Consider the following 56,891-nt stretch of genomic DNA (forward strand, 5'->3'; position numbering starts at 1 on the left):
AGGTTGCTCGTCCCGAGCACGGGCGTGCCGGTGCCGTCCTCGGCTGCGGCCCGGGCCAGCAGGTCGCGGGCCCGGTCGAGGCTGCGCAGGCTGGCCGTACGGTCGCCGGCCAGGGCGTGGCCCTGGGCCTCCCGCTGGGCTGCGAGGCCGCGGATCCGGGGCGGCAGCCGGTCCTCCTGGGCCCGGGCGACCAGCCCGACGGTCTGGGCGGCGTCGCCCGCGTAGAGGGTGACCAGGGCTCGCCGGACGAGTGCGTACGAGGCGAGGTCGCGGTCACCGCCGGCCTCGGCGAGTTCGACGGCGCGGGCGGTCCACCAGAGGGCGGCCGGGTTGTCGCCGGCTTCCTGGGCCATCCAGCCGGCGTACTCGGCGTACCGTGCGGCGAGGCCGAGCAGCTTCGGACGGCTCGACGCACCGGCCTGGAGGGCGAGTTCGCGCAGGGTGTGGGTCTGGACGGTGAGCAGTGGCAGCAGGACGCCGGGGTCGGTGGTCTGGCCGAGCGTCCGCATCTGGTCGAACTGCAGGCGGAAGATCTCCACCGGCGCCGTATCCGTGACCGCCTGCGCCTGTGCGTGCGCCTGCTGCGGCATCACGGTGGTGGCGACTCCCACCCCCAGCAGCGATGTCGCGCCGACGGCGAGCAGTCGGCGCCGCCCGAGGCCACCGGGCCAGCGGACGCCGTCGGGGCCGACCCTCAGCAGCCATGCCGTGTCGTCGACCGTGGCGCCGTCCACCCCCGCTCCGCACTCGGGAGTCTCGGACGGCGCCAGTTTCTCCAGCTCGCCGCCGGCGCCGAGTTGGGCGTCGCAGCGGCGGGCCAGGTCGGGCGGTGGTGTCTTGTGACCGCGTTCGATCTTGCTGAGGTGGCCCTTGCTGTAGCTGAGCAACTCGGCCAGCCGGGTGAGCGTCAGTCCGGCGGCGATCCGCCGTCTGCGCAGTTCCGGACCGAACTCGCCGACCGTATCGGACATCTTAGGCATGCGCATGCCAACCCCCTCTCTGGAACCGTCTGCCCGTGGTTCTGCGTCGTGGGCCCGGGACGGTCTCTCCCCCCGCCTCCGCATGAATATTGGCATGCGGACGACTGGGGTGAACCGGGAATGGCGCTGTTTCCCGTTTCCTCTTTGCCCTGTGCCGACGTGATGGCTACTCGACCTGAGAGCCAAGGGAATTAGCGACAAGTCCACTGATATGACAGGACTATCGGCCTCCCCTCTCGCGGCCGCACCACCAGTGCGTGACCCGGTTCCGGCCGCAGGGGAGACCGATCATCGGCACGGCGGCATTCGCCGGCCACCCGGACCGGCAGGACAACGGTCGCTGCGGCCGATCGCCCGGCCCGCCCGCGAAACCCCGTTCGAATGACCTCAGGGAGTCGCTCGACGACGCCCGACCGGACGACACCGAGATCGCTCAGTACGACCGACGGCCGCGAGGATCGCCCGCACGTTGCCGAGGCCTCGGCGCGAGACACCCGGGAACGGGGGGCGCGCCCGTGGACCCGGCATCGGCCATGCGCCGCCCACAGGTCACGCTCCCGGCACCGGACTCCCAGGCGCTGGAGCACCGCCGGGGTCGTCCCTTTTCCGTTCCGGCCACGAAAGGAATCCCAACGATCTGACGTACGAAGCGCTTTGATGTACCGCCACAGGAATGCGCAAGGCGCCGATCGTCGTCGAATACAAGGAGCCCGCGAATTCACTCGATCCGAGCGCCGTTGATCGCATCGACCCCCTGCCCTTCGACGCGGATACGCGTAGCCCGGAAGTCGCCCGGAGGCCGCCCGGATTCGGCTCCACCGGGCCGGGGCCGGTCCGGTGGAGCCGTCCGAATGCCCGGCCCGTCGGACGGCCGCCCGGCCACATCATCGGACACCGGCCGGACCACAGAACAATCCGCCAACGAACTACCCAGGCACGGCAAGGCCGCTCAACTCAACCAATCCACCCCTACGGGCGTGTTGACCCCCTCGCCTCCCCCGCCGTCCACCAGACTGGGCGGCGATCCGAGTCTCCACGATCCGAGGAGGGCCTGCCCATGAACGTCACCGTCCGGCTCGCGCAGCAGCCCGAGGCCGACGAACTGCTCGGGCGCAGCGCGCTCGCCGCGCTCGTCGGGATGCTTCTCGACCAGCAGGTGCCCATGGAGTGGGCGTTCACCGGCCCGCTCACCATCGCGCAGCGTCTGGGCCGGGCCGACCTGGACGCGCACGAGATCGCCGTCCACAACCCCGAGGCGTTCGTCGCCCTGCTCTCCGAGAAGCCGGCCGTGCACCGCTACCCGGCCGCGATGGCCAAGCGGGTGCAGCAGCTCTGCCAGTTCCTGGTGGCGCAGTACGACGGCGACGCGGCGGCGCTCTGGCGCGATGTCGCGACCGGCCGGGAGCTGCTCAGCCGCCTCAACGCCCTTCCCGGGTTCGGGAAGCAGAAGTCGCAGATCTTCCTCGCGCTGCTCGGCAAGCAGTACGGCGTGCAGCCGGCGGGCTGGCGCGAGGCGGCGGGCCTGTACGGCGAGGAGGGGGCGTACCGGTCGGTCGCGGACATCACCGGGCCGGAGTCGCTGGACAAGGTGCGCGCCCACAAGCAGGAGGTGAAGCGGGCCGCCAAGGAGGCCAAGACGGCCAAGGTCTGACCCCGCGCCACTTCTGCCGCCCGGCGCTCACCAGGAGCGCCGGGCGGCCGGGCACCGCGCCCCGCACCCCGCACCCCGCACCCCCGAAAACGGGTTGCCCGCCCACCCGCCCCCGGGCGAGGCTCCACGCATGACCGGTACCGACAGCCCCGCCGTGCGTTCGCTCTTCTCCGCCGACGGCCGCCTGCCCGCCATCCCCCGCAAGGCGGCCCGCCGCGAGCAACTGCTCGCCCACCTCGCCGGCGCCCTCTTCGAGGCGGACCGCTCCTACAGCGAGCGCGAGGTCAACGACACGCTGCGAACGGTGCACGACGACTACCCGGCGCTGCGCCGCTTCCTGGTCGAGGCAGGCCACCTCGTCCGGCCGCAGGACGGCAGCAGCTACCGCCGCGCCGCCTGAGCCGACCGACGACCGGCCCGCTCACCGCACCCGCCGGTACGCGTACCGCCCCCGGATCTCCCGGGCGAAGTACCGCCCGTGGCTCTCCGCCGCCATCAGCTCCCGGTGCACCCGCCCGGGCACCGCGGCGTACTCGTAGACGTGCCCGCCGCTGAACTCCAGCTCCAGCACGCGGTGCGCCGCGTCGTACCCGACCGAGCGCAGCGCCGAGGAGTCCACCGCCAGCCGCTCCATGGTCCTCCCAGTGTGCGCGCGAGGGCCCCGGCCGCGCATCGCGACCGGGGCCCCACCACACACCGTCAGACCAGGACGGGCTCCTGCTCCCGCTCCTCCTGCGCGACCGCGTCGGCCGAGCCGGCGACGACCTCCGCCTTGCGCCTCGGCAGCGCGAACATCAGCAGGAACACCGCCAGCAGCACCCCCACGACCCACCACATCGCGTTGACGAACGCCCCGCCGAACGCCGTCCCGACCGCCTCCGGGGCGACCACGTCGTCCATCGCCCCGAAGAACGCCACCGACACCAGCCCGAGCCCCAGCGCCGTCCCCAGCTGGTTCACCGTGTTGATCAGGCCCGACGCCGAACCGGCGTGCTCGCGCGGCACCTCCGCCAGCACCGCGTCCGTGATCGGCGCGACGATCAGGCCCATCCCGGCGCCCATCACCACCAGCGGCAGCGCCATCTGCCAGGGCGCGATCGCCGTGCCGTACCGGTCGGCCTCCCAGATGTAGGTGAGCGCGCCCGCCGCCATCACCAGCGCGCCCGCCTGGAGCACCTTGCGGCCGAAGCGCGGCACCAGCTGCTGCACCGAGAGACCGGCCGCCACCGAGACCGCGATCGAGAACGGGATGCCCGTCGTACCGGCCTTGAGCGGGCTCCAGCCCAGCCCGATCTGCATGTAGAGCGTCCAGACCAGGAAGAAGATCCCGGTGACCAGGCCGAAGGTCAGCTGCACGCCGATGCCGGCCGCGAAGCTCTTCACCCGGAACAGCGAGAGCTCGACCAGCGGCGAGCCGTCCCGCCGCGTCTTGACCTTCTCGTAGGCGACGAACAGTGCGAACACCGGCAGGCTGCCGACCATCGAGAGGTGTCCCCAGAGCGGCCAGCCGGCCTCCCGCCCGTGGGTGAGCGGGTAGAGCAGCATCAGCAGGCCGGCACTGGCCAGCAGCACGCCCACGAGGTCCAGCTTGAGCGCCTTCTCGGCCCGCGACTCCCCGATGAACGCCCGGCCGAGCAGCAGCCCGGCGATGCCGACCGGCAGGTTGATCAGGAAGATCGGCCGCCAGGCCAGCCCGAAGAGGTCCCACTCCGTCAGCAGCGCACCGATCAGCGGGCCGGAGACGGCGCCCAGGCCGACGACCGCGCCGAACAGGCCGAACACCTTGCCGCGCTCCTCCGCCGGGAAGGTCGCGTGGATGATCGACAGCACCTGCGGCACCATCAGCGCCGCCGTGCCGCCCTGCAGGATCCGCGTCGCGACCAGCATCTCGGCGCCGGTCGCCAGGCCGCAGAGCGCCGAGGCGACGGTGAAGCCGCCGATCCCGATCAGGAACAGCCGCTTCCGGCCGTAGATGTCGCCCAGTCGGCCACCGGTGATCAGCCCGATCGCGAAGGCCAGGGCGTAACCGCCGGTGACCCACTGGATGGCGCTGAACGAGGCGCCGGTGTCCTCCTGGATGCTGGGGATGGCGATGTTCACGATGGTGACGTCCACCAGGTCCATGAACGAGGCCGTCATCACGATCGCCAGCGCGATCCACCGCCGGCGGTCGGACACCACCCCGGCCCCCGCTCGGGATCCCGCCCCGGTATCCGCTGTCATCTGCTTCTCCTCTACCTCGCTCTTCGGCACGTCGACGACGATAGAGGTCATGTAGGTCAGCTCTTGTCCTCCTTGTCCGGCATCCTGGACACCATGACCGACACCCCGGCGAGACTGCTGACCCTGCTGTCCCTGCTGCAGACGCCGCGCGAGTGGCCGGGCAGCGAGCTGGCCGAGCGCCTGCGGGTCAGCCCCCGGACGATCCGCCGCGACATCGACCGGCTGCGCGAGCTCGGCTACCCCGTCCAGGCGACGATGGGCGCGGTCGGCGGCTACCGGCTGGTCGCGGGGACGGCCATGCCGCCGCTGCTGCTGGACGACGAGGAGGCGGTGGCCATCGCGGTCGGGCTCCGGGCGGCCGCCGGACACGCCGTGGTGGGCATCGAGGAGGCCTCGGTCCGCGCCCTCGGCAAGCTGCTCCAGGTCCTGCCGAGCCGGCTGCGGCACCGGGTCGGCGCCCTCAACGCGGCCACCGTGCCGCTGCTGACCGGCGACGGCCCGACCGTCGACCCGGAGGACCTCACCGTGCTCGCCAACGCCGTCACCAACCGGGAGCGGCTGCGGTTCGGCTACCGGGCCGGCGACGGCGCCGAGACCAGCCGCCGGGTGGAGCCCAACCGCCTGGTCTCGGCCGGGCGCCGCTGGTACCTGGTGGGGTACGACCTCGACCGCGACGACTGGCGGCTCTTCCGGGTGGACCGGATCAGCGAGCCGTTCGCCACCGGCGCCCGGATCACCCCCCGCGAACTCCCCGCCGAGGACGCGGCCGCGTACGTGGCGAGCAAGCTCCACCGGCTCGCGCCGACGTACACCCTGCTCGCCACCCTGCACATGCCCGCCACCGACATCCCGTACTGGCTGCAGCGCGACTCCGAGATCGAGCCGGTCGACGCGCACAGCTGCCGCCTCCGCTCCCGCGCCGAATCGCTGGAGTGGCTGGCCATGCGCCTGGTGATGCTCGGCTGCGAGTTCGAGGTGCACGAGCCCCCGCAGATGCACGCCCACCTGCGCGAACTGGCCGCCCGCGCCGGCCGGGCGGCGGACAGCGCGGGTCAGGCCTCCCCCCGAGCCGAACGCTGATTCAGCCCCGGCTCGGCCCCCGAACCGGACGCCGCAGCAGGCCCCGACCCGGCCCCCGGCCCGGACCCCGGCTAGGCCTCAGACGCCGAACTCGGCGGTCAGCACCGCGCGGCCCAGCGTGTGGAAGGTGATGTGGAAGCCGATCTGGGCCGCCGGCGTCTGCGCGGTGACGTCCAGCGCGTCCACGTCCAGCGCGTGCACGGCGAAGGCGTAGCGGTGCGGGGCGCCGGGCGGCGGGGCGGCGCCGTCGTACTTGTTGCCGGGGAAGTCGTTGCGGCCGTGGAACGAGGCCGCACCGGGCAGGTCGTCGTCCGACGAACCGGCGCCGCGCACCAGGCCGGTGGTGTCACCGGGCAGGTTGAGGGCGAGCCAGTGCCACCAGCCGGAGCCGGTCGGGGCGTCCGGGTCGTAGCAGGTGACGGCGATGGACCGGGTGCCCTCCGGCAGGCCGGACCAGGACAGCTGCGGCGACAGGTTGCCGCCCGCGTGGATGAACTCCTCGGCCAGCTTGCCGCCTTCGGCGATGTCCTCACTGGTCAGCTCGAAGGACGGCACCTGCGGCAGGAACTCGTAGGGCAGCGGCGGACGAACGCTCATGAAACGGTCACCTCTCGACAACCAGGACAGCCCGGACCAGGCTGAATGACGCGATTCACTGTAGTGGGGTGCCGTCGCGCACGGGCCCGATCTACAGTCGGGTCATGACCCCCAAGCTCGCCCGCCTGCTGGCCGACTCCCGCCGCGCCCTCCTCACCGTGCTCGGCATGCTCGCCGTCATCTGGGCGGTGCAGGTGGTCAACTGGATGGACGACTACGGCCTCTCCTACGACTTCGGGCTGATGCCGCGCCGGCTCGACGAGCTGCCGGACATGTTCACCATGCCGCTGCTGCACTTCGGTTGGGGGCACATCGAGGCCAACTCCTGGCCGCTGTTCGTGTTCGGCTTCCTCTCCGCCTACCGGGGCATGAGGAAGTTCCTCGGGGCGACCTTGATGATCGTCGTCCTCAGCGGCCTCACGGTCTGGCTGTTCGAGCGCCCCGAGGTGGTCACGGCCGGCGCCAGCGGCCTGGTCTACGGCTACTTCGGCTACCTGGTGCTGCGCGGGGTGCTCGACCGCAACCTGCTGGACGCGGTGATCGGCGTCGTCGTCGCGGCCGTGTACTCCTACCTGCTGATCGGCGTCCTGCCCGTCGCCCAGGGGGTCAGCTGGCTTGGCCACCTCGGCGGCCTGCTCGGCGGGCTCGCCGCCGCCTGGCTGCTCCGCAACCGCGGTCCGAAGGCCGCCGCGGCCCCGGCCCCCGAGCCCGCCGCCGGCTCCCGGGCCGCGCTGCTCAAGGAGCTGGACGACCTCGGTCTCTGACCGAGGGCGCGGCGGTGTCCGCCCGTTACGGCCAGGTATAGACCAATCCCGGGCCTCCGGCTAGCGTGGGAGAACACCTGCCCCCTGCTCCGGAGCCGCACCGTGGAGTCGTCCGTCCTCGCCTTCGCCACCGACCTGCTGGACGAGGGCCCCGACACCTTCTTCGGCAACCTCGCCGACCGGGCCGGGGTCGGCGGCGTGACCCTCGCCTCGGTCTACCACGAGGCCCGGGACGTCTTCCCGCACAACCCGCACCGGGTGATCCGCTACCTGGAGCCCGGCGCCGCCTACTTCCGCCCCGACCCGGCGCGCTGGGCCGGCCGCCGCCTGCGCCCCACCCCCTCCACCGCGATCGGCGACCGCGACCCCTTCGCCGAGGCCGCCGCCGAGGCGCGGCGCCGCGGGCTGAAGCTGCACGCCTGGACGGTGTTCTGCCACAACGACCGGCTCGGCTTCGAACACCCCGACTGCGCGCCCGCCAACGCCTTCGGCGACCGCCACCTCACCGAGCTCTGCCCGGCCGCCCCGGAGGTCCGCGAGTACGCGGTGACGCTGGTCGCCGAGCTGGCCCGGTACGGCGTGGACGCGATCCGGGCCGAGTCGCTGCACTTCCACGGGCTGCGCCACGGCTACCACCACGAGCGCTACTTCGAGGAGCTGGGCCCGGTCGCCGAGGCACTGCTCGGGATCTGCTTCTGCGAGCACTGCCGCGCCGCCGCCGTCCGTGCGGGCGTCCCGGCGGACGAGGTGGCGGCGACCGTCCGCACCGAACTGCGCCACCGGCTGGCCGACGACACGGCCGCCGCCGAGCCCGCCGCCCTGGACCAGCTGGCCGACGGCACCGTCGCGGCCTACGTCGACGCCTCCGCCGCCACGGTGACCTCGCTCGCCGCCGAGGTGGCCGAGGAGGCCCGGCGCCACGGCATGCGGCTGAGCTTCATGGACGGCGGCGGCCCGGGCCGGGGCTGGCTCGCCGGCATCGACCTGCCCGCGCTCGCCGCGGCGGCCGACCAGATCGAGACGCTCGGCTACGCGCGGACCCCGGAGGCCGTCCGGGAGAAGATCGCCGCCTTCGCCCTGCACGGGGTCCGCCCGCAGGACATGGCGGTGATCCTGCGGCCGATGGCCTCGGACTGCGACGGCCCGGCGAACCTCGCCGCGAAGATCGCCATGCTCCGGGAGCTGGGCGTGCCGGAGGTCGAGTTCTACAACTACGGCCTGATGCGGCTCTCCTCGCTGGACCGGATCGGCGCCGCGCTGGCCGGCTAGGCGGCCGGCCCGGGCCCGGGCCCGCCCCGCGCGCCGGCCCGCCAGCCCGCCTCAGCGCCGCCGTCGGGACGTCCCGAACAGGCTGCGCGAGATCTCCCGCCCGAGCTGCGACCCGGCCGAGCGGGCGAAGGACTTCAGCGTCGGGTTGCTCAGCAGCATCCCGAGCACCCCGTCGTCCTTCCCGGCACGCGACTCCCGCGAACCCTGCGGCTCCCGAGGCTCCCGCGAACCCTGCGGCTCCCGCGACTCCCGCGAACCCCGCGGCTCCTCGCCCGGCACCGGCGCCGGCTCCGGCCGCGCCGCCCGGGCGGCCAGCTTCTCGTAGGCCGACTCCCGGTCGATCGCGTCCCGGTAGCGGGCCGCCACGGCCGACGCGTCCACCGCCGCCCGCAGCACGGCCGGCTCGACCGGGCCCATCAGCGACTGCGGCGCCCGCAGCCTGGTCGCCGCCACCGGCGTCGGCGCCCCCTTCTCGGAGAGCACCGTGACCACGGCCTCACCGGTGCCGAGCGAGGTCAGCACCTCGCTCAGGTCGTACGAGGACCGGGGGAAGGTGGAGACGGTCGCCTTGAGCGCCTTGGCGTCGTCCGGGGTGAAGGCCCGCAGCGCGTGCTGCACCCGGTTGCCCAGCTGGGCGAGCACATCGGCCGGCACGTCCTTCGGCGTCTGGGTGACGAAGAAGATCCCGACGCCCTTGGAGCGGATCAGCCGGACGGTCTGGGTGATCGCCTCCAGGAAGGCCTTGGAGGCGCCCTTGAAGAGCAGGTGCGCCTCGTCGAAGAAGAACACCAGCTTGGGCTTGTCGAGGTCCCCCACCTCGGGCAGCTCCTGGTAGAGGTCGGCCAGCAGCCACATCAGGAAGGTGGAGAAGAGCCGCGGGCGGTCCTGCACGGCGGGCAGCTCCAGCGCCGAGACGGTCCCGCGGCCGTCCGGCGCCGTCCGCAGCAGCTCGGCGGTGTCGAACTCCGGCTCCCCGAAGAACGCCCCGGCGCCCTCGTTCTCCAGCATGGTGAGCGAGCGCAGGATCACTCCCGCGGTGGCCGCCGAGATCCCGCCGATGCCCTTCAGCTCCTCCTTGCCCTCGGGCGAGGTGAGGAAGGTGATGACGGCGGTGAGGTCCTTGAGGTCGTACAGCTCCAGGCCGTTGCGGTCGGCGTAGTGGAAGACCAGGCCGAGCGAGGACTCCTGGGTCTCGTTCAGGTCGAGCACCTTGGCGAGCAGCAGCGGGCCGAAGCTGGTGACGGTGGCTCGGACCGGGATGCCCGTGCCCAGGCCGCCCAGCGCGTAGAACTCGGTCGGGCAGCCCTGCGCCGACCAGTTCTGGCCGACCTCGGCGGCCCGGGCGGCGGTCCGCTCGCTCGGCGTGCCGGGCGCCGAGATCCCCGAGACGTCGCCCTTGACGTCCGCCAGGAACACCGGCACGCCTTGGGCGGAGAGCTGTTCGGCGATCAGCTGGAGGGTCTTGGTCTTGCCGGTGCCGGTGGCACCCGCGACCAGCCCGTGCCGGTTGAGCACCCCGAGCGGGATGCGCACCTGGGCGTCGCGGTGGGCGGTGCCGTCCAGCAGCACCGCACCGAGGTCGAGGGCGGGCCCGGTGAAGGCGTACCCCGCGGCGATCTCCCGCACCGCGGGCGGGAGGAGTTCGGTGCCGGAGGCGGTGGACGGCGGCTCGGCGGTGGACATCGGTGCACACTCCAGGGCAGAGCTGAGGGGCGACGTTCGCGACATTTCCCATGAAACAGCCGCAATCGTCCGCCCGCAGCTCGCGCCGGTGCGCGTGGCGGCGCCGCGGCTGCTGCGCCATCCGCCGCCCAAACGGTAGGCTTTCCGTGTGATCTTCAAGCGCATCGGCAATGGGCGGCCGTACCCGGATCACGGCCGGACCAGCACCCGCCAGTGGGCGGACGTCGCCCCGCGTCCGGTGCGGCTGGACCAGCTGGTGACCACCAAGGGCCAACTCGATCTGGAGACCCTCCTCGCGGAGGACTCCACCTTCTACGGCGATCTCTTCGCCCACGTCGTGAAGTGGCACGGCGACCTCTACCTGGAGGACGGGCTGCACCGCGCCGTACGCGCCGCGCTCCAGCAGCGCCAGGTGCTGCACGCCCGCGTCCTCGAAATGGAGTGACGGGCCCCTCCCGCACCCCGCGATCCGCGTGGACACCGCCCTCCGGCCACCTCCGGAGGGCGGTCCGCGCATTCGCCGGTACCCCCGTTCGGGTGCCGGCGTACTCCAGATGATGATCATTTAGTACCTTCGCAGCCGTACGGCACTAATCTGCTGACTACGGCCGCAGTCCGTGGCGAATGCCGCCCACCCAGGCCGAATCCGTCACCCGATCCCCGCCCTGGCACGAGGGGGAGACAAACCGTGAGCATGTTGACTCCCCAAGGCCTGAAGGGGAAGCAGTACCGCGTCACCGGCAACGCCTATCCACGGCTGGGCCGGCCACCGAAGAAGAGCCGCAAGGTCATGGCCCTGCTCGGCTCGCTGCTCGCGCTGGCGCTCATCGCGCTCGGCGGCGTCCAGCTCTACGACATCTTCACCGGCAAGGGCAAGAACGCCTCCGCCCAGGCCTGCGCGACGCCCTCCGGCAAACCGCTGGCCGCTCCCACCCCCACCCCGGACGCCCCCGCCGGCGACCCGCACGCCATCCCGCAGCCGGCCGGCTTCAAGCTGAACGTCTTCAACGCCACCACCAAGTCCGGCCTGGCCGGGCGGACCGCCGACGAGTTCACCAAGCGCGGCTTCACCGTGGACAAGAAGGGCAACGCCCCGGCCGAGCTGGACAAGAAGGTGCCCGGCACCGCCGTGGTGATCGCCGGCCCGGCCGGTGCCGGCGCCGCCACGCTGATCAGCTCGCAGATCGCCGGGGCCACCGTCACCGTGGACGCCCGCACCGACAACACCGTGGACGTCGTCGTCGGCGACAGCTACAACACCCTGCTGGACGAGACCCAGGCCGCCGCCGCGCTGGCCCTGGCCACCAAGCCCTCCCCGACCCCGAGCACCAACGGCAGCTGCTGAGCCGGCCCCGCGGAACGGAGGAGAGCCCCCCGGCACCATGCCGGGGGGCTCTCCTCGTACGGTCGGACGTCCTGCGCCCGGGGGCTCGTGGGCCCGCGGGCTCAGCCCGCGGTGCCGTACAGGCGGTCGCCCGCGTCGCCGAGGCCGGGGACGATGTAGCCGTTCTCGTTCAGCCGCTCGTCGACGGCGGCGGTCACGACGGTGACCGGCAGCCCGGCCAGCTCCTTCTCCATCACCGCGACGCCCTCCGGCGCGGCCAGCAGCACCACGGCGGTGACGTCGGTGGCGCCCCGCTCGATCAGCATCCGGATCGCCGCGACCAGCGTGCCGCCGGTGGCCAGCATCGGGTCGAGCACGTAGACCTGGCGGCCGGAGAGGTCGTCCGGCATCCGGGTGGCGTAGGTGGAGGCCTCCAGGGTCTCCTCGTTGCGCACCATGCCGAGGAAGCCCACCTCGGCGGTCGGCAGCAGCCGGGTCATCCCGTCGAGCATGCCCAGGCCGGCCCGCAGGATCGGGACGACCAGCGGGCGGGGGTAGCTCAGCCGGGTGCCGGTGGTGACCGCCACGGGGGTGGTGATCTCCACCTCCTCGGTGCGGACGTCCCGCGTCGCCTCGTACGCGAGAAGGGTCACCAGCTCGTCGGTCAGGCGACGGAAGGTCGGCGAGTCGGTGCGCTCGTCGCGCAGGGTGGAGAGCTTGTGGGCGACCAGGGGGTGGTCGACGACGTGGATCCGCATGCATCGAGGTTAGCCCGGCCCCGGACGCCCGGACGCCACCCCGCGGCCCGCCCGGCCGACTCCGCACCCCCGCGCGGGGCCGTCCGGGGTCACTCGGACGTGACACGCCGTGACGCACCGCGAATGTCCGGGCGGAACGTCCTCCTGTGGTATCAATCCGGCCGATCTGGGAAAGTCAGGTCCTATGACGAGCAACCCGAAGAACGGGGACGGCTCGGCGGGCGGGCCCACGGGCTCGTCGGGCGGGCACTCGGACCTGCCCCCGGACCATCCGGAGACCGAGGCGGAGCGCCGCAAGCGGCGGACGGTGTTCCTCCGCGAACTCGCCGAGGCGCGCGAACTGCGGGAGCGGGTCCAGCCCAGGCGCACCAAGGAACGGCGGATGCGCGAAGCGATGCGGATGCGAACCTTCCGGATCTGACGGGCCCACCGCACCCGTCCGAGCGGTAGGCGGCGCGCACCCGGCGCACTCGGCGCCCGTTCACCGTCCCCGGGCCAACCCTTCCGACACGACCTGCAAAGACGCGCTGCCGAACACTCCCCGCAAAGCCGGGCTTTCTGTCACGATTCCGATGGGACGGTCCGAACAGCGGGCCGCCTCTGGCGCGGGGGCGGCCAGATTTAGCGTTGCCCGGAGCGCCGAGCCGAGACCGATGATCTTGGGAGTGTCCCTGGTGGCGTACTTCGCTGCAGTGCTTGCTCGCACCGAGGACGGGTGGGATGTGAGCGAGACGGAACTCGACGACGTCGAAACCCTGGCGGACCTGGCCGATCTGGCCCGCGAAGCCGCCCAGGACGACGACAGCGTCCTGGTCTTCATCGAACAGGAGGACGTCTGGTTCGCCATCGTCCGGGTGGACGGTGAGGAGGATCCGCGGATCTTCGTGTCGGACGGCGCCGCCGCCGCCCGCTCCAGCTACGGCTCCGTCCTCACCGACGAGCTGGTCGACCAGGCCGGCGAGAGCGAGTTCGGCGACCTCGACAACCTGGTCGCCGAGCTGGAGGACGAGGCGGAGGCGGCGGAGCAGGACGACGAGGAAGCGGACGCGGACTCCCGCGGCGGCGTCCCGGTCGGCCCGCTCGGCGACGCGCACCTGCTCACCGAGTTCGGCCTCCCCTCCGAGGAACTGCTCGCCCTCAGCGGCGAGGGTGCCGTCCCGGGCGACGCCCTGGAGGAGATCGCCGAGGCCCTCGGCTGCGGCGAGGTCCTGGAGGCCGTCCGGTAGCGGGCCGATGCCCGTCGACGGATGCCGGACACTGGATGCCATGCAGTCCGCGTCCGCCCGCCAGATAGCCCCGCTCCCCGCCCCCGTCCGCCCCGACCCGGTCCGCGACCGCTGGGCGGCGCCGATGCGCCTCGCCATCGCCGAGGCCGACCTGGCGCCGGCCACCGGGGACGTCCCGGTCGGGGCGCTCGTCCTGGGCCCGGACGGCGAGGTGATCGGACGCGGCCACAACGCGCGCGAGGCGGTCGGCGACCCGACCGCGCACGCCGAGGTGATCGCCGTCCGCGAGGCCGCCGCCGCACTCGGGCAGTGGCGGCTCGGCGGCTGCACCCTCGTCGTCACCCTGGAGCCCTGCACGATGTGCGCGGGCGCCATCGTGCTGTCCCGGATCGACCGGGTGGTCTACGGCGCCCTCGACGAGAAGGCCGGCGCCGCCGGCTCGCTCTTCGACGTGATGCGCGACCGCCGGCTCAACCACCGCCCCGAGGTGATCCCGGGCGTCCTCGCCGACGAATGCGGCGAGCAGCTCCGCGCCTTCTTCGAGACCCACCGCTGAACCCGGCCGCCGGCCCCTCGCGGATACGGATTTCGTGACCGCGCCACCCGTCCGGTAGAGTTCCCCTCGGTAGCGTGTCCGAGCGGCCAAAGGAGCACGCCTCGAAAGCGTGTGTGGGGGCAACTTCACCGTGGGTTCGAATCCCACCGCTACCGCCAGCAACACGAGGGCCCCGACCGGAGACGGTCGGGGCCCTCGTCGTTCCCGCACGCCCCCGGACGCGGAAAAGCTCCGCACTCGGGGCCGATGACCACCAACGCCCGGCGAGTACGGAGCCTGGAGGGGGAGCGGCTCGGGGGACCAACCGCTCCCCCGGCGGAGTCCCACAACCGGGGCCGCGTCGGGGGGAAGTCGCGGCGCCCGGTCCCACAGCGGGGAGCTCCGGATCCACGTGCCGGGGATTCCTGCCAGACCCTCGGCACATCACCCATCCTGCTCGACGGCCTTCTCCGGGGCACCCGGAGAAAGGCCCCACTCGCGGGGACCTTCGTCCCGCCGGGTGAACGCGTCGCACACTTGATGGGCCGTCCGGTGGATAAGCTGCCCACTGCAGAGGGTCGCTCGGGGACCGAATGGCGGCGGCCCACGGCAGGGAGGAAGGTCACCGGATGGCGCAGGCGAAGAAGATCGGCATGGTCCTCCTGCTCATCTTCGTGCTCTACACGATCATCACCTCGCCCGCCCGCGCGGCCGAGCTCGTCCAACTGGGGTTCGAGGGGATCTCGAACGCCGCCAAGGCCGTCGGCACCTTCATGACCGGACTGGTGAAGTAGACCGGGGGGCGGTCGTCCGGCCCCGGCGGCACCGGCTACGGTGTGCGGGACCCTCAACCCCCGTCCGCGAGGAGCGGCATCGTGATCCGGCACCTGGTCCTGTTCAAGCTCAACGACGGCGTCAGCAAGGACGACGAGCGCGCGCTCGCCGGCGCCGAGGCCTTCGAGGCGCTCGGCCCGGTCATCCCCGAGCTGCGCGAGTGGGAGTGCGGCTGGAACACCACCGAGCGCGACATCGCCCACGACTACGCGATCAACAGCCTGGTCGAGGACCGTGACGCGCTCCAGGCCTACCTCACCCACCCGGCCCACCAGGCCGCGGCCGGCCAGTGGCGCGAGTTCGCCACCTGGGTGATCGCCGACATCGAGGTCTGACCCCGGGCCGTCCCCCGGACGGCCCCAGGCGCCCCGCCCGGGTCCCGGGCGGGGCGCCTTGTGCTGTCCGGAAACGGCTCCCGGCTGCGCCGCCGGGAGAGCCGGTGAAGCAACGGCACAGCACCAACACACCTCCCCTCGGTACTTGCCCGACCTGCGCCCGCCTTGTGATGCTATGACCGGTTTTGCCGGACATGGCGAGGTGGTGAGACGAGACCCGACACCCGATCCGCAAGTCCCACCGTTGTCGACTTTGGGAGGGGTGACGTGTCCGTGCGGACACCAGGGAGTGCGCCGGACACCGGTACCGGTCCGGCCGGGCAGACCACCACAGAGGCCAGCGCCCAGGCCACCGCGCCAACCACCGCCCAGGCCCCGGCGCAGGCCACCCCGCCGGACGCCGGACGCCCGGCGCCCCCGCCCGGGGACGAGGTGCTGGCCACCGTCATCGGCCCGGCCGGCGAACTGCGGCCGGACGGCCTGCGCGGCCCCGGCGGCCGCCCGGTGGTGGACGTCCGGACGCTCACCCGGGTGCTGTTCGAGCGACTCGCCGAGCTGCCCCCGGAGGCCCCCGAGCGGGAGCGGGTCCGGGCCGCGCTGATCGAGGTCAACATCCCGCTGGTCCGCTACGCGGCCACCCGCTTCCGCAGCCGCAGCGAGCCGATGGAGGACGTCGTCCAGGTCGGCACGATCGGCCTGATCAACGCGATCGACCGCTTCGACCCGAACCGCGGCGTGCAGTTCCCGACCTACGCACTGCCGACCATCCTCGGCGAGATCAAGCGCTACTTCCGCGACAACGTCCGCACCATGCACGTCCCGCGCCGGCTCCAGGAACTCTGGGTCCAGGTCAGCGGCGCGATGGAGGAGCTGACGGTGGTGCACGGACGGGCCCCCAAGGTGCCCGAGATCGCCGCCAGCCTGCGCATCCCGGAGGAGGACGTCCGGGCCTGCCTGGACGCCGGCCGGGCGTACAACGCGGCTTCCCTGGAGGCGGCCCAGGAGCACGAGGGCGGGCTCGCCCTGCTGGACCGGCTCGGCTACGAGGACTCGGCGCTGGCCGAGGTCGAGCACCGGGACATGGTCCGCCACCTGCTCGTCCAGCTGCCGGAGCGGGAGCGGCGGATCGTCATGCTGCGGTTCTTCGCCAACCTGACGCAGTCGCAGATCAGCACCGAGCTGGGAATGTCGCAGATGCACGTCTCGCGCCTGCTCTCCCGGATCCTGACCAGGCTTCGGACGGGCAATTCCTGGGAAGACTGACCGTCACAATCCCGGACAGAACATCGTGAACCGGCGGGCCCGGCCGGGATTGCTGCGCGTTACCGCCACGTGACGTCTTGCGACCTTCGGGTTTGCCGGGGACTGTGTTCCGGTATGCAGGGGGAGGGCGTCCTCGGGAACCACCGCGCGACGGAATCCGTTCAACTGTCAGTCACAAGGGGGTGGGTGCATGTCCGGAGACCTGGGCACTGCGGAGATCCACGCTGGTCAGACCCATGGCACCGCGGTCGCCGTCGACCGGATCCCGCTCCAGCGGGGCCCGGACGCACCGTCCGTCGCCGAGCTCGACCCCGCGGCCGCCGCGGAGGCGGTCGCCCCGCCCGCACCGCAGGCGCCGCCGGGCCCCGGGCTGGACACCCGGACGCTCTCGCGCTCGCTCTTCCTGCGGCTCGCCGCACTGGAGGCCGGCAGCGAGGAGCACACCTACGTCCGTGACACCCTGATCGAGCTCAACCTGCCGCTGGTCCGGTACGCCTCCGCGCGGTTCCGCAGCCGCAACGAGCCGATGGAGGACATCGTCCAGGTCGGCACGATCGGCCTGATCAAGGCGATCGACCGCTTCGACCCGGAGCGCGGGGTGGAGTTCCCCACCTTCGCGATGCCGACCGTGGTCGGCGAGATCAAGCGATTCTTCCGGGACACCAGCTGGTCGGTCCGGGTGCCCCGGCGGCTCCAGGAGCTGCGGCTGGCGCTCACCAAGGCCGGCGACGACCTCGCCCAGAAGCTGGACCGCTCCCCCACCGTCGCCGAGCTGGCCGCCTGCCTCGGCGTCAGCGAGGAGGACGTGGTCGAGGGCCTCGCGGTGGGCAACGCCTACACCGCCAGCTCCCTGGACTCCAGCCCCGGCGAGGAGGACGGCGACGGCCCGCTGGCCGAGCGGCTCGGCTACGAGGACCTCGCCCTGGAGGGCGTGGAGTACCGCGAGTCGCTGAAGCCGCTGCTGGCCAAGCTGCCGCCGCGCGAGCGCCGGATCATCATGCTGCGGTTCTTCGGCAACCTGACCCAGTCGCAGATCGGCGAGGAGATCGGCATCTCCCAGATGCACGTCTCCCGGCTGCTGACCAAGACCCTCACGCAGCTCCGCGAGGGCCTGATCAGCGAGGGGTGAGCCGGGGCCCGTCGGCCCGGGGCCGGTCCGGGCAGTCCCGGGCCCGGCCGGACGGGCCGGCGTCCGGTCGGGCGGGCGGGTCGGCATCCGGTCGGGTCCGGGTGGATCGAGCCCGACCGGATCGGGTCGATCCGGCCCGGGCGGGTCAGGGCGCCAGCAGGTTGGCCCGCAGGCCCGCCAGCACGGCGTCGTCCAGCCCCAGGCCGTCCTGCCAGAACGACTCGAAGTCGGCCCAGCCGGCCGCGACCTCCTCGAAGGCCGCCTCCAGGTAACCGCGCTCCGCCCGGAACACCGGGAGCAGCAGCTCCGGCTCCTGCATCAGACCGCGGGTGCCGAAGCTGTCCACGATGTTCTCGACGATCTCGGCCGAGCGCTCGTTGGTGAGCAGGTAGTCGGCGAAGACCGTCTCGCGGTCCACCCCGAGGGCGGTGAGCAGCAGGGCCGCCGTCCACCCGGTGCGGTCCTTGCCGGCCGAACAGTGGAACAGCAGCGGCGCGCCGTCCGGCGCGGCCAGCAGGCGCAGCACGGTGGCGAACCGCTCGCGGGCCACCCGGTCGGTCACGAACCACCGGTAGAGGCCGGTCATCATCGCGGCGGCCCGGCCTTCGCCGAGCAGGGCGCGCTGCTTCTCCGGGCTGCGGTCGGCCAGGGCGTCGCGCAGCGCGACGTAGATGTCGAAGTCGGCGGCGAAGACCGGCAGGTGGTGCAGGGTCACGCCGTCCGGGGTGGTGCGCTCGACGGTGATCGGCGCGGCGGACAGCTCGGCGGCCGCGATCGCGGCGACCGGCAGGCCGCGGACGCGGTCGGGGCCGGCCTCGCGGACCTCGTCGAGGCTGCGCAGGTCGACCACCTGGCGCAGGCCGAGCGCGCCCAGCAGGTCGAGGTCCTGGTCGGTGAGGCGGTTGAGGCCGTCGCTGCGCAGCGCGACGCCGTGCCGCAGCACCTGCCCGCCGGCCGTCCGGTAGCCACCGAGATCGCGGGCGTTGACGGCGCCGCCCAGGCCGAGGCTCCGAGCCTGCTGGAGGGCCCCCGAAGCGGCCTCCGGGGCCCCTTCCCGCACGCTGTCCCGGACGACATCCGCCGACGTCCGCGCGGCTTTCCGGGGGGCCTCGATTGCGGCGGTCTCGGTCTGCTGCTCGGTCACGCGGTGGCCTCCATTGGATATTCGGACTGTGCCATGGCACAACCCGACGCGATATTGCATGAACCTGCCCGACGGAACGGGGGGATGTGCAAGAGTGTCATGCGCAACGCCGCCAGTGTAGGGCGCGGCATACCTGCCACGGCCGCACGGTCGGTGACCAGCGGTAACGCTCAGGTGCGGTTTTTAATTCTCAATTCATTATTTGCGCAACAGGTGCTCTTCCGGTCACAATCAGCGCCTTCGTGGCATCGCCATGAACGTTGGTAACAGATTCGCTGCACTACTGCCCATTTGGTCCCAATCGGTGCGGAGTCTCCACCAGGATGGGCGCCGGGCAGCCTGCTGCCCGCGAACAGCGACCGGGCAGGCGAGCGCCGAGCAGCGAAGCGCCCTGCCCAGGGGAGGAACACACATGGGTCGAGCGACCCGAAGAGTTGCCGCCTGCGCGGCAGCAGTCCTGCTGGCCGGTGGCCTGCAGTCGTCCCTCGCACACGGTGCCACCACGGCCCCCAGGATCGACCTCACGGTCCTGGTGATCAGCGACGGCGGCCCCGCCTCGGCGGCCATCGCCGCCGAGCTGAAGAGCCAGGGCACCCCGTACAAGCTCGTCGACCTCAACGACGCCGGACGCCCGGTGATCAATGCGGCCTTCCTCAGCGACAACCTCAACGGGCAGCCGCGCGGCAAGTTCCAGGGCATCGTGCTGCCCAACGACAACCCGTTCGCGGCCGGCTCCGCCGAGATGGCGGCGATCGCCGCCTACGAGGCGGCGTTCGGCGTGCGCCAGGTCGACGCGTACACCTACGCCCGGCCGGAAGTCGGCCTGAACTACGCCGCGAACCCCGGCTACATGGGCAGCCTCGACGGCTTCGAGGGCCAGGTCTCCGCGGCCGGGCTGGCGGGCCCGTTCGGCTACCTCAAGGGCAGCGTCCCGTTCGAGGACAACGACCCGGCGATCGGCGAGAGCTACGGCTTCCTCGCCACCCCGCTCAGCACCCTGCCGGCCGGTGCGAGCTTCACCCCGCTGGTCGAGACGACCATCCCGGGCACCACCACCAAGGGCTCGCTGGTCGGCGAGTACACCCACGACGGCCGCAAGGAGCTGGTCGTCACCTTCGTCTACAACCAGTACCAGCAGCAGTACCGGCTGCTGGCGCGCGGCATAGTCGACTGGATAACCCAGGGCGTCCACCTCGGCTACGACCGCAACTACTTCGCGGCCCACGTGGACGACGTCTTCCTGGCGGACGACCGCTGGGACACCGTGCTGAAGTGCACCCCCGGTGACGTCACCTGCCCGCCCGGCACCCCCGAGACGGCCAACCCGATCCGGATGACGCCCGCGGACGCGCAGTACGCCAAGCAGTGGCAGACCGCCAACAACTTCACCATGGACATGGTGTTCAACGGCGGCGGCAGCGAGGACTGGAAGGCCGACCACACCGCCACCACCGACCCGGTGGTGGACCAGATGGTCGCCGACCAGGCCAGCTACCGGTGGGTCAACCACACCTACACCCACCCGTACCTGGGCTGCCTGCAGGACGTCTCGGTGGTGCCGTGGAAGTGCAGCAAGGACGGCGCGGGCAACACCGTCTGGGTCGACCAGGCCACCATCACGTCCCAGATCAAGAACAACATCGACTGGGCCGCGGCGCGCAACCTGCACATCGACAAGACCGAGCTGGTCACCGGTGAGCACTCGGGCCTGCTGACCGCCCCGCAGGAGACCAGCGACAACCCGTACCTGGCCCCCTCGCTGGTCGCCAACGGCGTCAAGTGGACGGCCAGCGACGCCTCCCGCGAGCCCGCCCAGCGGGCCGTCGGCTCGTCGGTGCTGACCGTGCCGCGCTACCCGATGAACGTCTTCTACAACGCCGGCACGGCGAAGGAGGAGACGGACGAGTACAACTGGATCTACACCAGCGTGGCCAACGGTGGCAGCGGGGTCTGCGAGAACAACGCCAACTCCACCTGCCTGCCGACGCCGCTGGACGTCAACACCGGCTACCAGTCGTACATCGTGCCGCTGGAGGCCCGGATCGACCTCGGCCACGTGCTGAGCAACGACCCGCGACCGCACTTCATCCACCAGTCGAACCTGTCCGAGGACCGGATCGTCTACCCGGTGCTGGAGAAGGTCCTCTCCACCTACCGCGCGCTGCACGCCGACAACGCGCCGATCGTGAACCTGGCGCAGAAGGACATCGGCGCCGAGTTCCAGCGCCGCGCGGCCTGGAACACCGCCCTCGCCGGCGGCCAGGTCAGCGCCTACCGGGTCGGCGACACCGTCACGGTGAACGCCCCGGCCGGCGTCCAGGTCCAGGCCACCATGCCGACCGGCACCACGCAGAAGCTGGCGATCGGCTCGGCCGCGTTCGGCACCGCGTACGCCGGTACGCTGTCCGGCTGGGTGAAGCCCGGCGCGCTGCAGAGCAACGTCCAGCTCAAGCTGGCCGCGGCGGTCACCCCGGCGGCCCCGGCCACCGCGCCGAACACCGCCAAGACGCTGACCGCCCCGGCGCCGGCCGACAAGAAGGTCGTGCCCCAGGGCACCGCCGACGCCGTCCCCGCCGGCCCGGGCGACACCGCCCGCACCGACGCCCCGACGCTGGTCCCCGGCAGCGGGGTCCCGGTTCCGGGCAAGGGCCTCGCGGCCGGCAAGGGCAGCACCAAGGGCACCGCCAAGAGCGGCGCCCAGACCGGCAAGGCCTCCGGGGGGAAGGCCGACCCGACCAAGAAGACCGCCGGCCAGTCCGGCACCCGCTAACAAGGTGACACCGGTGGTGGGGCGGGCGACGGCCCGCCCCACCACCGGCCACCGGGCCCGGCCGTCCAGGCCGGGCGCTTGACGCAAGGACAGGAGGGGGGACAGGAATGCGCGTCACCCTGCTCACCGAGGGGACGTACCCGCACCAGCACGGCGGCGTGAGCGTCTGGTGCGACCAGCTCGTCCAGGGCATGCCGGACGTCGACTTCGACGTCATCGCCGTCACCGGCACCGGCCACGAACCGCTGGCCTGGGAACTGCCCGCCAACGTGCGGTCCGTCACGACCGCACCGCTCTGGGGACCTGCCGCCGACGGCAGAGCGCCCCGCGGCCGCGAGATGCGCCGCTTCCTCAACGCGTACGAGCGCTTCCTGCACTCCATCCTGGACCCGGTCTACACCACCCACTTCGGCACCGAGCTGTACGGCTTCGCCGACCTCGCCCGGCGCGGGCTGCTCAGCCCGGCGCTGCGCAGCGAGCGCGCCCTGCGCACCCTCCAGCACGTCTGGACCCGCGAGTACCTCTCCACCGCCGTCTCCCGGCCCACCCTGCACGACGCGCTCAACGCCACCGACCTGCTGGAGCACGCGCTGCGCCCGCTGTCGGTCGAGCCGCCCCAGGACGGCGTCGCGCACGCCGCGAGCGGCGGCCTCGCCACCCTCCCGGGGCTGATCGCCTCACAGCAGTACGGCGTACCGTTTCTCCTCACCGAACACGGCATCTACCTGCGCGAGCGCTACCTCGGGTACCGCACCGGCCCCTACCGCTGGCCGGTCAAGGCGCTGCTGCTGGGCTTCTACCGGATGCTCGCCGAGGAGAGCTACCGGCGGGCCGCGCTGGTCACCCCCGGCAACCGGTACAACCGGCGCTGGGAGGAGCGCGGCGGCACGCCGTCCGCCCACATCCGGACCGTCTACAACGGCGTGGACCCGGCGGCCTTCCCGCCCGCCGGGCCGGAGCCCGAGACGCCCACGCTCAGCTGGGCCGGCCGGGTCGACCCGATCAAGGACCTGGAGACGCTGATCCGCGCCTTCGCGATCGTGCGGAGCGAGATACCCGACGCGCGGCTGCGGCTGTTCGGCGGCACGCCCAAGGGCGGCGAGGCGTACCGGGACCAGTGCATAGCCCTGGCCGCCGAGCTCGGCGTCGCCGACTCGGTGGCCTTCGAAGGCCGCGTCGCGGACATCACCGACGCGTACGCGGCGGGGAACGTGGTGATGCTCTCCAGCATCAGCGAGGGCTTCCCGTTCACCCTGATCGAGGCGATGTCCTGCGGCCGCTCCACCGTCTCGACCGACGTGGGCGGCGTGCGCGAGGCCGTCGGGGACACCGGCCTGGTCGTCCCCCCGCGCGAACCCGAACCGATGGCCGCCGCCGCCGTCGAGCTGCTGCGCGACCCGGAGCGCCGGGCCCGGCTCGGCGAGCAGGCCCGGCTGCGGGTGATCGAGCAGTTCACGCTCCGCCAGAACATCGACGGCTTCCGCGGCATCTACACCGAGCTGCTGGGCACCTCCCGCTGGCTGCCGAAGGGCGTGGTCGCCGTCGCCGGCGGCGGCGCACCGGACCCGGACTGGGACGAGACCGCCGTCGACGGCGGCGCACCGGAACCCGACTGGGACGAGCCCGTGGCCGTCGCCGAGCGCAGCGAGGTGGGCGCGTGAGCGAGCGCAGAGAGCGAACCATGAACAGGTGCGTGCCCCGCGAAGCGGCTGCCGAGCGCAGCGAGGTGGGCACGTGAGCGAGCGCAGAGAGCGAACCATGAACAGGTGCGTGCCCCGCGAAGCGGCTGCCGAGCGCAGCGAGGTGGGCGCATGAGCGGGCCGCTCCGGCTGGTGCCCGACGAGGCCGGCCCCGACTGGGCCGAGCAGACCGTCCAGCTGCGCACCCTCCCGAGGGGGCGCCGCCGGCCCGTGCTGCCCGCGCAGCGGACCGAGCCCGAGGAGCAGCTGGACCTCTCCCCGGACCCGCTGGACGAGCTGGCCGAGCGGCTCGCCGACGTCTGCGCCGACGCCGTCCACCCCTACGAGATCGCGGCCTTCCTGGAGTCCGACGGCCTCTCCGACGAGCAGGCCGGGCTGCTGTACGGCCGCCCCGACGCGTTCACCGTCGCCGAGGAGCTGTTCGAGAAGGTCGACCGCCGCTACCCGGGCCCGAGCTCGGAGTTCGCCAACCCCTGGCGGGCCGACCCCTGGCGCTGCGTCGTGCGCGGCCTGGTGTTCGCCCTGCCCGGCCTCGGCTACCTGCTCGGCGCCAACCTGTTCGCGGCCACCCGGATGCGCTTCGGCCTCCCCTCCGGGATGCTCGCGCTCTCCGTCGCCACCCTGGTCAGCTGGTCCTGGAACCAGGCGCTGGCGCACCGCTCGTACGCCTGGCTGGGCCGCGGCCGGCGCCGTGCGGCCGGGATCTGCCTGGCCGTCGGCGCACCGCTGGGCGCGCTGGTCGCGGCCACCGCCGGGTACGTGATCGGCGGCCCGCTCGGGGCGCTCTGCTTCGCCGCCGGGCAGTCCGGCTACCTGGCGGCGGCCACCGTCCTGCTGGTGCTCGGGCGGGAGAAGTTCCTGCTGGTCGCACTGGCGCCGTCCGCGATCGGTGCGGGCGTGGTGCTGGCCGTGGACGTGCCGCAACTCGTCCGGACGGTCGTGCTGCTGGCCTCGCTCGGGCTGGCGGTGGGGCTGGCCGCCCGGGAGCTCGTCCGCTGCCTGCGCAGCGAGCAGGACGCCACCGTGCTGAAGCTGCCGATCCGCCAGGAGGTGCCGCACCTGCTGTTCGGCCTGGCGGTCGGCACCCTCACGATGATCGCCGGCCTCGGCACCACCGTGCACCAGGCGGTCCGAACCGGCGCCGCGGAAGGCGCGTCCGCCAGCCCGACGGGGCCGGCCATGATCGCGCTGACGCTCAGCCTCGGGCTCGCCGAGTGGCTGCTCTTCCGCTACCGGGCGATGGCCGTGGCCGGGCTGCGGATCAGTCACACCCCCGCCGCGTTCGCCCGCCGCACCGGCGGTGTGCTGCTCGGCTGCCTGTTCATCTACCTCACCACCGTGGCCGCGCTGGACGCCGCCGCCACCGTGCTCTGGCCCGGCGCCCCGGCGCTCGGGGTCCCGGAGCTCGGTGCGCTGCTGCTGCTCGGCGGCTCACTCTGGCTGGCGCTCCTGCTGAACGCCTTCGGGCTCAGTTGGACCACCGCCCTGATCTGTCTGGCAGCCGCGGGCGCCGAGTGCGCCGGGCTGCTGACCGGTGTGGACCCGACCGTCCTGCAGCTGATCGGCTGCGGGGCCGCGGCCGCCGTCCTCACCGCCATCGCCGGGCCCGTGCTCGGCCGCACCACCAAGCACCGCTGAACCACCAGGCACCGCTGCACCACCGAGCACCGCCGAACCACCAGGCACCGCTGCACCACCGAGCACCGCCGAACCACCAGCGCTGGGTCACCACCGTTCCGCACCCAGCCGTCCTCACCCAGTACCAAGAGCAGAAAGCGATTCACCGGATGAGCAACGTCGCCGTTACCGGAGCCGAGGGCTTCATCGGCTCCCACCTCGTCGAGAACCTGGTCGCGGACGGCCACCAGGTCCGCGCCATGGTGCAGTACAACTCCTTCTCGTCCTTCGGCTGGCTGGAGACCCTCTCCAAGGAGGTGCTGGACTCCGTCGAGATCGTCCTCGGAGACGTCCGGGACCCGGGCTCCGTCACCGGCCTGGTCAAGGGCACCGACGCGGTCTACCACCTGGCCGCCCTGATCGCGATCCCGTACTCCTACCGGGCCCCGCACTCCTACGTCGACACCAACGTCACCGGCACCCTCAACGTGCTGGAGGCCGTGCGCCACCTCGACATCCCCCGCCTGGTGCACACCTCCACCAGCGAGACCTACGGCACCGCGCAGACCGTGCCGATCACCGAGGACCACCCGATCAACACGCAGTCCCCGTACGCCGCCTCCAAGGCCGGCGGGGACCGGCTGGCCGACAGCTACTACGCCAGCTTCGAGACCCCGGTCGTCACGCTGCGCCCGTTCAACACCTTCGGCCCGCGCCAGTCGATGCGCGCCGTAATCCCGACCGTGATCGCCCAGCTGGCCGCCGGCGATCGCGAGATCACCCTCGGCGACCTGCGCCCGACCCGCGACTTCACCTTCGTGAAGGACACCGCCAACGCCTTCCGCACGGTCGGCACCGCTCCGGCCGAGACCGTGGTCGGCAAGACCTTCAACGCCGGCACCGGCGGCGAGATCTCGGTCGGCGACCTGGTCACCCTGATCGGCAAGCTGATGGGCGTCGACATCACGGTGAAGGAGGACGAGCAGCGCATCCGCCCGGCCAACTCCGAGGTGATGCGCCTGGTCGCCGACGCCACCCGGCTGCGCACGGCCACCGGCTGGGCCCCGGAGTTCTCCCTGGAGCAGGGCCTGGAGCAGACCATCGAGTTCTTCCGCGACCCCGCCAACCTGGCGCGCTACAAGACCGACATCTACAACGTCTGACCTGCCGCACCTCCCTGGCAGCACCGACACCCAAAGGCTCCTGTCGCACCATCCTTCCGTGGGGGAAACACCATGCACGCAGTGATCCTGGCCGGTGGTAAGGGCGTACGCCTTCGTCCGTACACCACCGCGCTCCCCAAGCCGCTCGTCCCGATCGGCGACCAGCACGCGATCCTGGAGATCGTGATGCGCCAGCTCGCCGCGGCGGGCTTCACGACCGTCACCCTGGCCATCGGCCACCTCGGCCACATCATCCGCGCGTACGTCGGCAACGGCTCCCAGTGGGGGCTGCGGGTCGGCTACGCCGTCGAGGACAGCCCGCTCGGCACCATGGGCCCGCTGCTCACCATGCAGGACCGGCTGCCCGAGCACTTCCTGGTGATGAACGGCGACATCCTCACCGACCTGGACTTCGCCGGGGTGCTCAAGCACCACGAGGCCTCCGGGGCGCCGCTCACCATCGCCACCTACGCCCGCCAGGTCAAGATCGACTTCGGTGTGCTGACCACCGAGTCCGGCTCCATCACCGGCTTCCAGGAGAAGCCGAGCATCGACTACCGGGTCTCGATGGGCGTCTACGGCGTGTCCCGCTCGGCGCTCGCCGCCTACACCCCCGGCCTGCCGCTGGGCTTCGACGAGCTGGTGCTCGACCTGCTCGCCGCGCAGACCCCGCCGGCCGCCTACGAGTTCGGCGGCTACTGGCTGGACATCGGCCGCCCGGACGACTACGACCGGGCCAACGCCGAGTTCGCGCTCAACCGTTCGCTGCTGCTCCCGGGCGAGCCGGCCGAGGGCCTGTACGCCGTGCCGAACGGGCCGGAGCTGCCGATCCCGGCCGCCCGCACCGCGGCGGACGCCGCCGACGGGCAGCCGGTGGCCTCCGCCTCGACGGGCCCCGAGAACGACGGACGGGCCGCGTGAGGATCCTGCTGCTCGGCGTGGACGGCTTCCTCGGCCGGCACGCCGCCACCGTCCTGCGGTCACTGCCCGGAGCCACCGTGCTGACCGCCGGGCGGCGGCCCGACCACGACCTGCGCCTCGACCTGGCCACCGCGCAGGCCGGCCCGCTCGGCGAGGAGCTGGCCGCGCTCGCCCCCGACGCGGTGGTGAACTTCGCCGGCGCGGTCTCCGGCAGCGCGGTCACCCTCGCCGAGGTCAACGCGCGCGGCCCGGCCGTGCTCTGCGAGGCCCTCGGGCTGGGCGCGCCGAAGGCCCGGCTGGTGCACATCGGCTCGGCCGGCGAGTACGGCGTCTGCGCCCCCGGCAGCTCCCTCGCCGAGGACGCCGACGCCCGCCCGGTCGGCGTCTACGGCGCGACCAAGCTGGCCGGCTCCCTCGCGGTGGCCGGCTCGCCCCTGGACGCCGTGGTGCTGCGGGTGTTCAACCCGGTCGGCCCGGGCGCACCGGCGGGCTCGCTGCCCGGCCGGCTCGCCGCCGAGCTGCGCCGGGCGGCCCCGGAGGGCGCCGACGGCGTGGTGAAGGTCGGGGACCTCTCGGCCCACCGCGACTTCGTCGACGCCCGGGACGTCGCCCGTGCGGTCGGTCTGGCCGTCGGCGCCGAACGCCCGCTGCCCCGGGTGCTCAACCTCGCCTCCGGGCAGGCCAGGCCGGTCCGGGCGATCGCGGACGGTCTGGTCGGGGCGGCCGGTTTCGCCGGCCGGATCGACGAGAGCGGCGCCGGCTCCGAACGCTCGGCCGCCGTCTCCTGGCAGCAGGCCGATGTCTCGGCCGCCGCCCGGGAGCTCGGCTGGCACCCGGAGACCGCCCTCGCCGACACCCTGCGCGACCTCTGGCTCAGCACCGATCCGCTGGTCACCGCATGACCGGCGCAAGCCAGTTCGACGGCCGCCTGCTGGTGCCGCTGTACGTCCACCCCGCGGTGGACCCGGCGGCCTGGCAGGCGGTCGCCGCCGCCGACCCGGGCCGGATCGCCGCCGTCGTGCTGAACCTGGCCGACGGCCCCGGCGACACCCCCGACAACGTCTTCGCCGAAGCCGCCGACGAGCTGCGCAAGGCGGGCCTCCCGCTGCTCGGCTACGCCGACACCGACTACGGCCGGCGTCCGCACGCCGCCGTGGTGGACGACATCCTGACGTACCGTCAGCGTCACGGCATCACCGGCGTCTACCTCGACCAGGTCGCCACCCACCCCGGCGCGCTGGCGCACTACCGGCGCCTGGCCACCGCGGCCCGCGCCGCCGGCTGCGCCACCGTGGTGTTCGGCCACGGCGACCACCCCGATCCCGGCTACGCCGAGGTCGGACTCGCCGACCTGCTGGTCACCTTCGAGGGCGACTGGGAGACGTACCGCGAGATGACCCTGCCGCTCTGGACCGGTCGGCACGCCGCCGCCCGCTTCTGCCACCTGGTGTACGACGTGCCGGCCGAGGAGGCCGGGGAGGCCGCCGCACTGATCGCCGCCCGCCGGGCCGGCGTCGGCTGCGCCGTCCCGGGCACCGGGGACAACCCCTGGAGCACCCTGCCGCACGCCCTGAGCGTCACCGAACCGACCTGACCCCACCCGGAGTTCGAGTACCGTGACCCGTCGCACCCGGCCCCTGTGGGCCGCCCTCGCCCTGACCACCGCCCTGGCGCTGACCTCGTGCAGCAGCTCGGGCTCGGAGGACGAGGACGAGCCCTCGGCCGACGCCACCGGCGCCCAGCCGCCCGCGGCCACCGCCGCCCCCGTTCCGGGCACCCCGTCCGCACCCGTGACGAGCGAGCCCGGCACGCCGAGCACGCCGCCGCCCGCGGCGACCCCCGGGACACCGAGCACCCCCGGGACCCCGGGCGCACCGGCGACCCCGGGCACCCCCGGGACACCCTCCGTGCCCGGTACTCCCGGCACCCCCGGCACTCCCGGCACCGCGCCGCAGCCCGCCGGCGCCCGCTGGCAGCCCACCCCCGGCCTCGCCTGGCAGTGGCAGCTCGGCGGCGGCGTCGACCAGTCGGTGGACGTCCCGGTCTACGACGTCGACGGCTTCGAGACCGACGCCTCCGTGGTCGCCGCCCTGCACGCCAAGGGCCGGAAGGTGATCTGCTACATCAACGCCGGCTCCTGGGAGGACTTCCGCCCCGACGCCGCCGCCTTCACCAAGGCCCTCCAGGGCTCCGGCAACGGCTGGAAGGGCGAGAAGTGGTTCGACATCCGCAAGATCGACCAGCTGAAGCCCCTGATGGCGGCCCGCTTCGACATGTGCCGCAGCAAGGGCTTCGACGCCGTCGAGCCCGACACCATCGAGGCCTACAACCAGAACAGCGGCTTCCCGCTGACGGCGGAGGACCAGCTGCGGTACAACCGCATGCTGGCCTCGCTCGCCCATGAGCGCGGCATGGCGATCGGCCTGAAGAACGACCTGGACCAGATCCCCGCCCTGCTGGCCGACTTCGACTTCGCCGTGAACGAGGAGTGCGCGCAGTTCGACGAGTGCGCCCGGCTCTCGCCCTTCATCCAGGCGGGCAAGGCGGTCTTCCATGTCGAGTACAAGCTCGGCACGGAGAAGTTCTGTGCCCGGAGCAAGTCGCTGGGCCTCAGCTCGATGCAGAAGAAACTGGAACTGGACGCCTGGCGGAAGCCCTGCTGAGACCCCGTCGGGGCAGCAGGGCGTACCGGTCCGCCAGGCACTCCGTCGGAAGGGTTACTTGACCGCCAGCCAGATGACGGCGCCCACCACGACCAGCGCGACGACGGCGATGACCGCGATCAGGCCGGTCCGGCTGCCGCCGCTGCTGCTGCCGTAGGTGGAGACGGAGCCCGGCGCCTGGGGTGCCGGGGTCTCGTCGACGAACGCCCGGAACATCTGGGTGCTGCCGGCGGGGTCGTAGTCGTTGTCAGCCATGGCACGGACTCTAACGAATCCGCCGACCCCGCCGACACCCCGGACCCTCCTCCGGCGCTCCCCGCCCACCCGGCGCGACGACCCGGGCGGGGGAGTGCGACAAGCTTGTGAAGTCTGTCCCGACCACGGAATGCCCGCCCGCGTGATCCGGTTGACTCGGGTCATGACCGGAATCCACAGTGACGCCCCCGGCCGGGTCCAGCTCGGCACCTCCGACCTCGCCGTGCACCCGCTCTCGCTGGGCGGCAACGTCTTCGGTTGGACGGCCGACGAGGAGCAGTCGTTCGCCGTCCTCGACGCGTACGCGGCCGCCGGCGGCAACTTCGTCGACACCGCCGACACCTACTCCTCCTGGGTGCCCGGCAACGCCGGCGGCGAGTCCGAGACCATCATCGGCGACTGGCTGCGCCTCCGGGGCAACCGCGACGACATCGTGATCGCCACCAAGGTCGGCCTGCACCCCGAGGCGCGCGGCCTGCGCGCGGCCACCATCAAGTCCTCGGCCGAGGGCTCGCTGCGCCGGCTCGGCGTCGACCACATCGACCTCTACTACACCCACCAGGACGACGACACCCCGGTGGAGGAGTTCATCACCGCGCTGGACGAGCTGGTGAAGGAGGGCAAGGTCCGCGCGATCGCCGCCTCCAACATCGGCGCCGAGCGGCTCGCCGAGGCTCTGGCCTTCTCCGACCGCGAGGGCCTGGCCAAGTACGTCGCCGTCCAGCCGCACTACAACCTGGTCTCCCGGTCCACCTTCGAGGGCCCGCTGGCCGACGTGGTCGCCGAGCACGGTCTCGCCACCGTGCCCTACTACGCCCTCGCCTCCGGCTTCCTGACCGGGAAGTACCGCCTCGGCGGCGCCGAGGTGGCCAGCGCCCGGTCCGAGGGCGCCTCCCGCTACCTGGCCGACCCGCGCGGCCCCAAGGTGCTGGAGGCGCTGGACACCGTCGCCGCCGAGCACGGCGCCGAGCTCGCCACCGTCGCGCTGGCCTGGCTGGGCACCCGCCCGACGGTCGCCGCCCCGATCGCCAGCGCCCGCCGCGTCGAGCAGCTCCCCCCGCTGCTGGCCGCCGCCTCGCTGCGCCTCACCCCGGAGCAGCTCGCCCTGCTGGACGGCGCCTCCTCCTGACCACCGCGCGGCGGCCCGCGGCGGATTCGATCCGCCGGGGGCCGCCGTGTCGGACGCACCGTTACGGGCGACCGAAATGGGTGGGGTAGAAGCCGCTGCTGAGGGTGGAGACCCGCACCGTCCTCCCCGGTCGGGGGGCCTCGACGAACGTGCCGCCGCCCAGGTAGATCCCCACGTGGTGGATGCCGGAGGCCCGGCCGCTGTCCGACCAGAACAGCAGGTCACCGCGGCGCAGCTGGCCCGCGGTGATCGGGGTGGTGGCCGCGTACTGGTCGTCCGCCACCCGCGGCAGGCTGATCCCGCTGCGCCGGAAGGCCTGCTGGACCAGCCCCGAGCAGTCGTAGCCGGACGGACCGTTGCCGCCCCAGACGTACGGCTTGCCGAGCTGGGCGAGCGCGTAGTCGATCGCCGCCTGGGCGCCGCGGGAGGCCGGCGCACTGTCGGCGGCCGGCGCGGGGGCCGACCCACCGCCGGTCTGCCCGGTGCGGCTGAGGTAGACGTCGTAGTGGCTGGTGTACCGCCACTCGCCGCTGCCGTTCTTGAACCAGTACTTGGAGCCGTCCCAGCCCTGCCGCATCCCCGAGGACGAGGACGCGGTCGACCCGGACGGGGCCGGTGCCGGGGGCGTGGCCGAGCCGTTGGTGACGGCCGGCCGGCCGGTGGACCCGCCGGACTTGCCCGACGCTCCGGACTTCCCGGTGCGGGCGGTGTAGACGTCGTAGTGGGTGGTCCAGCGCCATCCGCCGTTCGCGCCCTTGAACCAGTACTTGGAACCGTCCCAGCCCTGCTTGCCGGGCGCGGCGTGCGCGGACCCGGCACCGGCGGTCAGACCGACCACACCGGCTCCCGCCAGCACCGTGGTGGCCAGGCAGGTGGTTCGCACGGCCCGATGTATTCGCCCGCCGCCGGAGGACGTCGCCGCCGGACGGGCGGTGCGCGGCCGGGCCGCGCAGTTCAGGCAGCCGCAGCCCGCCACGGCGGGGATGCTGCCGAGGCTCTCCTCGAACCCGATCAGCGCGGCGTCGGCGTCCAAGCCGGCGAACTCCGCCTCGAAGTCGGTCTCGAAGTCCGCCTCGAAGTCCGTCTCGAAATCGGCCTCCGGGCCGGTGGCTATCCTCATGCCGGTCGTCCTTCCTTCCGCCCGGCCCGGGCGGCCGGGGACGGTACCGAGGCGGCCACTCCGGCCGGGGCGACGAAGGCGACCAGCAGCTGCTCCATCAGCGCGCTGCGGGCCGCCTCGTCCAGTTCGTGCGCGGTCGCGCGCTCCAGCCGGCGGACGGCGAGCGCCGCCGCCTCCACCGCGTCGTCGACCAGCACCGTGCGCAGGCCCGCGTCCAGATCGGCCAGCCGGCGCCGCCGCATCGACTCGGCGACCTCGGGCGCGTAGTCCAGCGCCAGCGGCTGCGCCGAGTAGACCTCCAGACCCGCCGGGGCGACCTCGGCGGCCAGCGCCCGGGTCAGCTCGTCGGCGAACCACTGGCCGTCGCGCAGCGCCGGACCGGGCGCCGCGTTGCTGTCGCACGGCAGCATGGACGCGGTGCGGGTCAGCACCGCCTGCACCTGCTCGCGCAGGTAGTTCTCGTGGTCCTCGATCGCCAGCAGTGCCCGGGCGGTGTCCTTGACCCGCCAGACGATCAGCAGCCGGACGACGATCGGCGTCCCGGTCCGGTCGACCACCTTGACCGGCTCGCTGCGCCAGTGCCGCAGCCGGACGTCCACCCGGCGCCGCCGCAGCAGCGGATTGACCCAGACCAGGCCGGTGCGCCGGACGGTGCCGCGGTAGCGGCCCCAGCGGCTGAGCACCCGGGTCTCGCCGCCCGCGTTGGCCAGCAGCCCGGCCAGCGAGAGGACGATCAGCAGCCCGGCCGCGGTGACGGCGGCCACGGACCTCACCTCCACCACCGCCCCGCCACCGGCCCGGGCGGCGGCGCTGCGCAGGTCGGGCAGCACGTCCCAGTACGGGATGACGCCGTCGCTCAGCAGCACCAGCAGGACGGCGGCCACACCGACCAGCAGCGCCAGCAGGGCGATCCAGCCGGGCAGCGTGGTGGCGGCGTGCTCGCGCAGCGCCTGGTCGGCACGCGGGGGGCGGCGGGAGGTGGTCGCGGTGATCGCACCGGTCGGGGTGGCGTCCGGCAGCTCCACCGCCTCCGGGGCCGCCGTCTCCAGCGGGTCGCGCAGGTCGACCGGCGTACCCGCCGGCCCGGGGACCACCGCCAGCGGGGCGGTCGCCGGGCCGTTGTCGACCGGCGTGCCGGTCCTGGCCGCCTTCGCCAGCGGGCTGGAGCCGGAACGTTCCGGCAGGGCCGGGGGCAACGCCTTGGGCAGATTGTCGGGTCGCGGCGAATAGTCGCGGGTGACGTCCATGCACGGATCCTCGGGTTCAGTGTGTCGCGCAACGGGCGGCCCGGATCTGACGGGCAGTGCCAGAGTCAGGCTAAGTTCATACGTCATCAAATGCGACATTTGCGATAGAGCGTGTCGACATTTGCTGACGAATCATCCGAAGCCGACCTGACGCGCAGGCACATGAGCGGATGGTCGGAGTGGTTCAGCGCCGGCGGACGCCGGGGCCGCGAGCGAAGACCCGACGGGTGATCAGGCCGATCCCGGTGAGTACCAGCAGGAGCCCGGCGAGCCCGCCGCGCCAGCCACCGGACCGGGAGTGGTCGGACGCCGGCTGCGCCTGCGCCGCCCCGGCCCCGCCGGAGGACTCGGTGGACGGCTCCGCCGGGGGCGCGGCCAGTGCCCGGGCGGCCTCGGCCGAGGCCTGACCGGCGAGCCCCGCCTGCGCCGCCCCGGCGGTCGCAGTGACCGTGGGGGCAGCCGAGGGAGTGACCGTGGGAGCGGCTGTGGGGGCAGCCGTGGCGGTCGGGGCGGACAGGGCGGAGGGGGTGGATGTGACGCTCGCGCCCCCGGGCGACGCAGCGCCGCTCGGGCTCGGGCTCGGGCTCGGGCTCGGGCTCGGGCTGACGCTCGGGCCCGGGGTGGCCGTGGGCGCCGGAGGAGCGACCGCCCCGACAGCCGGCGGGACGACGATCGGGAGCAGCCCGGGCACCACAGGCGCCACAACGGGCTCGACGGCAGAGGTGGCAGGAACGGACGGGGTCGCCGGGACCGACACCGACGGGACCGACGGCGACGGCACGCCAGGGGCCGTTGTCGTCGGGCGAGCGACGACCGACGCCCCGGCGCTCGGACTCGGGCTCGCGCCTTGGCTCGGGCTGACACTCGGGCCCGAGGTGACCGTGGGCGCCGAAGGAACGACCGCCCCGACAGCCGGCGGGACGACGATCGGGAGCACCCCGGGCACCACAGGCTCCAGAACCGGCTCGACAACAGGGGTCGCCGGGACCGGCACCGACGGCGACGGCACAGCAGGGGCCGTTGTCGTCGGCCGAGCGACGACCGACGCCCCGCCGCTCGGACTCGGGCTCGCGCCTTGGCTCGGACTCGGACTCGGACTCGGACTCGGACTCAGGCTGACGCTCGGGCCCGGAGTGACCGTGGGCGCCGAAGGAACGACCGCCCCGACAGCCGGCGGGACGACGATCGGGAGCACCCCGGGCACGACAGGCTCCAGAACCGGCTCGACAACAGGGCCGGCAGGAACGGACGGGGTCGCCGGGACCGGCACCGACGGCGACGGGACCGACGGCACCGGCGCGCCAGGGGTCGTCGGCTGACCGGCCGACGGGGTGGCGGCGGGTACGGACGGAGAAGGAACCGCAGTCGGGGTCGGGGTGGCCACCGGACCGGACGGCGACGCCGCGGCGGACGTCGGCACACCGGGTGTGGGCACCTCAGGTGAGGTCGGCACCGAGGACGGCACCGACGGCGCGGCCGACGGCGCAGGCGAGACCGCCGAGGCGGACGGAGTCACCGGGACCACCGGGACCACCGGTGCGGACGGCACCCCGGGCGACGGCACAACCGCGGCCGCGACCCGGACGGTGACCGCGTCCGCCGCCGTCACGTTGCCCGCCAGGTCGGTCGCCGTGACGACCAGCCACTGCTCGCCGTCCGTCAGATCACGGTTGGCCGTGCAGGTCCAGCTGCCGTCGACGGCGGCGGTGGCCCCGCAGGCCACGATCCGCTCCGCCGAGGCCGAGCTGGCGCCCCGGGCGGTGACGATCACCCTGGCCCCGGGCTCGGCCCGGCCGCCGAGCTTCGGGCGGGCCACCCGGAGCGTCTCGCCCGCGACCGGCGTGGTCAGCACCGGCCGGTCCGGCGGCACGGTGTCGACCACCAGCGTGGCGGCCTTCCCCGGCGTCCGGTTCCCGGCGGCGTCGACGGCGGTCGGGGTGAGCTGGTGGCGCCCGTCCGGCAGGTTCTCCACCGGGAGGCAGGACCACCCGCCGTCGGACCGCACCGCCGTGCTGCACAGCTCGCCGGGCGCAGCGCCGCGGACCCCGGCCGGCCGGTCGGCGACCGAGACGGTGCTGCCCGGCTCCCCGGTACCGGTCAGCTGGAGGCCGGGGTCGTTGGTGTACTCGGGGAGGGTGAGCACGGGGGCGGCGGGCGGAGCGGTCTTCACGGTGATCCGGACGGGGTCGCCGCGCAGCACCAGACCACCGCTGGTGGTCTCGACCGGGGTGAGGGTGTGCGCGCCGGCGGCGAGCGGGCCGTCCGGCCGGCAGGACCAGTCACCGCCCCGCTCGACCCGGGACCTGCAGAGCACCGCGTCCCCGTCGCGCACCTCGACCGTCGCTCCGGCCACCGCGCCCTCTCCGCGCACCTGCGGGCGGGCGTCGGCCACGACGGTGCCGTCGACCGGGGTGGCGATCTCCGGCCGGGCGGCGCCGACCGTCAGCCTGATCCGCTGGTCCGAGACCTGGCCGGAGTCGGCGAAGCCGCCGGCGGACACCAGCTGGGCCGCGTCCCGGCCGATCCGCAGCCGGGCCCAGGTCTCCCCCGAGGAGGCGTTGGCGGGGACGGTCCACTCCAGGGTGGCACTGGTGGCCGTGGCCGGGATCTCGGTCTGCACCCGCTCGCCGGGGTCGAACCGGCCGTTGCGGTCGAAGTCGACCCAGCCGGCCAGGGTGGCCGGGGCACCGTCCACCGCGACCGGCACGGTGACCCGGTAGTACCGGCCGATCGCGGCCTCGGTCGGGTAGCTGACGGCCGGGTCGCCGCCCTGGTACTCGCCGCGTCCGGGCTGGAACTGGGGCGGCGCCGGGCTGGACCAGACGCTGCGCCGGGCGGCGCCGTGGTCGAGCTGGACCAGCGGTTCGCCGGCCGCGTCGGTGCTCCCGACGGGTGCGGCGGGCGGTACCAGGGGGGTCGTGCCGGTGGTGGCGGCCCGCCGGTCGAGCCGGGCCGCACCGGCGGCGTCCTCGCCGAGGAAGAGGTCGGAGAGCAGGTGGGAGGCGTTGGGGTAGCCCTGCGGGGCGGTGCCGACGCCCTCGTCCAGGGTGACGGTGTACGCCTGGGTGAGCGGTGCCGGGGCGGTGGTGGAGCCGGCCCGGGCGGTGGAGCGCTGCTCGACCCGGAAGACGGCGGTGCGGAAGGTACCGGCCAGCTCCAGGCTGCCCTCGGCGGCGGATCCGCCCTCGGCGTCGCTCCCGCCGCCCGCGCCGGCGGGGGCGAGGCTGTTGCCGTCGACCGTCCAGCCCGGCCAGTCCGTGCGGTTGACCAGGGCGGGCGCGCCCGGTGAGCCACCGGTGAGGGTCAGCCGGGTCGCGGTGCTGGTGGCGCCGCTCTTCCCGGTGGCGATTCCGGCGAGCCCGCTGACGTGCAGCCGGGGATTCCTGACCGGTCGGGAAAAGGCGAGCCGAAGCGTTCCGACGGTGCGCCAGGAACCGTCCGTCTGCGGACGGTTCTCGCCGATCCGGAAGGTCTGCGCGGGATCTCCGGGTCGCAGTCCGTCCGTATAGAGGGCGGCCGCCCGTCCGCCGCCGGAGCGGTCGGCCAATTCACCCGGTTCGGCCGCGACCTCGAAACCGGGAGCCGCGGAGAAATCGAGCTGGACGGTGAGACCGGAGGGCAGGACGGCGCGCTGGTCCCCCGACCAGGTGTCGGGGGACTGCTGCGCCACGGAGGAGGGCGGGTTCCAGCCGATCAGCAGCGTGGCCGCCAGGGCGGCGGAGGCACCGGCCGCCGCCAGTCGCGGCCGCCGTGCTCCTCCCCTCCGGGGCGCGTGCCGGTCCGGAGCCGGGGCGGACAGAGCGGCATCGCGGGGGAACTGTCGGCTCATCCGGCTCTCCTTCGGTATCGGCTGCCGGGGTGGGCCGGGCAGTCTGGGCACAAGATCTGACAAAACGGAATCACGATCCTGGGCCGGTAATACTGCGACACCTGCACTATTGGCCGCGTCCCACCCGTTCGGCGGTCATCCGACCGGCAGGAAAGGATGTACCCGAAAGGGATGGATTTCATCCATTAGGCGGCGTATCGCGCGAAATCCCGGGCTCTTCCAACCGGGAGCCACCGAGCGGCACCTGACCATGCGTCGAGCGCTCCCGTTCGAACGGCCGGGGCGCCCGGTGGGGCCGGGGCCCGTGCCCCTGGACCCCGCACGCGTCCCGAGCGGTTTCGCGGCCGCCGGACCCGGCGGCCCCGCCCTCGCCGGGCACTCCGCCGGCGGCTGTTCGAGCGCCGGCCGTGCCGGCCGCCCGCGATCCCTCCGCCGGACGCCCGGGCGGGCGGGCGGCACGGCCGGCGCCCCGGCCACCCACCTCGGCGGGCAGCGACACCCCGGGGGCAACCTGAGCCGGCACCCTGCGGGCCCCGGCCCGCGCCGGGCCGCCCCCGGCCGGGCAGACGGTCACGCCGACGCGACCAGGAGCGGGCGGCGGGCGCTACCGGCCCGGAAAACGAAGAAGCCCCCGGCCGGTGGCCGGGGGCTTCTCGCTGGTGCGCTCAGCAGGATTCGAACCTGCAACCTCTTGATCCGTAGTCAAGTGCTCTATCCGTTGAGCTATGAGCGCAAGTGCCGGGCGGACCCGGTCTTGCGAAGGTTTGGTGCGCTCAGCAGGATTCGAACCTGCAACCTCTTGATCCGTAGTCAAGTGCTCTATCCGTTGAGCTATGAGCGCTCGCCCTGTTGAACGTGTCAGCGGGGCGTTGCGGGGACAACATTACATGACCTGCGACGCGGGGCGAAATCGATTGATCCGGGCCCCCTCGGCGAGGCGCCCCGGCCGGCCCCGGACATGCGAGAAGCCCCGCCGACGTGATCGTCGACGGGGCTCCCGACTGGCGGAGGCTGAGGGATTTGAACCCTCGATGGGCTTTAAGACCCAAACCGCATTAGCAGTGCGGCGCCATAGACCGGACTAGGCGAAGCCTCCCCACACCTGGACCGCGCCCGCGTGGCGGACTCGCTCCGTGTGCCAGTGATGATGCCACAACCCGAGGGCTCGGCACCAACCACCGCCAACGTTACTAGGCGGGTCGTCCCCGCCGCAAAGAAGAATGAGATACTGCCCTCTCCGGAGGAGCTGCCCTGAGCCGAGGAGACCTGTCGACGTGAGCAGCAGGCCGATCCGAGGCGCTGCTCGCCTCGCCGCCATACTCGACGCCCTGCCCGACGCGTTGTTGCTGGTGAACAGCAACGGCACTGTCGTCGATGCCAACAGCGCAGCCGTTCAGGCGCTCCAGACGCCCGGCACCTCGCTGGTCGGCATGGGCGTCCTGGACCTGCTGCCGGAGTTCGACCCGAGCCGGATCCCCGGCTCGATGCGGCCGAAGCCGCGCGAGGACGACGCGCTCGACCGCCCCGTCCGGATGACCGCCCGCCGCACCGACGGCAGCGCCTTCCCGGTCGAGGTCTCCGGCAACGACTTCGCCGACGACGGCGCCGGCTCCGGCGAGGGGCGCGGCTACGCGCTCTCCCCGCTCGTCCCGTACGACCCGTACCGCGAGGGCTCGCGGCCCTCCGGCAGCGACCTGCTCCTGCTGCTGGTCCGCGACCTCTCCAGCCGGCTCGGGGTCGAGGCGGAGCTGCGCCGCCAGCACAAGCAGACCGAGATGATCCTGCGGGCGGCCGCCGAGGGCGTGCTCGGGGTGGACCTCGAAGGCCGCTGCGTGCTGGTCAACCCGGCCGCCGCGCACATCCTGGAGTACCGGGCGAGCGAGCTGGGCGGCCGCGAGCTGCACCCGCTGATCCAGCACTCCCGGGCCGACGGCACCCCGCTGGCGCTGGAGGAGTCCGCGCTGCTGGACACCCTGACCTCCGGGCGCAAGCACCGGGTGCGCGGCACCGTGCTCTGGCGCAAGGACGGCCGACCGGTCACCGTCGACCTCACCACCGCCCCCGTCCGCGACGGCGACCAGCTGGTCGGCGCGGTGATGACCTTCACCGACCGCAGCCGTGAGCTGGCCCTGGTCGCCCGCAACGAACACCTTACCGCCGTCCTGGAGAGCGAGCTGGGCGGCGCCCTGACCGCCCTGCACCGGCGGATCGACGCGCTCGCCGCCGACCCGGCCGGCCAGCTCTGGCCCGAGGCCAACTGGACGCTGCGGCGCCTCGCCGACGAGTGCCGGCGGTTCGGCAAGCTGATCGACGGCGTGCTCGCCCACCAGCGCTCCGAGGCCGGCGGTGACGGCTCGTCGTCCGGCGGCCCCACCGGGGACGACAAGGACGGCGCGAAGCCCGCCGACCGGGTGCCGGTCAGCCTGGACAAGGTGATCCGGCAGGCCGTCGAGCACGCGGGCGAGCTGGTCGGCGCCGGGCGGGTGCGGTTCTCCGTGCACGCAGCCGCCGTCGAGGTGATCGCCGACGAGCAGCGGCTGGCCCAGGCGCTGGCCCACCTGGTCGCCGACGTCAGCGGGGTCGCGCTCTCGCTGGACGCCCCGCCCGCCGTCGCCTCCCCCGGCCTGGCCGCCCCCGGCACCCCCGCGGCGCCCCCGTCCGGTGGCGACGCCCCGATGGTGGTGCTCGCCGCCGCCCAGCGCGGCGACGTCGCCCGGGTGGAGATCCGCGGCCCCGGGCGCGGCGGCAGCCCCGTCCACCTGCCGATAGCCCGCACGGTGGTCGAGCGCCACGGCGGCGTGCTCCAGCCGCACGAGCTGCCCGGCAAGGCCGGCACCACGTACGTCGTCGAGCTGCCGCTGGACCCGGTCGCGGCGAAGGCCGCCGCCGAACGCGCGTCGGCCGAGGGCCGGTCGGACCGGCCCAAGGAGACCGACAGCGCCGTGCTGCCCGATCTGCCGGGCATCCCCCAGCTGCCCGCGGCCCGGCGGGCCGAGGACGACGCCGAGGCGGCACCGGTCGACGGCCCGGCGGCCGGCGAGACGGCCGACCAGACCTCCGCACCGGAGCAGGGGACGAAGGACGAGCCGGCGCAGGCGCGGGTGGCCGAGCGGCGCGGGCGCCGGGGCCGGCCGGCGGCCGAGCCCGCCGCCGCCCCCGAGGCCGACGCGGCCGCTGCTGCCGCCGCCGCCGAACGGTGGCCGAACGCCCCGGCACGGGTCGAGCGGGCCGTCCCCGAGCAGTGGAACGGCACCGGCAACGACCCCGCGTACGGGCGCCAGGGCCTGGGCGGCCCGACCCCCCAGGCGAGCGACCCGTGGGGCAAGGACGACGGCCGCTCCGGCACGGCGTACGCGGTGCCGGTCGACGGCCGCCCCGACGAGCGCGCCGCCGCGCCCGCTCCGACGGCTCCGCGCGGCCCGCTCGCACTCGGGCCCGCCCCCGCACCCACCGACTCCGCTGCCCGGGTTCCGGCCGGTACCCCGGCGGACGGCACTCCCGTCGCCGGTCCCCCGGCGACCGGGGCGCCGGCCGGCGAGGCCGCGGCCGAGGGCGCTCCGACCGGTGCCGAGGCCTTCGGCCGGACCGGCCGGGAGGCCGACGCCGGGGAGGAGCCGAAGCCGTCCCGGCGGCGCCGCGCGCTGCCGGCCAACGAGGACTCGTCCGGTGGGTTCGCGCTCCCCGGCATGCCCGACTCCGCCGCCCCGCTCTACCCCGGCCTGGAGCACGCGCTGCCCGCCGGCCCCGCGCCCGCGGCGCCCGAGCCGGCCGCCGCCGCGCCGACCGGCCGGCGTCGTCGGCTGGCCGTCCCGCCCGGCCCCGACACCGACGCACAGGCCCAGGCACAAGCACAGGCTCAGGGGACGACGCACGGAACGGCCGCGGCCGAGGGAGCCTCCGGCGCGCTGGAGCTCGCCCGGCCCGCGCTGCCCGCCGCCGGGGCGGACGGCCCGGCCACGTCCGGTCCGGACGGTCCGCAGCCGGTCGGCAGCGGCCTGGCCGAGCTCGCTCCGCCGCGCCCGCTCGGCGCTCCGGGCGGCTCCGGACCGGCAGGTCACGGCGGCCCGGGCGAGGCCTTCCCGGCCGCCCCGGTCCCACCGGCCGGCGCACCGCAGCTGCCCGCCGCGCCCGAGGCCCGGCCGGCGCCGCGCCCGATGGCCGAACTCCCCGCCGCCGGTCACGACGACCCCGCCGAGCACCCCGCCCAGGCCCTCCCCGCCGGGGACGGCAGCCCGCGCCGGCTGCTGGTCTGGCCCGAGCCCGACCCGGCCACCCGGCAGGCCCTGCAGGACCGCGGCTACCACCCGGTGATCGTCCGCTCCCGCGAGGAGGTCGACGCCCAGATCGCCGGCTTCCCCGCCGCGCTGTTCGTCGACCCGCTGACCGGCCCGATCACCCGGACCGCGCTGCAGTCGCTGCGCACGGCGGCCCTCAACAGCCGGGTCCCGGTGCTGGTCACCGCCGGCCTCGGCCAGGCCACCCGGGACGCCGCGTACGGCGCCGACCCCGCCGTGCTGCTGCGCGCCCTCGCCCCGCGCGACGGCGAGAACCACGCCCCCCGGGTCCTGCTGGTCGAGGGCGATCCGGACATCGCCGCCGCCCTGATCAGCAGCCTGGAACGGCGCGGCATGCACGTCGAGCACGCGGTGGACGAGAACGACGCCGTCGCCCGCGCCAGCAGCGTGCAGCCGAACCTGGTGGTGATGGACCTCTTCCAGATCCGCCGCCGGCGGGTCGGCCTGCTGGACTGGCTGCGCACCAACGACCGGCTGCACCGCACCCCGCTGGTCGTCTACACCTCGGTCGACCTCGACCCGCGCGAACTGCCCCGGCTGCGCACCGGCGAGACGGTGCTGTTCCTCGCCGAGCGCTCCACCAGCGCGGACGTCCAATCCCGGATCGTCGACCTGCTCGGGCGGATCGGCGCGATGGGCGAGGCGGGCGTCGCGGCCGCCGGCTGACGCGCCCGGGGGCCGGCCACCCGTGGTGACCGGCCCCCGCTCTTCACCGCCGCTCCGCGGCTACTCCTTGCCGAGCACCGTGACGTCCAGCTCGTCGGCCGCGTAGCCGGCCCGGATGACCTTCTTGTCGAACTTGCCGACCGAGGTCTTCGGCACCGTCTCGACGATCGCCCAGCGCTCCGGCAGCTGCCAGGAGGCGACCCGCTCGGCGAGGAACGCCCGCAGGTCCTTCAGCCCGACGGTGGCGCCCGGCCGCAGCACGACGGTGGCCAGCGGGCGCTCGCCCCACTTCTCGTCCGGGACGGCCACCACGGCGGCCTCGGCGACCTCCGGGTGGGCCATCAGGTGGTTCTCCAGGTCCACCGAGGAGATCCACTCGCCGCCGGACTTGATCACGTCCTTGGCCCGGTCGGTCAGCGTCAGGTAGCCGTCCGGGGTGATGGTGCCGACGTCACCGGTGCGCAGCCAGCCGTCCTCGGAGAACTTGTCGTCCGGGCGCTCCGGGTCGTGGCCGGCGCCGCCGTAGTACGCGCCGGCGATCCACGGCCCGCGCACCTCCAACTCGCCCGCCGAGACGCCGTCGTGCGGCATCCGCTCGCCGCCCGGACCGGTCAGCCGGGCCTCGACCGAGGCCGGGAAGACGCCCTGGGTGACCCGGTACGGCCACTCCTCCTCGGCGGTGAGGCCGCCGGGCGGCTGGGCGAAGGCGCCGAGCGGCGAGGTCTCGGTCATGCCCCAGGCGTGCACCACCCGGATGCCGTGCCGCTCGTCGAAGGCCTTCATCAGCGAGGGCGGGCAGGCGGAGCCGCCGATGACCACCATGCGCAGGCTGGAGGTGTCGTAGTCGCCCGCGTCCAGCTCGTCGAGCAGGCCGTTCCAGATGGTCGGCACCGCGGCGCCGACGGTGGGCCGCACCCGGGCGATCATCTCGGCCATCGGCTTCGGCTGGAGGAAGCGGTCCGGCATGAGCAGGCTCGCGCCGGACATGAAGGCGCCGTGCGGGATGCCCCAGGCGTTGACGTGGAACATCGGGACGACCGGCAGCGCGATGTCGCGCGGGGTGAAGGCGAAGTTGTCGCCGGTGTTGACCTGGAGGCCGTGCAGGAAGATCGAGCGGTGGCTGTAGAGCACGCCCTTCGGGTCGCCGGTGGTGCCGGAGGTGTAGCAGAGCACGGCGGCCTGGCGCTCGTCGATGTCGGTCCGCCACGGGTACGTGGTGGGCCGGTCGGCGATCAGCTCCTCGTAGTCGTGCACGCCGCCGGCGAAGCCGGCCAGCACGGACCGGTCGCCGGGGCCGCTGACCACGATGTGCTTGAGCGTGGGGGCGAGTTCCGGGAGGACGGCGGCCAGCAGCGGGAGCACGGTGCCGTTGACGATGATCACGCGGTCGGCGGCGTGGTTGATGATGAACGACAGCTGGACCGCGGGGAGCCGCAGGTTGAGCGTGTGCAGCACGGCCCCCATGGACGGCGCCGCGAGGTACGCCTCCAGGTGCTCGGCGTTGTTCCACATCAGCGTGGCCACCCGGTCGTCCCCGGTCACCCCGAGTTCGTCCCGCAGCGCGTGGGCGAGCTGCGCGGCGCGCGCCCCGACCTCGGCGTACGTCCGGACGAGGGGCCCGGTGCCGTCCCAGGTGGTGACGGTCGACCGCCCGTGGATCGTCGACCCGTGCTCCAAGATCCGGGCGACGGTGAGCGGGACGTCCTGCATCGTGCTGAACACGGGTCCTCCTTGACCTGGCGGCACTGCGGCTGCGACTGCGCGGCTACCGGGTGGCTACCGGGCGGTAATACAGGCAGTCCAGCCCGATTCTGCCTCTCCGCCTGCCCGCTGTCAGCATCACGGACCCGTTGCACCGGTCACGGGTTCGCGGCAGGCGCCGCGGGCTCCGTGGCCGGGCCTTCCGCCGGCTCCGTGGCGGCGGGCCGCGCCGACAGCGGCACGCGATACTGAGGGGCATGAGCGACAGTCATGACGATCGCCGGGTGCAGCCGGAGCCGGCCGGGTTCCGACTGCCGTGTCCGTGCTGTTCCGACGGGGTGCGGACGAGGGCGCGGCTGGGCGTTCGGGCCGACCGGTCGGGCACCGGCCACATCCCGGAGACCTGCCGGGACTGCGACGGGCGCGGCTGGCTGGCGCTCGGCCTCCGGGACTGACCCGCGCCGCCCCGGGCGCAACGGCGGCCGGGGCGAACAGCGCGGCGGGCGGGGCAGACGGCGCGGCGGCCGCGACCGGTCAGGCCTGCCGGTCGGGGCGGTGGAGGCGGACGCAGACCTCGGGTTCCGGCAGGTAGGCCGGGTCCAGGAAGAACCCCTGCTCGGCGGCGACCCGCAGGACGTGCTGGGCACCCGCGCCGCGGTAGGTCGCGAGGTTGACGCGGATCCGCCGGGGGGCCTCGGTGCCTCGGTTGCCCGGGCGGACCTCGCGGGCGACGATGCGGCGCACATGGCGGTCCCAGGCGGCGGCGCTGCCGGAGAACTCCGCCCAGAAGGCACGCGGCCCGACCGCCCAGCGGGCGCCCCAGCGGTCCCAGTAGTCGGGTTCCGGGTGCTTCACCCAGAAGGCCAGCAGGCTGAGCACGCCGCAGACGGGGACGTAGCCGATCTGCAGCACGAACATGAACGGCAGCAGGAGCGCGGACCGGGCCGGGCGCGCACCCCACGGCGTGCCCGGGGCGGCCGGCGGATCCTGCGGGCCCGGCGCGAACACCGCGGCCGGGGCGGGGAACCGCCGGCTGAGCCGGACGCGCGCCAGGTCACCACCGGAGGGCACGCCCTGCCAGCCGTACCGCTCGGCGAGCCGCACCACCCCGGCCGCGCCGAGGCCCCGGTAGAGGCGCACCGCGAGCTTGACGCCCATCGTGCGGCCGAAGTCCGCCCCGACCTCACCGGCACCGGCGGCGTGGCCCGCCTCGGCGGTGCGGATCCGGCGCTCCAGGATCGGGGCCACGTACCGCTCCCAGTCCTCCGCACGGCCGGTGAGCTCGGCCTTGAGGCGACGCGGCGGGATGAAGGTGCGGTTGACCTTCAGCCAGGAGTCGGAGTTGGGCTCGGACGGGCCGCTCGCGCCACTCCAGAGCAGGATCGCGAACAGGGCGGCCAGGGCGGCGATCCAGAGCGGGGCGTAGATCCACTGGAGGGTGAACTGCAGCAGTACGGCGATCCGGCTGCGGCGTGGCCGCGGGCCGGGGAAGGCGCCGTCGAAGGGCGGGGCGGCGGACGACGCGGGCGAGGGCGACGCGGCGGGCGGCCGGGCCGCCGGGACGGGCTGTCCGTACGGGTTGGCCTGTCCGTACGGGCCGCTCTGCGGGTACGGGGTGCCCTGGGTGTACGGGTTGCCCTGGGCGTACGGGTTGCCCTGGGCGTACGGGTTGTCGGCCGGGCTGTACGGGTTCGGCCCGGCGTACGGGCCGCCCTGCGGGTACGGCGTGGGCTGCGGGTACGGCGTGGGCTGCGGGCCGGCTCCGTGTCCGCCCGCTCCGGCGTAGTGCCCCTGACCTTCCGACACGCCCGTCCCCCTCCGTGTGACCAGTCGACGGGACACCCTATCCGGCCGGGGGTTGCGGCCCGTCAGCTCGCCAGCAGGGCGTCCACCCGGTTGCGGTCGACGGTCAGCGTGGCGCCGCCGTACGTCTCCTCGACGTTGCCCCGGTACTGGTGGACGCGCTGTCGGTCCGCCCAGAGGTCGGAGGTGAGGGCGCCGCCGCCGTCGGTGTCGGCGTGGTCGTCCCAGCGGGCGTACCAGAGCGTGTCGGGCAGCGGGGCGCTGCCCGCGCGGGCGGCGGCGGCGAGGTCGGCGATGCCGGAGTCGAGGCTGGAGTAGAAGCCGGACCGGTAGCCGACCGTGTGCAGGGCCTGGGTCCAGCCGAGCACGAAGTCGACGACGGCCTGGCCGCAGGCCGGATCGCGCATCGGGTACGACTCGATGTCCAGGAAGACCGGACTGCCCGTGCCCAGCCCGACGGCCTTGAGCCCGCGGACCGCCTCGGCCGCCTCGTCCCGCCCCTGCTGGACCGCCCGGGCCGGGACGATCCGCTGGGGCTTGCCCTTGAGCTCGCTGCACGGCGCCTGCAGGCCGACGTGGACGGGGAGGAACCGCCAGCCCGTCTCCCGTGCCTGGCGGACCCAGTCGGCGGTGAGCCTCGGCTGGGCGCAGCCGCGCTGGGCACCACTGGTGTAGATGCCGACCGCGCCGTACGGGGAGGCGCCGTGCCAGGCACGGAGGGTGTCGAGCGGGGGCGCGGTGCAGGCGTCGAAGGCCTCGCCGCTGTAGAGGTCGCGGAGCCGCACGGCGGGCGGACCCGACCGGTCGGGCAGGACGGTGGCCCGGATGCGGGGCACGGCGGCGGCCACCGGGGCGGTCGCCTCGGCGCTGACGCCTGCCCCGTCGATCGCGAGCAGGAGCACGAGGGAGGCTGCGGCGAGGGCCGCCGGGCGGAGATAGCGCACCCGGCCTTGATACTGACGGACCATCGGAAGAACACGGCAACCTCGCCGCACGAGCCGGAGAAGCTCACCCTTTCGGCCGCACCCGTCCGCATCCGTCCGCATTTTGGTAACGAGCTTGCCCCCGAGTGACTCCTTACGGCAAACTCGCCATTATGCCCACGTCCCATACCGGCCAAACCATCTCCCCGACGCCGGCCTCCGCCGTCGCCGAGGCCCTTGCCATGCCGCCCGCCCCCAAGGGCGAGCCCGCCGGCGAGCGCGGTGGCTGGCGACGAGACGGGGCCCCCGACCCCGGGCTGCCGCCGAACGCGCAACCCGCCGGGCCGGCCGGCCGGCGGTTCTCGAAGCTCGTGCGGCGCCCGGAGAGAATCCCGGCGCCGCTCTTCTGTCTGGCCGCGATGTTCCTGGTGCAGCTCGGCATCGCCCTCTCCAAGCCGCTGTTCGACCCGCTCGGAGTGAGTGGCACGACCTTCCTGCGGCTCGGGTTCGCGGCGGTGATCCTGCTCGCCGTCACCCGGCCCCGCCTGCGCGGCCGCCGGCCGCGCGACCTCGCCGCCGCCGCGCTGCTCGGGGTGGCGTCCGCCGGGATGACCCTGCTCTTCGCCGGGGCGATCGACCGGCTGCCGATGGGCACCGCCGCCACCATCGAGTTCCTCGGCCCGCTCGCGGTCGCGCTGATCTTCGCCCGCCGGGCCAGCCACCTGGTCTGGGCGCTGCTCGCGGCCGGCGGGGTGGCCCTGCTGACGCTGCTCGGCGAGGGCGGCGGCGGATCGTCGCTCGACCCGGTCGGTCTGGCCTACGCCTTCGGGGCGGCCGCCTGCTACGCCGCGTACATCCTGTTCACCGACAAGGTCGGCGCCGCGTTCCAGGGGTTCCAGGGGCTCGCGGTGTCGATGACGGTCGGCGCGCTGACGCTGGCGCCGTTCGGGCTCGGCCAGGCCTGGGACGGGCTGACCGCGCCCGGTGCCTCGCCGCTGATGCTGCTGCTCGCGGTGGCCGGGGTGTCGCTGCTGCTCCCGGTGATCCCGTACGCGCTGGAGATGACCGCGCTGCGGCGGATGCCGCAGCGGGTGTTCAGCGTCCTGGTGAGCCTGGAGCCGGCGGTCAGCGCGCTGGTCGGTCTGGTGGTGCTGGGCCAGCTGCTCGGCGCGGTGCAGCTGGCCGGTATCGGCTGCGTGGTGGCCGCCAGCGTGGGGGCCACGCTGACCGGGCGGCGCTGACCGCACTGCGGTGACTGCGCCGCGGTGACTGCAGCGCGGTCACCGGGCCGATGGCCCTGGGGCCGGGTGGCCAGGTGGCCGGACCGCCGGACCGGCCGGCCGTTACGGCCAGAGCAGGGTTCGCGACCACTCCGGGGTGCGGACCGGGCCCGTCCGGGTGTAGCGGAGCCGGACGTGGCGGCGGTTCGCGTCGCCCTGCCAGAACTCCACCTCGTGCGCCCAGAGCGTGTAGACGGCGTGCCCGGCCGCGACGGCGTCCGGGGTGGCCTCCAGCCGGCGGCGGGCGACGGCCTCCGCCTCGTCGTACTCGGCCGGGGAGGCCAGCGGCTCGCTCTGCCGGCCGACCAGCGCACCGACCCGGGCTTCCGGGGAGCGGGTGGCGAACTCGGCTGCCGCGACCTGGTCGGCCGCCCGCTCGACCGTGCCGCGGACCCGCACCTGGCGGCCCAGCGGCGGCCAGTAGAGGGTGAGCGCGGCGGCCGGGTGGTCGGCGAGCTGGCGGCCCTTCGGACTGTCGGCGGCGGCCGAGAAGACCCAGCCGGTGCCGGAGGCGTCGACGTCGCGCAGCACCAGTACCCGGGCGTCGGGCAGGCCGTCGGCGTCGACCGTGGAGAGCGTGGCCACCTGCGGGTCCAGCACGCCGGCCGCGAGCGCGGTCGCGAGCCAGTCGACGAAGAGCGGGCCGGGCTCGGTCGGGGCCGACTCGGCGTCGAAGGTCGGCAGCGGGCGGGCCATCGGCGGGCGGCCGAGCAACAGCTCGGGTACGGACCTGGGCTCGGGCCTCGTCCCGGGCCTCGACTCCGACCCCGGGGCAGGCCTGGCCTCGCCCGGACCGTTCAGGCCCTCCTCCTCCGCTGCCATCGCGCCCTTCCTTCCGGTTGCCGCGGCCGCAGCCCCTGGCCGGCCGGCCGCAGGGCCCGGGCGCGGGGTGCGCTGTCGGAGCGCAACCGTACCGCCGACGGGTGACGGTTCCGCGCGCGCCCTGTCCGGGAGCGGGCGCGGGCCCGGCCCGGGGTCCGCCCGGACCCGGCCCGGTCCGTGCCCCCGCGCCGCGCCCCCGCGCCGCGCCCCGAACGCACTCGTGGGCGGTGCCGATGGCGGCACCGCCCACGAGGCCGGTTCGCGGTGACCCTTTCCGCTGCCCGGTTCCGTGCATCGAGTTGTCTCGCTTCGAGCCCCACCGCGAGCACTCAGCTCACTCGCGGTCACCCACCTCCGGCGCCCCCGCCGACGGTGGCACCCGTTCCCGTCAGTTGAAGACCGGGGCGAAGACGATGTTGAAGTTCTTGTTGGACTGGGCGGCCAGGATGGTGCCCGAGTTGTCCTTCACCGCGAGGGTGTTGGCCTGGTTCGAGGCGCCCGAACCGGTGGCCGTCTGCTGGGTGGAGACGTAGTTGCCGTCGACCGAGCCGAAGACGTTGCCCGTCCCGACGTTCGACACCACACCACTGTTGGAACCGTCGTTGGCCAGCGCGCCGTTGTCGGCGGCGGCGGCCCCGGCGCCGGCCAGCAGCAGACCCGCCGCCAGCGGGGCCGCGACCAGAAGACCGGCCAGCCGGCGGTTACGGATGCGAGCCATGAGTGCCTCCAAGAAAGCTGTAAATCGTGCATTGTGTGCGGGAGTTCGTCGGCCAGACGATCACCTGCGGGCTGCGACGCCGAGAGACAGACTTCCGCAACAAATCGACAAAGCACCACCTCGCGGCCCAGTTTTCGCCCGTTAGCGTGATATCCAGGGCGACGGTGAATAACGGGCGCCGCAGCGGACAGTGCCCCGACACACCGGCACTCACCTGCGATTTCGCCCGAACGGTGGCGGATGGAAGCACCATCGCGAGAGGCGTGCGGGGGGCACACGGACAACCGGGCGCACCACCCTGGCGCACGACCTCGGCGAACACGCCCCCCAAAGGGAGGGTCACCCTCCCTTGTCGATATATCCAGCCATTCTGCGACTATTCCAAAATCCTACTTAGTTCTTCGGAAAAGGGCAGCCGAAGGACGACGGAAGACGCGAAGAGCTGACAATCAGACCGCCTTGCCGGGATTGAGAATGCCCAGCGGATCGAAGACCGCCTTCAGCTGCTGCTGCAACTCCAGTGCCACCGGCCCCAGCTCGCGCGCCAGCCACTCCCGCTTCAGCAGCCCGACCCCGTGCTCCCCGGTGATGGTGCCGCCCAACTCCAGCCCCAGCGCCATGATCTCGTCGAAGGAGCGCTGCGCCCGGGCCGACTCCTCGGGGTCGTCGGCGTCGAAGATGACGATCGGATGGGTGTTGCCGTCCCCGGCATGGCTGACCACCCCGATGGTCAGCGCGTGGCGCTCGGCGATCGCGGCGACGCCGTTCAGCATCTCGGCCAGCCGCGAACGCGGCACCGCCACGTCGTCGATCATCGTCGTCCCCAGCCGGTCCATCGCGGGGAGGGCCAGCCGCCGTGCCTGCAGCAGCAGTTCGGACTCCGCCTGGTCCTCGGCCGGCACCACCTCGGTGGCACCCGCCGCCCGGCAGATCTCCCCCACCGCCGCCAGTTCGCCCGTCGGGTCCGGCCCGTCGAAGGCCACCAGCAGCAGCGCCTGCGTCGACTCCGGCAGCCCCATCTGCCCCAGCTCGTTGACCGCCCGCACACTGACCGCGTCCATCAGCTCCATCAGCGACGGCGTGAGCCCGCGCGCCATCACCTCGCAGACCGCGGCGCCCGCCGTGTCCGCGCTCGGGAACTCCGCCGCCAGCGCCAACTGCGGCGCCGGTGCGGGCCGCAGCGCCACCACCGCGCCGACCACCACGCCCAGCGTGCCCTCCGAGCCGACCATCAGGCGGGTCAGGTCGTAGCCGGCGACGCCCTTGGCCGTCCGGCGACCGGTGGACAGCAGCCGCCCGTCCGCCAGCACCACGTCGAGGCCGAGCACGTACTCGCTGGTGACGCCGTACTTGACGCAGCAGAGCCCGCCCGCGCCGGTGCCGATGTTGCCGCCGATGGTGCAGGACTCCCAGCTGGACGGGTCCGGCGGGTAGGCAAGGCCCAACTCTCCCGCTGCCCTGGACAGCTCCGCGTTCACCACACCCGGCTCGACCACCGCGATCCGGTTCACCGGGTCGATCTCCAGGATGCGGTTCATCTTCACCATCGACAGCACGATGCAGCCGTCGACGGCGTTGGCCGCACCGGAGAGCCCGGTCCGGGCACCCTGCGGCACCACCGGCACCCGCAGCTCGGTGGCGGTCCGCAGGATGTGCCGCACCTGCTCGACCGTCTCCGGGAAGACCACCACGGCGGGCGTGCCGGCCGCGCAGAAACCCGCCATGTCGTGGCTGTAGGCGGCCATCACATCCGGGTCCACCACCAGTGCCCCGGGCGGGAGACCCGGTGCCAGTCGGTCCGTCAGATCACTCATCGCCGCCTCCGATCGCCGCGCGGCGCGCGTCACCCGGGCCGTACGCCGCCCGGTCGTACGGCGTCGAGCCGTACGCCGTCCGGTCGCGTGGGATCGAGTCGAACGCCGCCCATCGCCCTCTGCTCGCACTCTGCCCCGCCACCGCACGACCGGCAAGTACGCCGCTCCGGCCCGCCCGTGTCCGGTTCCCGGCCCACGGAGGGGCGGCGGCGCCGGCCGACGGTCCTGCGACGGGGGCGCCGCCGGGTGGCCCGGCCCGGCCCGGCGGCGGAAGGCGACCGGGACGGGTGGGACCGGGACGGGGCGGGGCCCCGGGTGGGCGGCCCCCGTCCGGATCAGGCCCGGCGCAGCACGGTGGACGCCCAGGCGGCCAGCCCGGCCGCACCGGTGACGAGCGCGCAGAGCGACGTCGGCCAGCGGGCACCGGCCGCGTCGGCCAGGAGGCCGAGCAGTCCGGTCGACAGCACCAGGGCCGCGCTCTGCACCAGTGTCAACACGGCCTGGATCCGGGAGAGATGGGTCGCCGGTGCGCCGCCCAGCACCAGCGGTCCGAGGTGGCAGGCGAACAGCCCCGACCCGGCCCCCGCCAGCACGCCGCCGGCCGTCGCCGTGACCGGATCCGCCGCCCAGGCCAGCACCGCGATCCCCGCCGAGGCCGCGCAGAGCCCGGCCGCCGCCCCGACCCCGGCCCGGCGCAGCGCGCCCCGCCAGGAGACCAGACCCGCCACCGCGAGCACCCCGGCCCCCTGCCCGCCGGCCAACAGCCCGGCGGACCAGGCCCCCCAGCCGTGGGCCCGGGCGAGCAGCGGCGCGAGGAGCGAGACCACCGGCAGCAGCGCCCCCGCGGCGACGCCGGTGAGCAGCAGTGCGGCGCGCAGCAGTGGGTCCCGCAGCGCCAGCCGGACCCCGGCCGCCGCCTCGCGCAGCAGTCCGGGCCGGGCGGGGCCGCGCTCCGCTTCGCCGGAGCCGGCCGGTTGCAACCCCTCCGGCTCCGCCACCCGGACCCGCAGCAGCACCAACAGGAGCACCCCGAAGCTCGCCGCGTCCGCCAGCGCCACCCCCGGCAGCCCGCCCACCGCGACCAGGACGCCACCGAGCGGCGCCCCGAGCAGGGCCGCGACCTGCCCGCCGGCCTGCCGCAGCGCGAGGGCGCGCGGCAACTGCCCCGGGCCCACCAGGCGGCGCGGCATCGAGCCGCTCGCCGGGAGGTAGAACGCGTCGACGGTGCCGATCACCGCGGCCGCCGACAGGAGCAGCCAGAGCGGGGTGCCCCGGCCGCCCGAGACGGCCGCGAGGGCCAGGGTGACGGCCAGCATCACCGCGTCCCCGGCGAGCATCACCCGGCGGGCGCCGAACCGGTCCGCCACCGCACCGCCCAGCAGGACCAGGGCGGTGCGGGGCAGCGTGATCGCGGTCAGGACCAGGCCGGCCGCGCCCCCGCCGTGGGCGGCGGCCGCCCACCCCAGGGCGAGGTGGAGCGCGGCGTCCCCCAGCAGGCCGGCCTGGGTGCCGGCCAGCCAGAAGAGGTACGGGCCCGGGAGCGCGGCCGGCGCCGCGGCGACGGCGGTCCTACCGGCGGGCGTGGTCGTGGTGCTTGTTCCCATGCCCGCCGACCGTAGGACCCTCGACCAGGTCGAGGGCAAGGCCGATCCGACCGGGCCGCACCGGCCCGGCCCGGCGCCGGCCGGCTACGAGCGGACGACCGGCTCCTGGAACTCCGTCACCCAGTCCGCCGGCGCATCCGGGCACTCCAGGTACAGCTCCCGGGCGTACCCCGTGGAGCGGTAGCCGTTCTCGTCGATGAACCGGGCCAGCGTCTGGAAGGCACCCAGCGCGTCGTCCATCGACCCCCGGTGCACGATGGTCGCCGCCTCCGCGATCTCCGGCAGATCGACCACGTCGAAGCCGCGCTCCCCCGCCCCGGACCTCTCCACCCCGGACACCGCCGCCCCGACCGGGACCGCCACCCGGATCAGCACCGAGCCGTCCCCCTCAGGGGTGTCCTCGTACCGGGCCACGGAGGGGCCGGTCTCCGCCACCCCGGCCTCCGCCAGCCGACGGCAGAGCTCCTCGAACAGCGGGCCGATCACCGGCCCGATGTCCTCCGGCTGGTAACTGGCCGCGACCGCGGTCAGCTCCGCCACCCGGACCGACGGCACCCGCTTCACCACGACATCCTGCGCAGGCATGCTTCCCTCGCTCTCGATCGTCCGGAGCCTCGCCTCGACGCGGGTCAGCCGCTGCGCGTCCGCCGCCATCGCGGCGGCCAGCTCGGCCTGCCGCAGCCGCAGCATCCCGCGCAGCTCGGCCACGTCCACCCGCTCGTCCAGGACGGCCCGCACCTGCTGCAGGGTGAAGCCGAGGTCCTTGAGGGCGATGACGCGGTTGAGCCGGGCGAGCTGGGCGGCCTCGTAACAGCGGTAGCCGCTGACCGGGTCGACGCGGGCCGGGTGCAGCAGCCCGATCGCGTCGTAGTGGCGCAGCATCCGGACCGACACCCGGCCGTGCTTGGCGAAGTCTCCGATGTTGAACATGATGCCTCCAGTGCAGACCCTCACACCGTGTCATGGTCAAGCACCGGCACTCACGGCCGGGCGGGACTGCCGGCCCGTCAGTCCGTGACGTCGAACCCGCGCCGCTGCCCCAGCTCCCGCAGACTCCGCTGACCGGGGATGCCGTTGGCGTCCGAACCCCCATAGCCGAGGCTGCGCTGGAAGGCCGCGTAGGCCTGCACCGACCTGCTGCCGAGCGAGCCGTCCACCCAGCGCTGCTCCAGGAACCCCTCGTCGGCCAGCGCCTGTTCGACGATCCGGACCTCACCGCCGTAGCTCTGGTGGCCCTGCTCGGCGCCCGGGTCCGTCCGGGCCGCCGTGACGATGTGGGCCAGCGAGACCCGGCGCGGCGAGGGCAGGTGACCGAGCAGCCGGCGCAGCGAGTCCTCGCCCGGGACACCGTCCGCGGCACTGCCCGAATAACCCAGACCGCGCTGGTAGTCCTGGTAGTTGAGGGTGTCGGCGTCCCGCCAGTCCTCGTCCGGACCGGCCGTGTAGTGCGAGCCGTGCCCGGCCGCCACCAGCGCCTCGCCCACCTCGCGGACCTGCGGCCCGTGCGCGCCGTAACCGTACTCCAGCCCGTTGATCGTCACCCGGTAACGGGCCGGCCCGGCGTCCGACCGCGGTGGGGGCAGCGGGCCGCCGCCACCACCTGCGGCGATGCCGGGCAGGACGACGTCGTAGAACTGCCGCACCCGGGCGTCCCCGGGGCAGGCGGTGCCGCCGTCCGACCACTCCGGGAACAGCCGGTGGAAGCCGAACCCCGGGTCGTCCGCGGAGCGGCAGACCCGCGCCGGGATCCCGTGCTGCCGGTGCAGCCAGACGCCGAGCGCGATCAGCGCGGCGAGCTGCGCGGCCGTCCACGGGTCGGTGTTCTGGTCGTCGCTCGCCGACTCGACGCTCACCGCCCCCGTGCCGTCCGCCCTCCGGTTGGCCCCCATGTTGGCGTCCGCCCGGGTCTCGGTGCCGATGAACTGGCCGACGCTGCCGTCGTAGCCGACCCCGAAGTGCGACTCCAGATTGGTCGAGTCCCGCCAGTACTCGTAGATGCGGCGCGGCGTCCACGGCGCCGCGATGCTGTGGAAGATCACCTGCGTCGGCACGATCGCCGGCTGCTCGTCCGACTCGGGCTGAAGCTCCAGCTTCTCAGCGCCGGGGTACCAGGCCATCCGTCTCTCCTCGCCGGGCCCAGGGCAGTCCGCCCCTTACCTCCGACGAACGAGCCCCCTCAGCCCCTCACGAGGACGCCCCCGCCCCAAACCCCCCGTTCAGGTGAACCCCACCCCGGACAACGCGAAGGGCGGGTGCCGACTCGACGTCGACACCCGCCCTGAGCAGGTGGTTCTCCTACCAGCGGAGAGCGTGGGATTCGAACCCACGGTACGGGGTCACCGCACGACAGTTTTCAAGACTGTTCCCTTAGGCCGCTCGGGCAGCTCTCCAGGCGGAGGTCAGCCTAACGGGTCCGGCGGGGTTCGGTGCACCTGGTTTCGGAGTGGGGGTCAGTCGCCGACGCGCTCCGCGAGGGTGACCTTGGTGGTGAGGGTCTGGCCGTTGCGGGTGTACTCGACATCGACGGTCTCTCCGGGCTTGTGCGTCCAGATCTTGCTGACCAGGGCCGGGCCGTTCTCGATCGGGCTGCCGCCGAGCTTGGTGATGACGTCGCCGGGCTTGAGGCCCGCCTTGTCGGCGGCGCCGCCGGGGGTGACGGCCGGGGTGCCCTGGATGTCGCGGGTCTGGATCTGGGCGCCGTCGCCCTTGTAATCATCGTTGCGCAGGACGTCCAGCTTGGCGTAGACCGGCTTGCCGGTCTTGATCAGCGTCTCGGCGACCCACTTGGCCTGGTTGATCGGGATGGCGAAGCCGAGGCCGATGCTGCCGGCCCGGCCGGTGCTGGAAGTGTTGGACTGGATCGCCGAGTTGATGCCCATCACCGCGCCGCTGGCGTCCAGCAGCGGGCCGCCGGAGTTGCCGGGGTTGATGGAGGCGTCGGTCTGCAGGGCGTTCATGTACGAGGACTGCGCGCCGGTCTCGTCGCCGGAGGCGACCGGGCGGTCCTTGGCACTGATGATGCCGGTGGTGACGGTGGACTCCAGGCCGTACGGCGCGCCGATGGCGATCGTGGAGTCGCCGACGTTGACCTTGTCGGAGTCGGCCAGCGGAAGCGGCGTCAGCTTGTCCTTGGGCGGGTTGTCGAGCTTCACCACCGCCACGTCGTAGCCCTCGGCGCGGCCGAGCACCGAGGCGTTGTAGGAGCTGCCGTCGGCGAACTTGACGGTCAGTTTGCCGCCGTTGGAGGCGGGCGCGACGACGTGGTTGTTGGTGAGGATGTGGCCCTCGGTGTCGAAGACGAAGCCGGTACCGGTGCCGGACTCGCCGTTGCCCTGCGCCTTGATGGTGACGACGCTGGGCAGCGCCTTCTGCGCGATGCCGGCGACGGAGCCGGGGGCGGGCTCGTTCTTCTGGGTGTTGTTGGCCTGGACGGTGGTGCTCTTGTGGTCGTCCGAGGCGACGATGCCGCCGCCGTTGCGGTCCGCGACGGTGACGCCGAGCGCGCCGCCGGCCACACCGGCGACCAGGGCGACGGCGGCGATCAGCGCGATCAGACCGCCGCGCTTCTTGCGCGGGCCGCCGGGCTCGGGGGCGCCGGGGTACTCGGCCGGGTAGCCGAGCGGGCCGCCGGGGTAGCCCGGGCCGCCGGGCGCACCGGGCCCGCCGGGCGGGGCGTCGTGGGCGCCCCAGCCGCCGAGCGGCTGGCCGGCGCCGAACGGGTGGTGCGGCGCGGGCGCGGCCGGAGCGGCCGGGGCGCCGTACGGGTCGTGGGCCGCCGCCGCGACCGGGGTGCCCGGGGTGGCGTACGGGTTGGTGACCGGCGCGGGGGCCGGGGTTGCCGGGGCCGCGGGGGTCACCGGGGCGGCGGGCACCGCCGGTGCGGGCGGCAGGACCGGCGGAGGCGCGTCGATGTACCCGGCCTCGGTCGCGCTCGGCGCGGGAGCCGCGACCGGCTCGGCCGGGGCGGCGGGTGCCGGCTCCGGGGCGCTGACCTTGCTGAACGCCAGCGTCGGCGTGAACCCGCCGGACGCCGGCGCGGCCGGGGCGGCGGGCGCC

At 73.9% G+C, this 56,891-nt stretch carries 46 protein-coding genes, 5 tRNA genes and 1 pseudogene (2 of these 52 only partly in view); 27 read left to right on the plus strand and 25 right to left on the minus strand.

Annotation, left to right across the window (positions count from 1 at the left end; translation table 11 throughout):
- A protein-coding gene (locus ACWDRR_RS17470) for a helix-turn-helix domain-containing protein (protein ID WP_449773058.1) crosses the window boundary here: on the minus strand, window positions 1-971 show its 5' portion. The gene continues 340 nt to the left of window position 1, outside the view; only the first 971 of its 1,311 coding nucleotides appear in the window; the start codon lies at window positions 969-971; the stop codon falls past the left edge of the window.
- Between the two features lie 1,066 nt (window positions 972-2,037).
- On the opposite strand from ACWDRR_RS17470, the gene ACWDRR_RS17475 reads away from it, so the two are divergent.
- Window positions 2,038-2,631, plus strand: coding sequence for an HhH-GPD-type base excision DNA repair protein (locus ACWDRR_RS17475; protein ID WP_449773059.1), 594 nt, complete (start codon window positions 2,038-2,040; stop codon window positions 2,629-2,631).
- Between the two features lie 130 nt (window positions 2,632-2,761).
- Entirely contained in the window at window positions 2,762-3,031 is a 270-nt protein-coding gene (locus ACWDRR_RS17480) for a DUF2087 domain-containing protein (RefSeq protein ID WP_449773060.1), read from the plus strand.
- Between the two features lie 21 nt (window positions 3,032-3,052).
- On the opposite strand, the gene ACWDRR_RS17485 is transcribed toward ACWDRR_RS17480, so the two are convergent.
- Complete coding sequence (locus ACWDRR_RS17485; RefSeq protein ID WP_449773061.1) at window positions 3,053-3,265, minus strand: KTSC domain-containing protein; 213 nt, start codon at window positions 3,263-3,265, stop codon at window positions 3,053-3,055.
- Window positions 3,266-3,330: 65 nt separating this feature from the next.
- Window positions 3,331-4,854, minus strand: a complete 1,524-nt coding sequence (locus tag ACWDRR_RS17490) for an MFS transporter (RefSeq protein ID WP_449773147.1) — start codon at window positions 4,852-4,854, stop codon at window positions 3,331-3,333.
- A 93-nt stretch (window positions 4,855-4,947) separates the two neighbouring features.
- On the opposite strand from ACWDRR_RS17490, the gene ACWDRR_RS17495 reads away from it, so the two are divergent.
- On the plus strand, window positions 4,948-5,934 hold the full coding sequence (locus ACWDRR_RS17495) for a helix-turn-helix transcriptional regulator (protein WP_449773062.1): 987 nt from the start codon (window positions 4,948-4,950) through the stop codon (window positions 5,932-5,934).
- A gap of 78 nt (window positions 5,935-6,012) precedes the next feature.
- Here the strand turns inward: ACWDRR_RS17495 and ACWDRR_RS17500 are convergent, their stop codons facing one another.
- A complete protein-coding gene (locus ACWDRR_RS17500; protein WP_449773063.1) occupies window positions 6,013-6,531 on the minus strand; it encodes a YbhB/YbcL family Raf kinase inhibitor-like protein in 519 nt (172 codons plus the stop codon).
- A gap of 104 nt (window positions 6,532-6,635) precedes the next feature.
- Between ACWDRR_RS17500 and ACWDRR_RS17505 the strand changes: the two genes are divergently transcribed.
- Entirely contained in the window at window positions 6,636-7,295 is a 660-nt protein-coding gene (locus ACWDRR_RS17505; protein WP_449773064.1) for a rhomboid family intramembrane serine protease, read from the plus strand.
- Window positions 7,296-7,397: 102 nt separating this feature from the next.
- A complete protein-coding gene (locus tag ACWDRR_RS17510; protein ID WP_449773065.1) occupies window positions 7,398-8,564 on the plus strand; it encodes a hypothetical protein in 1,167 nt (388 codons plus the stop codon).
- 51 nt (window positions 8,565-8,615) lie between these two features.
- Here the strand turns inward: ACWDRR_RS17510 and ACWDRR_RS17515 are convergent, their stop codons facing one another.
- Window positions 8,616-10,247, minus strand: coding sequence for a helicase HerA-like domain-containing protein (locus ACWDRR_RS17515; protein ID WP_449773066.1), 1,632 nt, complete (start codon window positions 10,245-10,247; stop codon window positions 8,616-8,618).
- Between the two features lie 148 nt (window positions 10,248-10,395).
- On the opposite strand from ACWDRR_RS17515, the gene ACWDRR_RS17520 reads away from it, so the two are divergent.
- Window positions 10,396-10,692, plus strand: coding sequence for a type II toxin-antitoxin system VapB family antitoxin (locus ACWDRR_RS17520; RefSeq protein WP_030061387.1), 297 nt, complete (start codon window positions 10,396-10,398; stop codon window positions 10,690-10,692).
- Window positions 10,693-10,941: 249 nt separating this feature from the next.
- Window positions 10,942-11,592, plus strand: a complete 651-nt coding sequence (locus ACWDRR_RS17525) for a LytR C-terminal domain-containing protein (protein WP_449773148.1) — start codon at window positions 10,942-10,944, stop codon at window positions 11,590-11,592.
- Window positions 11,593-11,693: 101 nt separating this feature from the next.
- Here ACWDRR_RS17525 and upp read toward each other — a convergent pair whose 3' ends face one another.
- Window positions 11,694-12,329, minus strand: coding sequence for a uracil phosphoribosyltransferase (upp, locus tag ACWDRR_RS17530; protein ID WP_329488640.1), 636 nt, complete (start codon window positions 12,327-12,329; stop codon window positions 11,694-11,696).
- Between the two features lie 184 nt (window positions 12,330-12,513).
- Here upp and ACWDRR_RS17535 point away from each other — a divergent pair, with 184 nt between their 5' ends.
- The 8 genes from ACWDRR_RS17535 to ACWDRR_RS17570 all read left to right on the plus strand — a co-directional run bounded on the left by ACWDRR_RS17535 (window position 12,514) and on the right by ACWDRR_RS17570 (window position 17,651).
- On the plus strand, window positions 12,514-12,750 hold the full coding sequence (locus ACWDRR_RS17535; RefSeq protein ID WP_449773067.1) for a hypothetical protein: 237 nt from the start codon (window positions 12,514-12,516) through the stop codon (window positions 12,748-12,750).
- Between the two features lie 232 nt (window positions 12,751-12,982).
- On the plus strand, window positions 12,983-13,555 hold the full coding sequence (locus tag ACWDRR_RS17540) for a tRNA adenosine deaminase-associated protein (RefSeq protein ID WP_449773068.1): 573 nt from the start codon (window positions 12,983-12,985) through the stop codon (window positions 13,553-13,555).
- A gap of 40 nt (window positions 13,556-13,595) precedes the next feature.
- Window positions 13,596-14,111, plus strand: coding sequence for a tRNA adenosine(34) deaminase TadA (tadA, locus tag ACWDRR_RS17545; protein ID WP_449773069.1), 516 nt, complete (start codon window positions 13,596-13,598; stop codon window positions 14,109-14,111).
- Window positions 14,112-14,179: 68 nt separating this feature from the next.
- Window positions 14,180-14,269: transfer RNA gene (locus ACWDRR_RS17550), tRNA-Ser, on the plus strand.
- 450 nt (window positions 14,270-14,719) lie between these two features.
- On the plus strand, window positions 14,720-14,884 hold the full coding sequence (locus tag ACWDRR_RS17555; protein WP_199926184.1) for a hypothetical protein: 165 nt from the start codon (window positions 14,720-14,722) through the stop codon (window positions 14,882-14,884).
- Between the two features lie 81 nt (window positions 14,885-14,965).
- On the plus strand, window positions 14,966-15,259 hold the full coding sequence (locus ACWDRR_RS17560) for a Dabb family protein (RefSeq protein ID WP_449773070.1): 294 nt from the start codon (window positions 14,966-14,968) through the stop codon (window positions 15,257-15,259).
- A 267-nt stretch (window positions 15,260-15,526) separates the two neighbouring features.
- Window positions 15,527-16,522 carry a SigB/SigF/SigG family RNA polymerase sigma factor gene (locus ACWDRR_RS17565; RefSeq protein ID WP_449773071.1) on the plus strand — a complete coding sequence of 332 codons (996 nt, stop codon included), beginning with the start codon at window positions 15,527-15,529 and terminating at the stop codon, window positions 16,520-16,522.
- Window positions 16,523-16,712: 190 nt separating this feature from the next.
- The gene (locus ACWDRR_RS17570; protein WP_449773072.1) at window positions 16,713-17,651 is read left to right on the plus strand and encodes an RNA polymerase sigma factor SigF; all 939 of its coding nucleotides are present in this window, start codon (window positions 16,713-16,715) and stop codon (window positions 17,649-17,651) included.
- Between the two features lie 145 nt (window positions 17,652-17,796).
- Here the strand turns inward: ACWDRR_RS17570 and ACWDRR_RS17575 are convergent, their stop codons facing one another.
- Window positions 17,797-18,795 carry a tyrosine-protein phosphatase gene (locus ACWDRR_RS17575; RefSeq protein ID WP_449773073.1) on the minus strand — a complete coding sequence of 333 codons (999 nt, stop codon included), beginning with the start codon at window positions 18,793-18,795 and terminating at the stop codon, window positions 17,797-17,799.
- Between the two features lie 412 nt (window positions 18,796-19,207).
- Between ACWDRR_RS17575 and ACWDRR_RS17580 the strand changes: the two genes are divergently transcribed.
- The 8 genes and pseudogenes from ACWDRR_RS17580 (at window position 19,208) to ACWDRR_RS17615 (ending at window position 29,629) form a co-directional block, all read left to right on the plus strand.
- Window positions 19,208-21,565 carry a hypothetical protein gene (locus ACWDRR_RS17580; RefSeq protein WP_449773074.1) on the plus strand — a complete coding sequence of 786 codons (2,358 nt, stop codon included), beginning with the start codon at window positions 19,208-19,210 and terminating at the stop codon, window positions 21,563-21,565.
- Between the two features lie 107 nt (window positions 21,566-21,672).
- Entirely contained in the window at window positions 21,673-23,226 is a 1,554-nt protein-coding gene (gene pelF, locus ACWDRR_RS17585; protein ID WP_449773075.1) for a GT4 family glycosyltransferase PelF, read from the plus strand.
- 150 nt (window positions 23,227-23,376) lie between these two features.
- Entirely contained in the window at window positions 23,377-24,903 is a 1,527-nt protein-coding gene (locus tag ACWDRR_RS17590; RefSeq protein ID WP_449773076.1) for a hypothetical protein, read from the plus strand.
- A gap of 149 nt (window positions 24,904-25,052) precedes the next feature.
- On the plus strand, window positions 25,053-26,045 hold the full coding sequence (locus ACWDRR_RS17595) for an SDR family NAD(P)-dependent oxidoreductase (protein ID WP_449773077.1): 993 nt from the start codon (window positions 25,053-25,055) through the stop codon (window positions 26,043-26,045).
- A gap of 72 nt (window positions 26,046-26,117) precedes the next feature.
- A pseudogene (locus ACWDRR_RS17600) lies at window positions 26,118-26,825 on the plus strand (nucleotidyltransferase family protein); the annotation flags it as partial.
- A 137-nt stretch (window positions 26,826-26,962) separates the two neighbouring features.
- Window positions 26,963-27,868 carry an NAD-dependent epimerase/dehydratase family protein gene (locus ACWDRR_RS17605; protein WP_449773078.1) on the plus strand — a complete coding sequence of 302 codons (906 nt, stop codon included), beginning with the start codon at window positions 26,963-26,965 and terminating at the stop codon, window positions 27,866-27,868.
- On the plus strand, window positions 27,865-28,560 hold the full coding sequence (locus tag ACWDRR_RS17610; RefSeq protein ID WP_449773079.1) for a spherulation-specific family 4 protein: 696 nt from the start codon (window positions 27,865-27,867) through the stop codon (window positions 28,558-28,560). The genes ACWDRR_RS17605 and ACWDRR_RS17610 overlap by 4 nt, the downstream gene beginning before the upstream one ends.
- A gap of 22 nt (window positions 28,561-28,582) precedes the next feature.
- On the plus strand, window positions 28,583-29,629 hold the full coding sequence (locus tag ACWDRR_RS17615; RefSeq protein WP_449773080.1) for an endo alpha-1,4 polygalactosaminidase: 1,047 nt from the start codon (window positions 28,583-28,585) through the stop codon (window positions 29,627-29,629).
- Between the two features lie 54 nt (window positions 29,630-29,683).
- Here the strand turns inward: ACWDRR_RS17615 and ACWDRR_RS17620 are convergent, their stop codons facing one another.
- Complete coding sequence (locus ACWDRR_RS17620) at window positions 29,684-29,884, minus strand: hypothetical protein (protein WP_360635708.1); 201 nt, start codon at window positions 29,882-29,884, stop codon at window positions 29,684-29,686.
- A 163-nt stretch (window positions 29,885-30,047) separates the two neighbouring features.
- Here ACWDRR_RS17620 and ACWDRR_RS17625 point away from each other — a divergent pair, with 163 nt between their 5' ends.
- Window positions 30,048-31,013, plus strand: coding sequence for an aldo/keto reductase (locus ACWDRR_RS17625; protein WP_449773081.1), 966 nt, complete (start codon window positions 30,048-30,050; stop codon window positions 31,011-31,013).
- 61 nt (window positions 31,014-31,074) lie between these two features.
- Here the strand turns inward: ACWDRR_RS17625 and ACWDRR_RS17630 are convergent, their stop codons facing one another.
- The 6 genes from ACWDRR_RS17630 to ACWDRR_RS17655 form a co-directional block, all read right to left on the minus strand.
- Entirely contained in the window at window positions 31,075-32,133 is a 1,059-nt protein-coding gene (locus ACWDRR_RS17630; RefSeq protein WP_449773082.1) for a C40 family peptidase, read from the minus strand.
- Complete coding sequence (locus ACWDRR_RS17635; protein ID WP_449773083.1) at window positions 32,130-33,380, minus strand: SPFH domain-containing protein; 1,251 nt, start codon at window positions 33,378-33,380, stop codon at window positions 32,130-32,132. Before ACWDRR_RS17635 ends, ACWDRR_RS17630 begins: the two co-directional genes overlap by 4 nt.
- Before the next feature lie 184 nt (window positions 33,381-33,564).
- Window positions 33,565-37,209 carry an Ig-like domain-containing protein gene (locus ACWDRR_RS17640; protein ID WP_449773084.1) on the minus strand — a complete coding sequence of 1,215 codons (3,645 nt, stop codon included), beginning with the start codon at window positions 37,207-37,209 and terminating at the stop codon, window positions 33,565-33,567.
- A 657-nt stretch (window positions 37,210-37,866) separates the two neighbouring features.
- Window positions 37,867-37,942 (minus strand) — tRNA-Arg (locus ACWDRR_RS17645).
- Window positions 37,943-37,974: 32 nt separating this feature from the next.
- Window positions 37,975-38,050 (minus strand) — tRNA-Arg (locus ACWDRR_RS17650).
- Window positions 38,051-38,211: 161 nt separating this feature from the next.
- A tRNA-Ser gene (locus ACWDRR_RS17655) sits at window positions 38,212-38,305 on the minus strand.
- Window positions 38,306-38,483: 178 nt separating this feature from the next.
- Here ACWDRR_RS17655 and ACWDRR_RS17660 point away from each other — a divergent pair.
- On the plus strand, window positions 38,484-42,170 hold the full coding sequence (locus ACWDRR_RS17660) for a PAS domain-containing protein (protein WP_449773085.1): 3,687 nt from the start codon (window positions 38,484-38,486) through the stop codon (window positions 42,168-42,170).
- Between the two features lie 60 nt (window positions 42,171-42,230).
- Here the strand turns inward: ACWDRR_RS17660 and ACWDRR_RS17665 are convergent, their stop codons facing one another.
- Window positions 42,231-43,892 carry a long-chain fatty acid--CoA ligase gene (locus ACWDRR_RS17665; RefSeq protein ID WP_449773086.1) on the minus strand — a complete coding sequence of 554 codons (1,662 nt, stop codon included), beginning with the start codon at window positions 43,890-43,892 and terminating at the stop codon, window positions 42,231-42,233.
- Window positions 43,893-44,128: 236 nt separating this feature from the next.
- Here ACWDRR_RS17665 and ACWDRR_RS17670 point away from each other — a divergent pair, with 236 nt between their 5' ends.
- Entirely contained in the window at window positions 44,129-44,326 is a 198-nt protein-coding gene (locus tag ACWDRR_RS17670) for a hypothetical protein (protein WP_449773087.1), read from the plus strand.
- A 79-nt stretch (window positions 44,327-44,405) separates the two neighbouring features.
- On the opposite strand, the gene ACWDRR_RS17675 is transcribed toward ACWDRR_RS17670, so the two are convergent.
- Window positions 44,406-45,677, minus strand: coding sequence for a hypothetical protein (locus ACWDRR_RS17675; protein WP_449773088.1), 1,272 nt, complete (start codon window positions 45,675-45,677; stop codon window positions 44,406-44,408).
- A gap of 62 nt (window positions 45,678-45,739) precedes the next feature.
- Window positions 45,740-46,618, minus strand: a complete 879-nt coding sequence (locus tag ACWDRR_RS17680) for a DUF1906 domain-containing protein (RefSeq protein WP_449773089.1) — start codon at window positions 46,616-46,618, stop codon at window positions 45,740-45,742.
- A gap of 152 nt (window positions 46,619-46,770) precedes the next feature.
- On the opposite strand from ACWDRR_RS17680, the gene ACWDRR_RS17685 reads away from it, so the two are divergent.
- A complete protein-coding gene (locus ACWDRR_RS17685) occupies window positions 46,771-47,838 on the plus strand; it encodes an EamA family transporter (protein WP_449773090.1) in 1,068 nt (355 codons plus the stop codon).
- 102 nt (window positions 47,839-47,940) lie between these two features.
- On the opposite strand, the gene ACWDRR_RS17690 is transcribed toward ACWDRR_RS17685, so the two are convergent.
- From ACWDRR_RS17690 to ACWDRR_RS17725, 8 genes are all read right to left on the minus strand, one after another.
- Window positions 47,941-48,699 carry a pyridoxine/pyridoxamine 5'-phosphate oxidase gene (locus ACWDRR_RS17690; RefSeq protein WP_449773091.1) on the minus strand — a complete coding sequence of 253 codons (759 nt, stop codon included), beginning with the start codon at window positions 48,697-48,699 and terminating at the stop codon, window positions 47,941-47,943.
- A 388-nt stretch (window positions 48,700-49,087) separates the two neighbouring features.
- Entirely contained in the window at window positions 49,088-49,417 is a 330-nt protein-coding gene (locus ACWDRR_RS17695) for a hypothetical protein (RefSeq protein ID WP_449773092.1), read from the minus strand.
- 449 nt (window positions 49,418-49,866) lie between these two features.
- On the minus strand, window positions 49,867-51,231 hold the full coding sequence (locus ACWDRR_RS17700; protein ID WP_449773093.1) for an FAD-binding oxidoreductase: 1,365 nt from the start codon (window positions 51,229-51,231) through the stop codon (window positions 49,867-49,869).
- 335 nt (window positions 51,232-51,566) lie between these two features.
- Window positions 51,567-52,835, minus strand: a complete 1,269-nt coding sequence (locus ACWDRR_RS17705) for an MFS transporter (RefSeq protein WP_449773094.1) — start codon at window positions 52,833-52,835, stop codon at window positions 51,567-51,569.
- 84 nt (window positions 52,836-52,919) lie between these two features.
- Window positions 52,920-53,765: a MerR family transcriptional regulator gene (locus ACWDRR_RS17710; protein WP_449773095.1), complete on the minus strand. Its 846-nt coding sequence runs from the start codon at window positions 53,763-53,765 to the stop codon at window positions 52,920-52,922.
- A 77-nt stretch (window positions 53,766-53,842) separates the two neighbouring features.
- Window positions 53,843-54,952 (minus strand): peptidoglycan-binding protein, encoded by a 1,110-nt coding sequence (locus tag ACWDRR_RS17715; RefSeq protein ID WP_449773096.1) that lies wholly within the window; start codon window positions 54,950-54,952, stop codon window positions 53,843-53,845.
- 185 nt (window positions 54,953-55,137) lie between these two features.
- Window positions 55,138-55,225, minus strand: a tRNA-Ser gene (locus ACWDRR_RS17720).
- Between the two features lie 60 nt (window positions 55,226-55,285).
- Window positions 55,286-56,891 carry the 3' portion of a S1C family serine protease gene (locus ACWDRR_RS17725; protein WP_449773097.1) on the minus strand. 92 nt of this gene lie beyond the right edge of the window, so only the last 1,606 of its 1,698 coding nucleotides appear in the window; its start codon lies beyond the right edge, outside the window; its stop codon occupies window positions 55,286-55,288.

Source organism: Kitasatospora sp. NPDC003701, from assembly GCF_053587085.1.

What these genes read in the sequence shown, in the direction of transcription:
- ACWDRR_RS17475 (WP_449773059.1), top strand. Translation starts at nt 2,038, where the DNA reads ATGAACGTCACCGTCCGGCTCGCGCAGCAGCCCGAGGCCGACGAACTG.
- ACWDRR_RS17480 (WP_449773060.1), top strand. Translation starts at nt 2,762, where the DNA reads ATGACCGGTACCGACAGCCCCGCCGTGCGTTCGCTCTTCTCCGCCGAC.
- ACWDRR_RS17485 (WP_449773061.1), bottom strand. Translation starts at nt 3,265, where the DNA reads ATGGAGCGGCTGGCGGTGGACTCCTCGGCGCTGCGCTCGGTCGGGTAC.
- ACWDRR_RS17490 (WP_449773147.1), bottom strand. Translation starts at nt 4,854, where the DNA reads ATGACAGCGGATACCGGGGCGGGATCCCGAGCGGGGGCCGGGGTGGTG.
- ACWDRR_RS17495 (WP_449773062.1), top strand. Translation starts at nt 4,948, where the DNA reads ATGACCGACACCCCGGCGAGACTGCTGACCCTGCTGTCCCTGCTGCAG.
- ACWDRR_RS17500 (WP_449773063.1), bottom strand. Translation starts at nt 6,531, where the DNA reads ATGAGCGTTCGTCCGCCGCTGCCCTACGAGTTCCTGCCGCAGGTGCCG.
- ACWDRR_RS17505 (WP_449773064.1), top strand. Translation starts at nt 6,636, where the DNA reads ATGACCCCCAAGCTCGCCCGCCTGCTGGCCGACTCCCGCCGCGCCCTC.
- ACWDRR_RS17515 (WP_449773066.1), bottom strand. Translation starts at nt 10,247, where the DNA reads ATGTCCACCGCCGAGCCGCCGTCCACCGCCTCCGGCACCGAACTCCTC.
- ACWDRR_RS17525 (WP_449773148.1), top strand. Translation starts at nt 10,942, where the DNA reads ATGTTGACTCCCCAAGGCCTGAAGGGGAAGCAGTACCGCGTCACCGGC.
- upp (WP_329488640.1), bottom strand. Translation starts at nt 12,329, where the DNA reads ATGCGGATCCACGTCGTCGACCACCCCCTGGTCGCCCACAAGCTCTCC.
- ACWDRR_RS17535 (WP_449773067.1), top strand. Translation starts at nt 12,514, where the DNA reads ATGACGAGCAACCCGAAGAACGGGGACGGCTCGGCGGGCGGGCCCACG.
- ACWDRR_RS17540 (WP_449773068.1), top strand. Translation starts at nt 12,983, where the DNA reads ATGATCTTGGGAGTGTCCCTGGTGGCGTACTTCGCTGCAGTGCTTGCT.
- tadA (WP_449773069.1), top strand. Translation starts at nt 13,596, where the DNA reads ATGCAGTCCGCGTCCGCCCGCCAGATAGCCCCGCTCCCCGCCCCCGTC.
- ACWDRR_RS17555 (WP_199926184.1), top strand. Translation starts at nt 14,720, where the DNA reads ATGGCGCAGGCGAAGAAGATCGGCATGGTCCTCCTGCTCATCTTCGTG.
- ACWDRR_RS17570 (WP_449773072.1), top strand. Translation starts at nt 16,713, where the DNA reads ATGTCCGGAGACCTGGGCACTGCGGAGATCCACGCTGGTCAGACCCAT.
- ACWDRR_RS17580 (WP_449773074.1), top strand. Translation starts at nt 19,208, where the DNA reads ATGGGTCGAGCGACCCGAAGAGTTGCCGCCTGCGCGGCAGCAGTCCTG.
- pelF (WP_449773075.1), top strand. Translation starts at nt 21,673, where the DNA reads ATGCGCGTCACCCTGCTCACCGAGGGGACGTACCCGCACCAGCACGGC.
- ACWDRR_RS17590 (WP_449773076.1), top strand. Translation starts at nt 23,377, where the DNA reads ATGAGCGGGCCGCTCCGGCTGGTGCCCGACGAGGCCGGCCCCGACTGG.
- ACWDRR_RS17595 (WP_449773077.1), top strand. Translation starts at nt 25,053, where the DNA reads ATGAGCAACGTCGCCGTTACCGGAGCCGAGGGCTTCATCGGCTCCCAC.
- ACWDRR_RS17610 (WP_449773079.1), top strand. Translation starts at nt 27,865, where the DNA reads ATGACCGGCGCAAGCCAGTTCGACGGCCGCCTGCTGGTGCCGCTGTAC.
- ACWDRR_RS17620 (WP_360635708.1), bottom strand. Translation starts at nt 29,884, where the DNA reads ATGGCTGACAACGACTACGACCCCGCCGGCAGCACCCAGATGTTCCGG.
- ACWDRR_RS17625 (WP_449773081.1), top strand. Translation starts at nt 30,048, where the DNA reads ATGACCGGAATCCACAGTGACGCCCCCGGCCGGGTCCAGCTCGGCACC.
- ACWDRR_RS17630 (WP_449773082.1), bottom strand. Translation starts at nt 32,133, where the DNA reads ATGAGGATAGCCACCGGCCCGGAGGCCGATTTCGAGACGGACTTCGAG.
- ACWDRR_RS17635 (WP_449773083.1), bottom strand. Translation starts at nt 33,380, where the DNA reads ATGGACGTCACCCGCGACTATTCGCCGCGACCCGACAATCTGCCCAAG.
- ACWDRR_RS17640 (WP_449773084.1), bottom strand. Translation starts at nt 37,209, where the DNA reads ATGAGCCGACAGTTCCCCCGCGATGCCGCTCTGTCCGCCCCGGCTCCG.
- ACWDRR_RS17670 (WP_449773087.1), top strand. Translation starts at nt 44,129, where the DNA reads ATGAGCGACAGTCATGACGATCGCCGGGTGCAGCCGGAGCCGGCCGGG.
- ACWDRR_RS17685 (WP_449773090.1), top strand. Translation starts at nt 46,771, where the DNA reads ATGCCCACGTCCCATACCGGCCAAACCATCTCCCCGACGCCGGCCTCC.
- ACWDRR_RS17690 (WP_449773091.1), bottom strand. Translation starts at nt 48,699, where the DNA reads ATGGCAGCGGAGGAGGAGGGCCTGAACGGTCCGGGCGAGGCCAGGCCT.
- ACWDRR_RS17695 (WP_449773092.1), bottom strand. Translation starts at nt 49,417, where the DNA reads ATGGCTCGCATCCGTAACCGCCGGCTGGCCGGTCTTCTGGTCGCGGCC.
- ACWDRR_RS17700 (WP_449773093.1), bottom strand. Translation starts at nt 51,231, where the DNA reads ATGAGTGATCTGACGGACCGACTGGCACCGGGTCTCCCGCCCGGGGCA.
- ACWDRR_RS17705 (WP_449773094.1), bottom strand. Translation starts at nt 52,835, where the DNA reads ATGGGAACAAGCACCACGACCACGCCCGCCGGTAGGACCGCCGTCGCC.
- ACWDRR_RS17710 (WP_449773095.1), bottom strand. Translation starts at nt 53,765, where the DNA reads ATGTTCAACATCGGAGACTTCGCCAAGCACGGCCGGGTGTCGGTCCGG.
- ACWDRR_RS17715 (WP_449773096.1), bottom strand. Translation starts at nt 54,952, where the DNA reads ATGGCCTGGTACCCCGGCGCTGAGAAGCTGGAGCTTCAGCCCGAGTCG.